Raw genomic sequence first — 57243 nt, forward strand, 5'->3', positions numbered from 1 at the left:
CACCGGGGCAATCAGCGGCAGCGACAGCTTAAAGAAGCGGCGAATCGGCCCTGCGCCATCAATCGCCGCGGCTTCCACCAGGGAACGAGGGATAGATTGCAGCGCGGCGAAGAAGAATAAAAAGTTGTAACTAATCTGCTTCCAGATAGAAGCAAAAACCACCAGGAACATGGCCTGACCACTGTTTTGCGCGTGGTTCCAGTTATAGCCAAATTGTTCAAGAACATGGGTAATCAAACCGCGACCGGGATTGAAGAGAAAGATCCACAACACAGCGGCGACCGCCGGGGCGACGGCATACGGGAGCAGCATCAATGTCTGGTATACACGGCTGCCGCGTACTACGTTGTCGACCAGCGCGGCAAAGAACAGGGAGGAGAACAGACCAAAAAAAGTGACCAGCGCGCTAAAACGCATCGTCGTCCAGAAGGACTCGAGGTAATAGCTGTCATGGAACAGGGCCACAAAGTTATCCAGGCCAACGAACTGGCTCGACAGGCCGAACGGATCAACGCTTTGAACCGAATACCACAGCGCTTCGCCCGCAGGCCAGATAAAGAAAATAATGGTGATAACCAGTTGAGGCGCGACCAGCAGGTAAGGCAGCCAGCGCGAACGAAACACCGGACGGGATGAGGACATAGTTATGCTCTGAGTTGTATTTTCCCCTCACCCTAACCCTCTCCCCACAGGGGCGAGGGGTGGGTTTGCTCCCTCTCCCTTTCAGGGAGAGGGCCGGGGTGAGGGTGTAAGCTATTAAGACTTAGTCGACTGCTCGAAGCGGCGAAGTAGCTGATTACCACGCTCTACAGCCGAATCCAGTGCCTGCTGCGGCGTTTTCTTACCGGTCCAGACGCTTTCCAGTTCTTCATCCACAATGGTACGAATCTGCGGCATGTTGCCCAGACGCAGACCTTTGGTGAACGGCAACGGCGGCTTGTTCAGCATCTGACGCGTTGCGATGTCCGCACCCGGGTTCTTGTCATAGAAACCTTCTTTACGGGTCAGATCATATGCAGCGGTAGTAATCGGCAGGTAGCCGGTTTTCTGGTGCCATTCAGCAGCGATTTCCGGTTTAGCCAGGAACTCAAGGAACTGCGCAACACCGGTATAGGTCGGCTTATCTTTGCCCTGCATAACCCACAGGCTGGCCCCGCCAATGATGGCGTTCTGCGGTGCGCCTTTCACGTCAGCGTCGTAAGGCATCATGCCTACACCGTAGTTAAATTTGGCGTAATGACGGATATCCGCCAGCGAGCCAGAGGAGGCAGTAGTAATCGCGCAGTCACCGTTATAGAACTTCTCGGTAGACTCGTCTTTACGACCGAAGTAGCTGAAATCGCCTTTCTTGTTCAGTTCTTCGAGCATGGCGATGTGTTTCACCTGCTCTGGTTTGTTGAACTCCAGAACCGCATCCGTACCGTCGAAACCGTTGTTTTTGGTCGCAACCGGCAGGCCGTGCCAGGCGCTGAAGTTTTCAATCTGAATCCAGCCCTGCCAGCCGCTGGCGTAACCGCACTTCATCCCTGTGGCTTTCAGTTTGGCCGTGTACGCAGCCAGATCCTGCCAGGTTTTTGGTGGCTGCTCCGGATCTAAGCCCGCTTTTTTGAAGGCATCTTTGTTGTAATACAGCACCGGCGTGGAACTGTTGAACGGCTGAGACAGCAGGTGACCCGTTTTAGAATCGGTGTAGTAGCCGGCAACAGTCGGCACAAACTGAGATTCATCAAAGTTGATACCCGCGTCTTTAAATACTTCATAGACCGGCTTAATGGCTTTCGATGCCATCATGGTCGCCGTACCCACTTCATACACCTGCAGCAGAGCGGGCGCATTACCGGTACGGAACGCAGCGATACCCGCACTCAGGCTCTGCTCGTAGTTACCTTTGTACACCGGCACAATTTTGTAATCCGGGTGGGTGTCGTTAAAACGTTGCGCCAGGGAGTCGACTTCTTTGCCTAACTCGCCTTCCATGGAATGCCAGAATGGGATTGTCGTGACAGCCATTGCGTTGCCTGCAAAGATCAACCCAAGAGCCAGTCCTAAAGCTGTGTGTCGTAACGGTGTCATTCGGTTTTCTCTCTTGTTGTGCCGGATGCGCGATATCACGCGTTTTATGCTCGCGAGGTAACATGACATGCTCGAATGACAGAAAAATAATCTTTTAATTACAATAGAGTGACAGCCAGACGTCAGAGAGATGATGGATTCATGAAAGCAGAGGGGAAAATATATTAGGATGTGCGGCCTGATGCCCTCACCCTCGGGGAGAGGGAAAAAACACTAAAAACGACAGCCTGATGGCTGCCGTTTTGCTTTTATTAACCGCCCAGATAGGCGCTACGCACCGCTTCGTTCGCCAGCAGCGCATCGCCGGTATCTTCCAGCACGACATGACCGTTTTCCAGCACGTAGCCGCGATCGGCGAGTTTCAGCGCCTGGTTGGCGTTCTGTTCGACGAGGAAGATGGTCATCCCTTCTTTGCGCAGTTGTTCGATAGTATCGAAAATCTGCTGAATGATGATCGGCGCAAGACCCAGAGAAGGTTCGTCGAGCAGCAGCAAGCGCGGCTGGCTCATCAGCGCACGGCCAATTGCTAGCATCTGCTGTTCACCGCCGGACATCGTGCCCGCACGCTGAATACGACGCTCATGCAGACGCGGGAATAGCTCGTAGACCCACTTGATGCGATCCTGGAACTGGTCGCGGTCGGCAAAGAAGCCGCCCATCGCCAGGTTCTCTTCCACGGTCATACGGGAGAAGACGCGACGCCCTTCCGGCACAATCGCCACCGCTTCGCGCATAATTTTCGCCGTCTGCCAGTCGGTAATGTCTTTGTCATCAAACACAATACGACCGCTGGTCGCGCGCGGATCGCCACACAGGGTCCCCAGCAACGTGGTTTTACCCGCGCCGTTGGCACCGATCAGGGTGACAATCTCACCCTGATTGATATGCAGGCTGACATCATGCAGCGCCTGGATTTTGCCGTAGTGGGCGCTAACTTTGTCAAAGGACAACATGACTTTTTCCATCTTATGCCTCACCAAGGTATGCGCGGATCACGTCCGGGTTGTTACGAATTTCTTCCGGCGTACCGTTAGCCAGTGGCGTGCCCTGGTTGACGACATAAATACGATCGGAGATCCCCATCACCAGCTTCATATCATGCTCGATGAGCAGGATGGTGGTGTTGTGGTTGTTACGCAGCTCAACGATTAACTCGTCCAGCTCTTTGGTCTCTTTCGGGTTCAGCCCTGCAGCCGGTTCGTCCAGCATCAGGATTTCCGGCTGCGTCACCATGCAACGGGCAATCTCCAGACGACGCTGGTCGCCATAGGCCAGGTTACTTGCCTGACGGTTGGCATGCTCAAGCAGACCAATGCGCTCAAGCCAGATGGCAGCACGATCCAGTGCTTCACTCTGCGCGCGGCGGAAAGATGGCGTTTTCAGCAGACCGGAGAAGACACCGGTTTTCAGTTGCTGATGCTGTGCCACCAGCAGGTTTTCAATCACCGTCATTTCACGGAACAGACGCACGTGCTGGAAAGTACGCACTACGCCCATGCGGGCAATTTGCTGGCCCGGCAGCCCTTCCAGATGTTGGTCACGCAGCATAATGGTGCCGCCCGTCGGTTTGTAGAAACCGGTCAGGCAGTTAAAGACGGTGGTTTTTCCCGCACCGTTTGGGCCAATCAGCGAGACGATTTCCTGCGGATGTAAATCCAGCGCCACATTGTTGACGGCCAGCAGGCCGCCAAAGCGCATCATCAGGCCGTTTACGGATAACAATGGCTGACTCATGCCTGTTCTCCCTTTGCCTGACCGTTTTTCAGTTTCAGTTGCGGACGGGTCATCGGCAGTAAGCCTTGAGGACGCCAAATCATCATCAGTACCATCAATCCACCCAGCATCAACATGCTGTATTCATTGAAATCGCGCATCAGCTCGCGGGAAACCACCAGCAGAATCGCTGCCAGGATAACCGCAAACTGCGAACCCATACCGCCCAGCACCACAATGGCCAGCACAAAGGCAGACTCCGCAAAGGTGAAGGACTCCGGGCTGACAAAACCCTGGCGCGCGGCAAACAGCGTACCGGCAAAACCAGCAAACGCGGCGCTGATAGTGAAGGCAGTCAGTTTGATGCGAGTCGGGTTGAGGCCCAGAGACCGGCAGGCAATTTCGTCTTCACGCAGCGCTTCCCAGGCACGGCCGAGCGGCATACGCAGCAAACGGTTAATCACAAACAGGGTGAGTACGACCAGCAGCAGCGCAACCATATAGAGGAAGACGACACGGTCGCTGGGGTCATAAGGCACGCCAAAGAAGTTGCTGAATGTATCCCACCCCCCCTCGCGCGCGGTACGGCTAAACTCCAGACCGAACAGCGTCGGCTTCGGAATCTGGCTGATCCCGTTCGGGCCACCGGTAATTTCGGTATTGTTCAGCAGCAGGATACGGACGATTTCGCCGAAACCGAGGGTGACAATCGCCAGGTAATCTCCGCGCAGACGCAGTACCGGGAAGCCAAGCAGAAAGCCGGCCGCCGCCGATACCAGGCCCGCCAGCGGCAGACATGTCCAGAAACCGAGACCATAATAGTGGTTAAGCAGTGCGAAGGTGTAGGCGCCGATAGCGTAGAAACCGCCATAACCCAGCACCAGCAGACCGGACAGCCCCACCACCACGTTCAGCCCAAGGCCGAGGATGATGTAAATCATAGTCATGGTGGCGATATCCACCGTACCGCGCGACACCACAAACGGCCATGCCACGGCAGCCACCAGCAGGGCCACCAGGAAGAGTTTCTGTTTAACGGTCGAACCGTCGATCGCAGGCAGAATGAATTTCGGCCCCGAGACGTTTTTCAGCGTCTTTTGGTAAACAGGGCGCAGCAACTGGAAGAAAAAGACCACCGCAGTGCCAATGAACACCCATTCCCAGCGAATGCTCGCTGCGGTGTTAACCACCAGCTTCGTGCCATCCAGCTCTAACTGCACGCCCATAAAGACGCCCGCCAGCACGAAAAACATGGCGGCGGAGAGCAATGCCATCGCAAAATGCATCGGTTTCATACTTTTTCAACCTCCGGGCGGCCCAGGATACCGGTCGGCATCACCAGCAGCACGACGATCAGCAGGGCAAAGGCCACAACGTCTTTATATTCCGTACTCAGGTACGCCGAGGAGAGTGCTTCGGTGATGCCCAGAATCAGGCCGCCGATCATTGCACCCGGAATGCTACCGATCCCGCCCAACACCGCTGCGGTAAAGGCCTTCATCCCCGCCATAAAGCCGATATAGGGGTTGATTACGCCATAGAACTGACCGAGCAACACGCCCGCCACTGCCGCCATCGCTGCACCAATCACAAAAGTCAGAGCAATCACGCGGTCAGTATTGATGCCAAGCAGGCTCGCCATTTTCAGGTCTTCTGAACAGGCGCGACAGGCGCGGCCCATGCGGGAATAACGGATAAACACCGTCAGGGCCAGCATCGAAACAAAGGTCACGATCCAGATAACCAGTTGCATGGTGGTGATGGTGGCCGCGAAATTTTCACTGCTACCAACCGTCCACTGACCGTTAAACAGGCTCGGCAACGCCACGTCACGTGAACCTTCGGTCAGGCTGACATAGTTTTGCAGGAAGATTGACATCCCAATGGCGGAAATCAGTGCAATCAGGCGTTTGGAGTTGCGCACCGGGCGGTAAGCCACGCGCTCAATACTCCAGCCATAAGCACTGGCAATGACGATAGCGCCGACAAAGCCTGCGGTAATCAACAGCCAACTGGCGTCGATTCCCATCATCATCAAAGCGGCAATAATCATAAAGGAGACATAACTGCCGATCATATAGACCTCGCCGTGGGCGAAGTTGATCATGCCGATAATGCCATACACCATGGTGTAACCGATGGCGATCAATGCATAGGTGCTTCCCAGCGTCACGCCGTTAAACATCTGCTGCAAGAAGTAGAGAAACTGCTCGGACATAACGTAACCTTTCTAAACCCGACAAGCCGGGATGTTGAACCCCCACTCTAAATAATTCGAGTTGCAGGAAGGCGGCAAGTTTGTTCATCCCCGGAAGCGTACAAGTCGTACGTGACCGGGGAGGATAAACGCAGCCAACGCATCTGCGGCGCGAAGTATGATGAGTGGTTGCCTTATTTGGCTACCGTGGACGAACCATCGGCGTGCCACTGGAAGACTCCGAAATCAAATCCTTTCAAATCGCCTTTCTCATCCCAGTTCAGCGGCCCAATCACGGTTTTAGCTCCGTTAGCTTTTAAATCTTTCACCAGCGCGAGCGGTTCATTACTGCCAGAACGCTCCATTGCCTGCGCCAGTGACTGCACTGCGGCATAGGTGATCCAGACATACGGACCACTCGGGTCTTTCTTCTCGGCTTTTAACGCATCGACGATGGCCAGGTTAGCCGGATCCTGATCGTAGCGCTTCGGCATCGTTACCAGCATGCCTTCCGCCGCATCGCCCGCGATGTTGGAAAGGGATGCGTTACCTACACCTTCCGGCCCCATAAACTGGGTCTGCAGGCCATTCGCACGCGCCTGACGCAGAATTTGTCCCATTTCCGGGTAATAACCACCGTAGTAGACAAAATCGATATTTTCTTTCTTAAGACGAGCAACCAGCGCGGAGAAGTCTTTCTCACCAGCGGTGATACCGTCAAAGAAAACGATGTTCGCACCGCCAGCTTTCAGCCCTTCCTGAACGGAACGCGCCAGACCTTCACCGTACTGCTGCTTGTCGTGAATGATGGCAATGCGCTGCGGCTTCACCGTGCCGAGGATATATTTCGCGGCAGTCGGCCCCTGAGAGGAGTCCAGCCCTGCGGTACGCATAATGTGCTGATAACCGCGCTGGGTGAGTTCCGGATTGGTCGCGCCGGGGGAGATCATCAGAATGCCTTCGTCTTCGTAGATGTCAGACGCAGGCTGCGTTGACGATGAGCAGAGATGTCCAATAACGTATTTGATGCCGTCGTTAACGACTTTATTCGCCACCGCAACGGCTTGTTTCGGGTCACAGGCGTCGTCGTATTCCACAGCGACCAGTTTGTCGCCCTTAACGCCGCCTTTAGCGTTGATATCTTTGATGGCCTGGCGCGCACCGTTGAACTCCATATCGCCCCATTGAGCAATCGGCCCGGACATCGCCCCCACAACCGCAACTTTTATATCCTTCGCCATGGTCGCGTGAGACATCGCAAGTGCAACCATCCCCGCGATTAATGTCTTCGCGTTCCTTCTCATTCTAAAATCCTCGTTCGTGATGTCGTGTGTAAATATATTGTTTTTTTATGGTTAAAAAGCATTCTGTACTTTTTATAGACAACGCTATTTTTACCAGTGCCATGAATGGTTTAGCGCAGTTTTTTGGCAAAAACCAGACTAAATACTCTATTTTTCAGGCGATTAAGCAGAGATAATATTCTGAATTCCGCTAGAGATAAACCAAAAAAGTTCAGTTTACAGCATAAAATAATGGCACAATGAGCGGAATAAAACGCTACCTTTCAGGGGAAAATGCTGCCTGTTTTTCAATCCCTAATGTTTAAATCTGCCGCAACGCCAGCCTCAAAAGTAATCGCCTGCAAACCGAAAAATGAAAAAGTAACAGCCCACGTCAGAGGAAATTGTTTACACTGCAGTTATCTTTTGAGACATGGACAAGCTGTGAATGAAATTGACCATTATCCGTCTGGTAAGTTTTACCGAGCAGGATCTTATTGATTTAGCTAAAGTCTGGCCGGAATACTCCCCTGCATCGCTGGAAGTTGACGAAACGCACCTTATTTATGCGGCGCGTTTTAACGACCGATTATTAGGCGCTGTTCGCGTGACCCTGAGTGGTACCCAGGCGGCACTGGATTCCCTGCGCGTACGTGACGTCACCCGTCGCCGCGGGGTTGGCCAATATTTGCTCGAAGAAGTGATCCGCGATAATCCATCGGTCACTACCTGGTGGATTACCGAAGCCGGCGTAGAAGATCGTAGCGTGATGGCCGCATTCGCTCAGGCGACGGGCTTTACCGCGCAGAATGATGGCTGGGTGAAGCATATAGACGCGTAGCCGGATAAGCGTAGCGCATCCGGGAAACCGCAAAGATGTAAAAACGGCAACCCTCAGGTTGCCGTTTGCATTTATCTCCGTGCGGCCTGATACCCTCACCCCGACCCTCTCCCACGGGGAGAGGGAGATGGGTAAGTGACCGGGGTTAACGGACGCGGCCAACGCACTTGCGGTGCGAAAGGCGACAGAGATACAAAGCTCACTTTTGTCGTTCTGCGCTGACCAAGAATTTCGTGCTGCAAGAAGGCGGCAAGGACGTTAATCCCCGGGAGCTTACATCAGTAAGTGACCGGGGTTAACGGATGCAGCCAACGCGCTTGCGGTGCGAAAGGCGACAGAGATACAAAGCTCACTTTTGTCGTTCTGCGCTGACCAAGAATTTCGTGCTGCAAGAAGGCGGCAAGGACGTTAATCCCCGGGAGCTTACATCAGTAAGTGACCGGGGTTAACGGATGCAGCCAACGCGCTTGCGGTGCGAAAGGCGACGGTCAGGGTTTATTTCGCGTCAGTCGCGGTACCATTCGCATGCCAGGTAAACACGCCAAACTCAAAGCCTTTCAGATCACCCTTCTGATCCCAGGACAATGGTCCCATAACGGTCTCAACAGTGTTGCCTTTCAGCCAGGTTGCGATAGCCGCCGGGTCGGAGGACTGGTTCAGGCCAGCCGCCAGAGACTGCAGCGCAGCGTAGGTGGTCCACACGAACGCGCCGCTCGGATCCTGTTTCTTCGCTTTGATCGCGTCTACGATAGGTTTGTTCGCCGGAACCTGATCGTAGTTTTTCGGTTTGGTTACTAACATGCCTTCGGCAGAATCGCCCGCGATGTTAGACAGGGAAACGTTCGCTACGCCTTCCGGCCCCATGAATTTGGTTTGCAGACCGGCAGCACGAGACTGACGCAGGATCTGGCCCATTTCCGGGTGGTAGCCACCGTAGTAAACGAAGTCGATGTTCTCTTTTTTCAGACGCGCAACCAGCGTGGAGAAGTCTTTCTCGCCAGCGGTGATACCGTCAAAGAACACCACGTTCGCGCCACCTTTTTTCAGGCCATCCTGCACAGCACGCGCCAGACCTTCGCCGTACTGCTGTTTATCGTGGATAACAGCAATGCGCTGCGGTTTAACGTGTTCCAGAATGTATTTTGCAGCCGTCGGGCCCTGATCAGAGTCCAGACCGGTGGTACGCAGAGTCAGTTTATAACCGCGAGCGGTCAGCTCAGGTGCGGTCGCTGCTGGCGTAATCATCAGAATACCTTCGTCTTCATAAATATCGGACGCAGGCTGAGTGGAAGAGGAGCACAGGTGACCAATAACGTATTTGATGCCGTCGTTAACCACTTTGTTCGCTACTGCAACGGCTTGTTTCGGGTCGCACGCATCATCATATTTAGTGATAACCAGCTTGTCGCCTTTGATACCGCCTTTGGCATTGATATCAGCAACAGCCTGCTCAGCGCCAGTAAACTCCTGATCACCGTATTGCGCAACCGGGCCAGACATCGCACCCACGACAGCAACTTTAATATCTTTCGCGAATGCCATGTTGCTCATCGCTAACGCGACACATCCTGCCAGTAACGCTTTACCCTTCATATTCATCCTGAGATTCCCCATTGTTTATGGTGATTGCATTTGTTGTGATGTTGTTGTTCGACACATTATTTTGCTGACGGTCATAAGCAAAGAATATGATAGTAGCCAGCACGGATGCCGCCCGTGTCTTGGCAGCATTCTCTGCTAAAACATACCCCATTTTCTGAAATTTGGAACAACAATTTTGAAGGTTATATAACAGGCGGATGACAGTGAGTAAGAAAGCCGCCAGGCGGCGGCTTTCATTGATCAGGTCAATTAGTGAGTCAGTGACTGGTAGATAATATCCAGCGCCTTACGGAACTGAACTTCCGGAATGGTCAGCGGATAGAGGAAGCGAATCACGTTACCGTAGACACCGCAACTCAACAGCAACAGCCCGGCGGCCAGCGCCTTATCCTGCACCTGTTTTGTGAATTCCGCCGACGGTTCACCGCTTTGCGGATCGTTAAACTCCACGGCCACCATGGAACCCTGGGCGCGAATATCCGCAATGTACGGACAGTCCGCTTTCGCTTTGGTCAGCACCTCAACCAGATGCTTACCCAGGTGGTTCGCGCGTTCGCACAGGTTTTCCTCTTCAATCACATCCATCACGGCATGCGCAGCGGCTACGGCCAGCGGGTTACCGGCATAAGTACCGCCTAATCCCCCCGGCGCGGGTGCGTCCATCACCTCCGCACGCCCTGCCACTGCTGACAGCGGCAGGCCGCCCGCCAGGCTTTTGGCCATGGTGATCAAGTCGGGTTTAACGCTGTAATGTTCCACCGCGAAGAGTTTACCGGTACGCGCAAAGCCGGACTGCACTTCATCGGTAATCAACAAAATCCCATGGGTATCACACAGCTTACGCAGCGCCTGCATAAAGTCGTCAGGCGCGATATTAAAGCCGCCTTCGCCCTGTACCGGCTCCAGTAAAATGGCTGCAACCTGATCGGGGGCGATATCCGCTTTAAAAATACGATCCAGACTTTTCATCGCGTCTTCGGTACTGACGCCGTGCAGCGCATTCGGGAATTGCGCATGGAAAATGGAACCAGGGAACGGGCCAAAACCGATTTTGTACGGTGCCACTTTGCCGGTCAGCGCCATGGTCATATAGGTACGTCCGTGGAAACCGCCGCCGAAAGTAATCACACCAGGACGTTTGGTATAGGCGCGGGCGATTTTGACCGCGTTTTCCAGCGCTTCCGCCCCGGTCGAGAAAAAGGCCGTTTTGGCCGGGCCCTCTACCGGTACGCGTTCGTTAATGCGTTCCGCCAGCGAGACGTAGCTTTCGTAAGGGACAATCTGATAAGCCGTATGGGTAAAGGCCTGCAACTGTTTTTCCACTGCTGCGACAATTTTAGGATGGCGATGGCCGGTATTGAGCACCGCAATCCCGGCGGCGAAATCGATGACTTCGTTGCCTTCCACATCCCACAGAGTGGCATTTTCTGCTTTCTCGGCATAGAAGCCGCACATTACGCCAATACCACGCGGTGTCGCCTGTAAACGGCGTTGATGTAATTCGTTATTCTTCACCTTAAACTCCCCCGTCATTGATTCATTTCGCAGCAACCCTGTTTTGCAACAATGACACAAGCGGTCCTATAATCGAGTACCAGTTTTGAATAATTAAGGGATCCAATTTGCGTTCGCTTGTGTGTGATTTACTGCAGTTGCGTCTGGACGAACAAACCGAAGGCAAACTGCATAAGAAATTATATAACGCGATTCGCCTGTCGATCCTCGAAGGGAGTCTGCCCCCGCAAAGCCGTCTGCCGCCGAGCCGGGATTTAGCCGCAGAACTCCACCTTTCGCGCAACACGGTACTGACGGTTTACGAACAGCTTGTGGCGGAAGGATATGTCGTTTCCCGTGCCGGAAGCGGCACCTTTGTGGCACAGACGGTGCCGGATAGCCTGCTCACGGCGCCGCTGTCGCCTGCCGGACACGGTGCGGGCGATCTTCCTTCTCATCTTTCCTCACGCGGCCAGGCGTTATTGCAAAAAAGCAGTGCCAGCCCACGCCAGTGGGGGGCATTTTTACCCGGAGTGCCCGATGTCAGCGCCTTTCCACATGCCCTGTTTCGTAAAATCCAGGCACGTATCAGCCGTAAACCGCAGGCCAGCCAACTCTCTTACAGCGATGCAGGTGGTAGCCAGGCATTGCAGCAGGCGCTGGTGGAATATCTGCGCGTTACCCGCTCCGTGCGCTGTAGCGCCGGGCAAATCCTGATAACTGAGGGTATTCACCAGGCCATCGATCTGGTATCGCGCATGTTGTGTAATCCCGGCGATAGCGCATGGATTGAAGAGCCAGCCTACTGGGGCATTCGTAACGTATTGACGATGAACGGTGTCGAACTCCAGGCTATCGACGTCGATCTTTCCGGTATGCAGCCACCGGAGAGCGGAAACACGCCACCCCGGCTGATATTTGTAACCCCCTCTCATCAGTACCCGCTGGGCTGCGTCATGAGCCTGGAGCGACGCCAGCGCCTGCTGGCGCTTGCCCGGCAGACGGGAAGCTGGATTGTTGAGGATGATTACGACAGCGAATTTCGCTTTTCCGGTCAGCCGATCCCCGCGCTCCAGGGGCTGGTTGATGACGCGCCGGTTATCTACACCGGGACATTCAGCAAAACGCTCTACCCCGGTCTGCGTCTGGGTTATCTGGTGTTGCCGCGCCCCCTGATGCAGGCGTTAAAGACGGCGCATGCAGAGCTGTATCGCGGCGGCCGGTTGCTGGACCAGGAGGCGCTGGCGCAGTTTATTACCGAGGGGCATTACACGGCACATATCCGACGGATGCGTCTGCTCTATGCCCGCCGACGCGCCCGACTGGCAAGCCTGATTGTCGAGGCGCTGGGTAAAGAGGCGCTGAGCGAATATAACGACAATGCCGGGCTGCACCTGGTGCTTTCACTGCCCGCAGAGTGTGATGATGTTGCCCTTGCCAGGCGCGCGAATGAGCGAGGTATTCTGGTGCGAGCGCTGTCGCGGTACTACTCTGGCGATAAGCCGTTGAAAGGGTTGTTAATGGGGTTTGCCGCCATGGAGGAAGAAGAGATGGAATCGGCGTTCCAGATCTTACTGGCCTGCCTGACTCCGGAGGTGGCGTCGCCTTATCCGGACTATATAAACCCGGCCCTGAAAGCAAAAAACTGAACGCCAGAAAACAAAAAGCCGGGTAGCTCTCGCTGACCCGGCCCATTCTTTAACGCACAGCGTTACGCTTCGATCGCGGCACGCAGTTTCTTCATCGCGTTCTTTTCCAACTGACGCACACGCTCAGCGGAAACACCGTAACGATCTGCCAGTTCCTGCAGCGTTGTTTTGTTCTCTTCATCCAACCAGCGAGCACGAATAATGGCCTGGCTACGCTCGTCGAGACCCTGCATCGCATCCGTCAGCTTATTAGCTGCCTGCTCTTCCCAGTTGTCGTCTTCAATGCCATCCGCAAAGTTAGACGATTTATCCTGCAGATAGAGTACCGGTGCCATAGGCTGGCTATCGGAAGATTCATCATCTGGCGACATATCGAAAGTCATGTCCTGCGCCGCCATACGTGATTCCATTTCACGCACGTCTTTGCTGGTCACGCCCAGTTCACGGGCAACCATTTCCACTTCGTCCTGGTTAAACCAGCCCAGACGCTGCTTGGTTTTACGCAGGTTAAAGAACAACTTACGCTGTGCTTTCGTGGTCGCGACTTTCACAATACGCCAGTTACGCAGCACGTATTCGTGAATCTCAGCTTTAATCCAGTGCACGGCGAAAGAGACGAGGCGCACACCCACTTCAGGGTTGAAGCGACGTACGGCTTTCATCAGGCCGATATTACCTTCCTGGATCAGATCCGCCTGCGGCAGACCATAGCCCGAATAGTTACGAGCAATATGAACAACAAAGCGCAGGTGTGACAGGATCAGCTTCTTAGCTGCTTCCAGATCGCCCTGGTAATGCAGCTTTTCAGCCAGTGCCCTTTCTTCATCAGCCGTCAACATCGGCCATGCGTTAGCGGCCCGGATATAAGATTCCAGGTTACCAACAGGGGCTAAAGCTAAAGTTTGCATTTCTTTGGTCATTCAAATCCTCTCAAATTACATTCGACTGGCGGCGGTCTGTCCCCATCAGGCAACACACATGCCAGCGTTAATGAGCAACGAGAATAGCATCCACTCTTGTATCAGACAGTGATTTTATCCACAAGTTCCAGGCTGGATTGTGAATAAATTAGGCACAAAATGTGACATAAGAATGAAAAACCGCGGCAAAGGAAAGGAGATATGCGCTATACGCTTTCCCTGCGACGGGAATACTGCATTGCAGGGAAAGAGTATATCAGACTTTTTTTACTGCGGAGTAAAGTGACGTAAATGTTGCACAGTTGCCAGCCAGGCAGCAACCCAGCCAATCATTGAGCACACCAGCAGCAACAGCAGGCATTCATCGAACGACAGGCCGTTCAGATCGAACTTCGTTCCGAATACCTGCGCCACCTCGCTCACCGCAGAGGAGAGCCGTAGCACCAGAATCTCAGAAAGAATCAGTGACAGGAAGGCGCCACTAAAGCCCAACAGCGCTCCACCGTACAGGAAAGGACGCAGAATAAAACCGTCCGTTGCGCCAATCAGTTTTTGCACGTTGATCGTATCGCGGCGGGCAAAGATGCTAAGACGCACGCTGTTGCCGATAACGAGGAACACCGCCGCTACCATCAGCACACCAATCATTGCCGATACCCGACCAACCAGCCCGGTTAGCGCCGCAAGACGGGCAAACCAGCTGTCGTCCATCCGCACTTCATCAATACCGTGCAGTTTCGAAATACGGTCACGCAGCGTATTTAGCGCATTCGTGCTCTGGAAGTCGAGCTTGGGGATCACCACCGCCACCGCAGGCAACGGGTTCTCTTCCAGCATATCCAGCGCGCCGCCAAAACCAGACCAGTTGCGGAACTCGCCGAGCGCATCCTCACGGGACAGGTAGTTGACCTTCTCCACACCCTGCTCCGCCTGGAGCTGCCCTACCACCTGAGCCGCTGCGTCGTCATCCAGCGCCTTATCGAAATAGACTGTAATTTGCGGTGACGGATAATACTGCGAGGCGGCCTGGTTAACGTTTTTGTACACCATATAGCAGACACTCGGCAGCGTCAGGGAAATGGCAATCACCATTACCGTCAGGAACGTGGCAAAAGGTTTGCTTTTCAGGTCCTGTAACGCGCCCTGGAAGGCATAACGCACCTGTTCGTTGAAAACGTTGGTTTTACGCGAACTGACTTTCGGCGCACCTTTACCACGGCGCGGCGCGTTACGGCCTGCATCAGCGGTACCGCTCGCCGATTTACGAAAACGATCCAGTTTGCTGCCAAATTGCCGCATTTGATTCAATGCATCACGCTTATTCACCCGCCAGGCCTCCATGCAAATGGCCATCGCTTAAAGTCAGCATGCGGTACGAACGCCGGGAAATCAGCCCCAGATCGTGCGTCGCCATTAACACAGTGACCCCAACACGATTGAACTCCTCAAACAGACGTAAAATCCCTTCGGAAAGGGCGTCGTCCAGGTTACCGGTCGGTTCGTCCGCCAGCAGTACCGCAGGTTTGTTCACTACCGCGCGGGCAATACCCACGCGCTGTTGTTCACCACCGGAAAGCTGAATCGGAAAACTCTTCGCTTTGTCGAGCAGACCTACCTTGTCCAGTGCTGCGGAAACACGGCGACGAATGTCGTCACCGCTGGCCCCGGCAATGATCAACGGGATAGCCACGTTGTCATAAACCGTCCTGTCCATCAGCAAATGGTGATCCTGGAAAATCATCCCGATCTGCCGACGCAGAAACGGCACTTCCCGGTTTTTCAGGCGCGTAATATCGTGCCCGCCAAAGACGATTTTCCCGGCGCTTGGCCGCTCAATGCCACAGATAAGCTTGAGCAGGGTACTCTTCCCTGCGCCGGAGTGGCCGGTCAGAAAGGCCATCTCGCCCGGTTGCAGATGGAATGTCACCCCCTGCAACGCTTGTCTCCCACCGAGATAGGCTTTGCTGACGTGTTCAAAGCGAATCATTGTTAATCCTCTCGGGCAAAAAGTGCCTCTATAAAATCGCCCGCGTTAAACGGACGTAGATCCTCAATACGTTCGCCGACCCCGATGTAGCGGATAGGAATGCCAAACTGATCCGCTACCGAGAAAATCACACCGCCCTTCGCCGTACCGTCCAGCTTGGTAAGGGTGATACCCGTCAGGCCAACGGCTTCATGGAACAGTTTGGCCTGGCTTATCGCATTCTGCCCGGTACTGGCATCGATGGTCAGCATCACCTCATGCGGTGCGTCTTCGTCCAGCTTTTTCATCACGCGGACGATCTTTTTCAACTCTTCCATCAGGTGCGCTTTATTCTGCAAGCGCCCGGCGGTATCGGCGATGAGCACATCCACATGACGCGCTTTGGCGGCCTGGATGGCATCGAAAATCACCGAGGCGGAGTCGGCCCCCGTATGCTGGGCGATAACCGGAATATTGTTACGCTGCCCCCACACCTGCAACTGCTCAACCGCCGCAGCACGGAAGGTGTCGCCAGCCGCCAGCATCACCGATTTACCCTGTTGTTCAAACTGACGCGCCAGTTTACCAATGGTGGTCGTTTTACCCACCCCATTGACGCCAACCATCAGAATAACAAACGGTGTTTTGCCTTCAACATTCAGCGGTTCATCAACTTTGGCAAGGATGTCACCCATCTCTTCTTTGAGCAAACCATACAGTGCCTCGGCATCACGCAGTTGTTTGCGCGACGCGCCTTCCGTCAGACTCGTAATGATTTTACGGGTGGTTTCTACCCCGACGTCGGCAATCAGTAACTGCTCTTCCAGCTCTTCAAAGAGATCATCGTCGATTTTTTTGCCACGGAACAGACTGATAAATCCGGAACCGAGATTCTCTTTGGTTTTCAGCAGGCTGCGTTTGAGTCGCGCGAAGAAACCCTCTTTAGTCGGCTTCTCTTGTTCAACAACGGTCTCTTCCACAACCTCTTCTGCAGGTTCGTCAACCGGCACCACCACCAGCGCTTCCTCAGCCGCGTCCGCAGCCAGAGCCTGGGCTTCCAGCTCTTCATCGCTGATCGGCGCATCTTCGTCGACAGGCTCCTGCTCCGGCTGCCACTCTTGCGCGGCACCTTCCGGTTCGCTCACCTCTTCCGGCAGCGGCAGTTCTTCGCGCGCCACGACCTCAGGTTGTGGTTCCTCTTCTACTGGCTGTGGCTTTTCGCTTTCAACCAGTTTTTCAGTAACCTCAACGACCTCTTCTGCAAAGGTTTCGCTCTCTTCCTGGGTATGCGGCGGCTGCGTTTCGGCTGCCTGCTCCACTTCTTTTTCTTTTACCTGATCTTTTTGCCCAAAGCCCAGCCAGGAAAAAAAGCCACGTTTCTTCTCATCTGCCATTTGCGACTACACTCCTCGCGGTTTATTCATGGCGCAGCCCGTACTGGCGCAACAGGGCTGAAAAATAGGGTTAATTAGAGAGATAGTCTATCACTTTCCTTAACTCGCATCACCGCCTGCGGATTAAGGTTTCGCGCCGCGCCGGGCGCCGCTAGAATAGCAGGCCGAAATGATGAGCTAAGCGATGACCATGAAGAAACCCAATCGGGCCGCCACCGGCCAGATACGTATTATTGGTGGGCAATGGCGGGGACGCAAACTCCCGGTGCCGGACAGCCCCGGATTGCGCCCGACAACTGACCGTGTGCGCGAAACCCTATTTAACTGGCTGGCGCCGTCCATGGTCGACGCGCGTTGTCTCGACTGCTTTGCCGGCAGCGGCGCGCTGGGCTTAGAGGCCTTGTCACGCTACGCCGCCAGCGCCACACTGCTAGAAATGGAACGCGGGGTCGCCCAGCAATTGCAGCAAAACCTGGCGACATTAAAAGCCGCCAACGGCAAAGTGGTCACCGGGAATACCCTGGCCTGGCTGGCTCAAAGCGGCACGCCGCATGATATCGTGTTTGTCGATCCGCCGTTTCGCAAAGGGATGCTCGAAGAGACCTTAACCCTGCTGGAAAACAACGGCTGGCTGGCCAATGGCGCGCTAATCTATGTCGAAAGTGAAGTAGAGAATGGCCTGCCGCTGGTGCCTGCAAGCTGGAATTTGCACCGGGAGAAAGTCGCGGGTCAGGTCGCCTACCGCTTATATCAGCGTGAATCACAAGGAGAGGAAAATGAGCATACTGATTAATCTGGGACGGCTGTTAATGCTCTTTGTCTGGGCTTTTTTACTGCTGAACCTGTTTTCCCCGTTTCCTAAGCCGCTCAATATTTTCGTCAACGTGGCGCTGTTTTTCACCGTGTTTATGCACGCCATTCAGGCGACGATGATGAAAAAAACGCTGCCGAAAGACGGTCCGCAAATGACACGGTTCGAAGAGTTTCGCATCTTTGTCTTTGGCGTTTTTGAGCTGCTTATCTGGCTGAAAAAACTGAAAGCAAAAAAATAAATGGCACATTTTTAAGATTCCCCTGTCTTCCGTAACATTGTCATTCACCTGCTACGACCACTAAACTCATTAGTAGAGCCGTGGGCATGGTGCTCGCGATACAATAACGGATTCAGGGACTTATTATGCTTTGGTCATTTATTGCTGTCTGTTTTTCCGCCTGGCTGTATGTTGACGCTTCCTACCGTGGGCCTGTCTGGCAGCGTTGGGTATTTAAACCTGTCACGCTGCTGCTGCTGTTATTACTGGCCTGGCAAGCCCCGATGTTTGATGCCATCAGCTACCTTGTGCTTGCCGGGCTGTGCGCCTCGCTGATTGGCGATGCGCTAACCCTACTGCCGCGCCAGCAACTGCTCTACGCCATTGGCGCCTTCTTCCTCGCCCACCTGCTTTACACCATCTATTTTGCCACGCAGATGTCGCTCTCCTTCTTCTGGCCGTTGCCGGTGGTGCTGCTGATCGTTGGCGCCCTGCTGATTGCGGTGATTTGGTCGCGCCTGGAAGAGCTGCGTTTGCCCGTTTGCACATTTATCGCCATGACGCTGGTGATGGTCTGGCTGGCCGGTGAGCTGTGGTTCTTCCGTCCCACCAGCCCGGCGCTCTCTGCCTTTGTTGGCGCGGCGCTGCTGCTAATCAGCAACGTTGTCTGGCTGGGTAGCCATTACCGTCGCCGCTTCCGTGCCGATAACGCGATTTCCGCAGCCTGCTACTTTGCCGGGCACTTCCTGATCGTGCGTTCGCTGTACATTTAAAACGCTTGACTCTGGAGTCGACTCCAGAGTGTATCCTCCGGTTAATGAGAAAATTATCATTCACCGGAGGATGCCATGACACCCCTCGATAATAAAAAACCCCCGCAGTTTGCGGCCATGAAACTTCGCCCATTGGCGGAGAAAACCGCGCTCTGCACGTGCGACATCCCCTGTGAAACGCCTGAGGCGCCCCTCGAAAGCGCCAACGGCGAACGTTATAGCTGGCTGGTGACAGGGATGGACTGCGCAGCCTGCGCCCGTAAGGTGGAAAATGCCGTCCGCCAGATAGCCCGGGTTAATCAGGTGCAGGTCGCCTTTGCCACCGAAAAACTCACGGTGATTGCCGATAACGATATCCGCAAGCAGGTAGAAAAAGCCGTGCAACAGGCCGGGTACGCCGTGCAGGATGAAAACGCCCCCAAAGCGGCTGCGCCGTCGCGCTGGCAGGAAAATATGCCGCTTCTGATCCTGATTGTGCTGATGGGTATCAGTTGGCTGCTGGAGCAGTTTAACCATCCGCTGGGCCAGACGGCCTTTATCGTGACGACCCTGGTGGGGCTCTTTCCCATTGCGCGCCAGGCATTGCGCCTGATGCGCAGCGGTAGCTGGTTTGCTATTGAAACCCTGATGAGCGTTGCCGCTATCGGTGCGCTGTTTATCGGTGCGACGGCAGAAGCCGTCATGGTGCTGCTGCTGTTCCTGGTGGGCGAACGGCTTGAAGGTTGGGCGGCCAGTCGCGCACGAAAAGGGGTGAGCGCGCTGATGGCGCTAAAACCCGATACCGCCACACGCATCCACAAGGGGGAGCGGCAGACCGTTAGTGCTCAGGCATTGCGCCCCGGCGATGTTATCGAGGTCCCGGCTGGCGGGCGTTTACCGGCTGATGGCAAGCTTTTAACGCCGTTCGCCAGCTTTGATGAAAGCGCATTAACCGGTGAATCCCTGCCCGTCGAGCACAGCAACGGCGAGAGTATTCCTGCGGGGGCGACAAGCGTTGACAGACTGGTGACGCTGGAAGTGGTTTCCCGCCCCGGTGAAAGTGCCATTGATCGTATCCTCAAGCTGATAGAAGAAGCCGAGGAGCGCCGCGCGCCTATTGAGCGCTTTATCGATCGCTTTAGCCGGATTTATACCCCGGTGATTATGGTCATCGCCCTGCTGGTCGCCGTGCTGCCGCCCCTACTGTTCGCGGCAAACTGGCTGGCGTGGATCTACAAAGGGCTGACGTTGCTGCTGATCGGTTGCCCGTGCGCGCTGGTTATCTCAACGCCTGCCGCCATTACCTCAGGCCTGGCAGCGGCGGCACGTCATGGGGCGCTGATTAAAGGCGGCGCAGCGCTGGAACAACTCGGTCGTATTCAGCATGTGGCGTTTGATAAAACCGGCACATTGACCGTCGGTAAACCGCAGGTTGTCGGCGTGTATCCACTTGCCGGGGTTAATGAAGAGACACTGCTGACATTGAGTGCTGCCGTGGAGCAGGGGTCGACCCATCCACTGGCGCAGGCTATTGTGCAGGAAGCCCTGACGCGCAAACGGGTGCTGCCGCTGGCTACCGAACAGCGCACCCTGACAGGTAAAGGTATTGAAGCGCAGGTGGAGGGCCAGCACATCCGCCTGAGCGCGCCGGATAAGCTGCCGCCAGAGGCGCTGGATGCGGCGCTATTGGCGGATATCAATGCCCGCGAAAGCCAGGGGGAAACGGTGATCGTCGCCCTGTGTAATGGCGTCGCTATTGGCTCCCTGTCGCTGCGCGACACCCTGCGAGAGGATGCGCGGGAAGCCATCGCCGCACTGCGTAATCTGGACGTGGAGGGGGTGATGTTAACGGGTGACAACCCGCGTGCCGCTGCCGCCATTGCCGGAGAGTTGCAGATGGACTTCCGCGCCGGGCTATTACCCGAAGATAAAGTGAGCGCAGTCACCTTGCTCAATAAGGATGCTCCGCTGGCGATGATTGGTGACGGCATTAACGATGCCCCGGCGATGAAAGCCGCGACGATAGGCATTGCGATGGGCAGCGGGACGGACGTGGCGCTGGAAACCGCCGATGCGGCGTTAACCCATAACCGCCTCACCGGACTGGCGCAGATGATTCATCTTGCCCGCGCCACACAGGCCAATATCCGGCAGAACATTGCTATCGCTCTGGGGCTGAAAGCGATTTTCCTGGTAACAACATTGCTGGGGATAACGGGCCTGTGGCTGGCGGTACTGGCAGATACCGGCGCGACGGTATTGGTAACCGCCAACGCACTGCGTTTATTACGCAAATAAAAAAATCACGGATGTCGCTTCGCTAACCCGGGCTACCACCGGTTTTCTCCCTCTCCCCTGGGGAGAGGGTTGGGGTGAGGGGAATATGCGGCTCGGAAAGTGGGTTCCGTTCACCTTATGTTCATGGCGAAATGTCACCTCCGGACACGTGAACGGGTAAAGGGGAACACCGCGTTCCCCTTTACAATCCCCGCGGCCCCGCAAAAAATCGGTGCTTCGCACTGCGTTCGCCTCCCGCCCCGCTGCCTGCGGTCGGTTTGACTCGACGGCCTGTCTCGACAAACCTCAGTCCGCCATCCCTGGCGGCCTGACCTTGCCATCGGGTCTTCGTCTCACCGATTTCAGCGGGGACTCAACCCCCTCGCTGCACGCTCTGCGCCAGGGGGGCACAAAGATGTCGCTGTGGTTGTCATGCGGGAAAACGAGTCAGCCATGGCTAACAAGGTTGAAGACGTTCACAGTATCTACTCTTTTACCGTAGCCCGGGTAAGGCATCAGCCGCACCCGGGAAGTTTTTACTGCATTCCCAGCACGCCTGGCAGCCAGAGAGATATCGCCGGAATATAGGTCACCATCCCCAGCACAATCAGCAGCATCGCATAAAACGGCAGCATCGCTTTCACCACCGTTTCAATCTTCTGCTTACTCACCGCACTGGCGACGAACAACACCGATCCCACCGGTGGAGTAATCAATCCGATCCCGAGGTTGACCATCATGATCATGCCAAAATGTACCGGATCGATTCCCAGCGCATTCGTTACCGGCAATAGCACTGGTGTCAGGATCAAGATGATCGGTGCCATATCCATTAAGGTGCCAATCAACAACAGCATGATATTCAGATACATCAGAATCACGTATTTGTTATCTGACAACGACGTGAAAAATTCGGTGATGCGCACCGGAAGCTGCATATAGGTCATGACCGCGCCAAAAGCAGCCGCAAACCCGATAAGAATCATAACGATGGTGACCGTCTTCACGGTACGACACATCAGCTTCGGCAGTTCACGCCACTTATAGTCACGGTAAATGAACATGGTGACGAAGAAGGCCCACAGACAGGCAACAGCGGCAGACTCCGTTGCGGTAAAAATCCCGGAGAGAATCCCGCCGAGAATAATCACCACCGTCATCAGTCCCCATAACGCATCAATAAACGTCCTGATGGCCTGCTTAAAAGGAATGCGCTCCCCTTTCGGGTAACCGCGTTTGTGGGCAAAACCCAGACACAAAATCATCAGGCACAGGCCCAGCAGTAAACCCGGCAGCACGCCGGCGATAAACAGCGACGCGATGGATACCGTGCCTCCTGCCGCCAGCGAGTAAATAACGGAGTTATGGCTGGGTGGGATCAAAATCGCCTGTACCGATCCGCTGGCAGTGACCGCCGCCGCATACTCGCGCGGGTAGCCCTTCTTTTCCATTTCCGGGATCATCACGCTACCGATGGAGGCGGTATCCGCCACCGAGGAGCCGGAAATCGCGCCAAAAAAGGTCGATGCGACAATGTTCACCAGAGACAACCCGCCGCGAATGAACCCGACAAACAGATAGGCAAAATTGACCAGCCGCCGCGCGATGCCGCCCTCCGCCATGATCGCTCCCGCCAGAATAAAAAACGGAATCGCCAGCAGCGTGAATTTGTTCACCCCGCTGGTTATCTGGATCATCAGCGCTTCCAGCGGAAGATCTATCCACAGCGCGCCGGCAACGGCACTCAACCCGACGGCAAACGCCACCGGCATACCCAGCGCCAGCAGAATGGCGAGGGTGAATAACAATACAAATGCGTCCATTGTTCACCCCTTACCCATGGTTGCCAATCATTACGACCGGGCGGTTTTCCTGCGAGCCGAACAACAACCGTTCGAGCACAAACAGGATCAGAATGGCCGAACCTATCGGCAACGGCAGATAACTTTCGCCTGAGGTCAGCAGGGGAAACTCCGCCACAGGTTGTTCCCACAGCTCAACGCACAGCCAGTAGCTATACCAGCACATGATGAGAGAGATGAGCAGCATCAACAGATCGACAAGCCGCGCGCATACCACCTTTAGCGTGTCAGGCAGACGATCCGTGAGCATGTTAACCGCAATGTGGGAACCAGCGCGGTACCCCACCGCCGCGCCAATGAACGTAAAAGTGACCATACAGATGATGGCAATGGGTTCCGGCCATGACTCTCCGCGATTCAATACGTAACGCGAGAAAATGCCAATCGGAATAACAATCGTCATCACCAGCAGTGATATACCGGCCACCGTCATAGCAAGCAGGTACAGGCGATCCATCCACTTTAAGTAGAGTTCTGACATACGTTCTCCGCAGAAAAGTGGGGTTATTTGACGTCAGCGATAGCGTTCATCAGATCCTGATGCTTATCGCCATACTGGGCGCGCACCGGCTCTGTCGCTTTGATAAACACCGATTTATCAATGTCATGAAATTGCACGCCGCCCGCTTTCATTTTATCCAGCGCCTGCTGGGTATAGGCTTCCCAGAGTTTGCGCTGTTCGAACTGTGCTTCACGCGCCAGGGTGAGGATTTTTTTCTGATCATCGGCGCTGAGTTTGTCCCATTTCACTTTCGAGTAGAGCAGCATTTCAGGGGTGATAAAGTGACCGCTGAGGGTATAGTTTTTGGCAACCGGCATATAGTTATGGGCGATAAACGTCGGCGGGTTATTTTCCGCGCCATCAATCACCCCCGTTTGCATGCCGCTATAGACCTCGCTCACCCCCATCGCCACCGAGTTAGCGCCCATCTGTTTTAACGTTGCCAGAGCGACGGGGCTGCCCTGCACGCGAATTTTCATGCCGTTCAGATCTTCGGGCTTAACCACAGGTTTTTTAGTGATGAGATTGCGCGTGCCGGAGTCCATCCAGCCCAGAAATACCAGTCGGGATTTCGGATTGGCCGTCAGCTTATCGCCAATCTGTTTACCGATATCGCCATCAATGACCTTATGCATATGGTCTTCATCGCGGAAGACATACGGCAGGGTGAAGACTTCAATATCCGGGAGAATAGCGGCGACGGGTGCCATCGAGACACGAATCATGTCGATAGCGCCCATTTGCGCCTGCTCGATCATCTGTTTTTCATCACCCAAAACACCGCCGGGAAAGACTTTAATCTCCAGCTTGCCGTCCGTTTGTTGTTTGAGTTTTTCACCCATGTTCTGCACGGCAACAATATTGGGATAGCCTTCCGGATGCACATCGGCAGCTTTGATCGTCTGCGCATTAACGGCAGATACAGATAACAGTGACACGGTGGACAGGCACAACGCGGCCAGCAACGGCTTGAAAGTCGTTTTCATCGGGTCTTCTCCAGGGTAGTGAAAGGTAAATGTTAAAACAATGTTTTATTTTTACGCTTAAAAACTAGACTACCGCTGGAAAAGCGAGGGTGAAGCGCCTCACAAAAAGCGCTAAAAAATGAAACGGCGGTTTAAATTGGTGGCAAGGATCGCAAACTGCGTAAAAACGCGGCCTGTAATGGGGAGTTATTGCCCTTTACGCACCAGATAGCGATACGGCAGCGATTGCGTCTCATGGGCCACCAGTTCGTGTTCCATAAAGCGGCAGAACCCCGGAATGTCACGGGTGGTCGCCGGATCGTCAGCAATCACCAGCAGGGTTTCACCCGGCAGCATATTGCGTACGGTTTTGCGCACCATCATCACCGGCTCAGGGCAACGCAGCCCCAGCGCGTCAAGAGTATGGTCGGCGGTAGTAAAGAGGTCGGTCATTTTCGTCTCACACGGGAAAAAACGGCATTAGTTTACGCTGCCCATTTTGTGACGCAAGCCAGGTTAACGATTGCGTTAAAAATAACCATTGCATCGGCGTAATGTTGCAGTATCATTCTGCGGCTTTGCACAGTATCAACACGCGCTATTGGCGCAGCCGTTTTATTAAGGCCAGCGCACAGGCACCCCGGCGTACACCGAGTACGTGAGGATGACGAGCACTGCCGATGTGAAAATGGCAAGAAAAATAGCGTGTTACATGTTTATTGGGTTCCCTCACCCCAAACACTAAAAAGGTCACAATATGACGCAGTTTTCACAAACTCAGCGCATGAAAGCGCTGTTCTGGCTATCCCTTTTTCACCTGCTGGTGATCACCTCCAGTAACTATCTGGTACAGCTACCGGTTAACATTTTCGGCTTCCATACCACCTGGGGCGCATTCAGTTTCCCGTTTATTTTCCTGGCGACAGATTTAACCGTGCGTATTTTTGGCGCGCCGCTCGCCCGACGGATTATTTTCGCCGTGATGGTACCTGCGCTGGTTATCTCCTACGGCATCTCTTCCCTGTTTTACATGGGAAGCTGGCAAGGCTTTGAAGCACTGACCCATTTCAACCTGTTCGTCGCCCGTATCGCCACCGCCAGCTTTATGGCTTACGCGCTGGGGCAGATCCTCGACGTGCATGTCTTTAACCGCCTGCGTCAGAACAAACGCTGGTGGCTGGCGCCTGCGGCCTCAACCGTGTTCGGTAACGCCAGCGACACCCTCGCCTTTTTCTTCATCGCCTTCTGGCACAGCCCGGACCCGTTTATGGCCGAACACTGGATGGAAATCGCCCTGGTGGATTACGCCTTTAAGGTCATTATCAGCATCGCCTTCTTCCTGCCGATGTACGGTGTGTTGTTGAATATGCTGTTGAAAAGACTGGCAGACAAATCTGAAATATCAGCGTTACAGGCCAGTTAAGAGTACGCGATGCCAGTTGTGGTAAGATGGCCCGCATGAGCCGTTATGGCTGTTTATCGAAAGGAAGAAGTCAATGCGCAATCTGGTTAAATATGTCGGTATTGGCCTGCTGGTCATGGGTCTGGCGGCCTGCGACAACAGCGACAGCAAAAAAACACCCGCTCAGGGGGCATCCGCAGAAAGCAACGCAACCGGGCAACCGGTAACGCTGCTTGATGGCAAACTCAGCTTCTCGCTGCCCGCAGACATGACCGATCAGAGCGGTAAACTGGGTACGCAGTCTAATAACATGCACGTTTACTCTGACTCAACCGGTCAGAAAGCGGTGATTGTGATTGTAGGCGACGACACTCAGGAAGGGCTGGATACGCTGGCAAAACGTCTGGAAGACCAACAGCGCAACCGCGACCCGCAGTTGCAGGTCGTGACCAACAAATCTATCGAGCTGAAAGGCCAGAAAATGCAGCAGCTCGACAGCATCATCTCTGCCAAAGGTCAAACGGCCTGGTCTACCGTAGTGCTGGGTAAAGTGGATAACAAACTGCTGACTTTGCAGGTGACGCTGCCGGCAGATAACCAGCAGCAGGCGCAGACCGCAGCGGAAAACATTGTTAACACCCTGGTCATCAAGTAATCAGGAAGCGGCCTCCAGCGGAGGCCGTTTTTTTAGCCGCCACGTCAGCACGAACGCTCCCGCTACCAGCACCGCCGTCAGCAGATACACCATCGATACTCCCGACCAGGCCATCAACAGCCCGGCAAGCGGCCCGGTAATTCCCAGCGACATATCCATAAACACCGTGTAGGTGCCCAGCGCCGCGCCCTGATTGTGCTGCGGCACCGCTTTGACCGCCACCACCCCCAGCGCAGGGAAGACCAGCGAGAAGCCTGCCCCGGTCAGAAATACCCCGATTTTTGCCACCAGCGGAGCATCGGCGATGCCCACCAGAATCAGGCCGGCCACTTCCACCGCCAGGCTTATCATCGCCACATTCAGGCCGCCCAGGCGGTTGATGCTGTTCGGAAACACCAGCCGCGAACCCACGAACGCCAGGCTAAACAGCGTCAGGGCGAAGGCCGCGCCATCCCACCCTTTCGCGTCATAAAAGAAGGTGATAAAGGTGGCAATAACCCCAAAACCAGCCGTACCCAGCGCCAGCCCCATCCCATAAACCCAGACATAGCCGAGCACCGCACGAAATGGCAGTGGTTTACCTTTGCTGGCTTTTACTGCCGCACGCGGCAACGCGCAGGCAATCGCAATAAACGCCACCACCATAATGAACCCGCCCAGCCCGCTCAGTCCGGCGTAGTTGTAGCAAATGACGCCAAGCGGCGCCCCCAGCGCCATTGCGCCATAGGTCGCGATACCATTCCAGGAAATAACACGGGCAATATGCAGTGAACCGACCACTCCCACGCCCCAGAGCATCGACCCGGTCCCGGCGAAGCTTTGCCCGACACCGAGAATAATGCGCCCGACGCAGAGCAGCACCAGGCTGACCAGCGGCGAGCCACTTTGCAGATCCGCCAGCAGATACCCCAGCCCACAAATAAACGCGCCGCAGAGACCAAACACCACCACTTTTTTCGGGCCGAGCATATCGGCGTAGCGTCCGGCGTGCGGACGACTGATAAGGGTGGCGAAGTATTGCAGGCTAATGACCAGCCCTGCCCAGAAGGCGCTATAGCCCAGCGTTTCATGGACATAGCCGGGCAAAACTGCCAGCGGCAAACCTATCGTGAGGTAACTTGCGAAGTTGAAGATAACGACGGAGAGAATCCGCAGATTAAGACGTAATCCGCTTAGCGCCGGTTCAGCGGCTTGTTCGGGCATGGGGGGTCACCAGATTTTCACAACGATATTTCACTATTACCACGTCATGGCCTGAAAATCAGCATGGAGATTAAGAATATGTGCCTCGGGCGAAGCGTCTGTCAGTGGCTACACTTATCGGGCGGTATAGAAAAAGGAATTGCCCATGACACAGCCCCAACCCGATCGTGCGGGTTTACACATTCTGCTTAAACTGGCCTCACTGGTCATTATTCTGGCCGGTATTCATGCCGCTGCCGATATCATTGTTCAACTGTTACTGGCGCTCTTTTTCGCCATTGTGCTTAATCCGCTGGTGACCTGGTTTATTCGCCGGGGCGTGAAACGGCCTGTCGCCATCGCCATTGTGGTACTGGTGATGCTTGTCTTCCTGACCGCGCTGATTGGCGTGCTGGCCGCCTCGGTGAATGAGTTCATGACGATGCTGCCGAAATACAATCGGGAGTTCACGCGTAAATTCCTCCAGCTTCAGGATGCGCTCCCTTTCCTGCACCTGCATGTTTCGCCAGAACGGATGCTGCAACGAATGGATTCCGAGCGCGTAATGAGTTTTGCCACGACAATGATGACGCAACTGTCTAACGCAATGGCGAGCATCGTTTTACTGGTAATGACCATGGTGTTCATGCTTTTCGAAGTGCGTCATGTGCCCTATAAAATGCGTTTCGCGCTGAATAACCCTCAGATTCATATCGCCGGATTGCACCGCGCACTTAAGGGCGTCTCTCACTATCTGGCGTTAAAAACGCTGCTCAGTCTGTGGACGGGGGTGATCGTCTGGGCGGGGCTGGCCATTATGGACATCCAGTTTGCGCTCATGTGGGGGGTACTGGCGTTTCTGCTTAATTACGTGCCGAATATCGGATCGGTGCTTTCGGCCATCCCACCGATGGTGCAGGCGCTGCTCTTTAACGGCCCGTATGAGTGGCTGCTGGTCGGCGGCCTGTTTCTCGTCGTACACATGGTTATCGGCAATATTCTGGAACCACGCATGATGGGTCACCGACTCGGTATGTCGACACTGGTGGTCTTTCTTTCGTTATTGATTTGGGGGTGGTTGCTCGGTCCGGTGGGGATGCTGCTCTCTGTGCCGCTCACCAGCGTCTGTAAAATATGGATGGAAACCACCACCGGCGGGAGCAAACTGGCCATTATGCTTGGCCCAGGCAGGCCGAAAAACCGCCTGCCCGGCTAACCCTGCGTTAGCGCAGGTTGTCAGGGAAATCCGCCGGAAGCTCACTGGCCGCGCAGGCGATGACGCTGTCATTGTCTGCGCCGCAGTCGCGCACAAAGGTAATAGTCGCAAACTCATCAATCACCTCGGTCGGATAGGCCGGGCCCGCCGTACGATAGGATTCCATCAGCGGAATATGATCGTTCTGGAAGCACACGGTTTTTTCCGGATTGTTGATCACCCAGCGAGGGAAGAAGATCGTGCCATGGAACAGGCGATCGCCGAGGTTGACGATCAAACTCACGTCAGTACCGGTCGGCTCGGTCCAGGAGATTTTATAAATGCTCTCACCAACGCGTACAATGTAAGCCTGCTGGTTTTTCACCCAACGGTTTGCCACGATACCGCTATGAATACGGTAGTCCAGCGTGGTCTCGTTTTTGACATAAATCTCGTAGTTCCAGCCGTTATCGTAGGTATAAACCAGATGTTTGCCGACGAAACCACTCAGATCATGTTTATCAAAGCTGCTCATAATTGTTCTCCTCTTAAGTGATGAGAAGATCGTACCGCTTCAAAAAATGAATGAATAACGCTATGTTTGAATTAAATTCATTCATTTTTTAGATGAGTCATGCATAAAACCACCCTCGAACAATGGTCGCTGCTGCAAAAAGTGGTGGAGCTGGGCAGTTTTGCGAAGGCCGCCGAAGAGACCCACCGTAGTCAGTCATCCGTGAGCTACAACCTGGCGCTCTTGCAGGAGCGTCTGGGCGTAGCACTGCTGGTACAGGAAGGCCGCCGTGCGGTGCTCACCCCCTCCGGCGAACTGTTACTTAACCAGGTAAAACCGCTGCTGAAAGCGTTCGACTACGTTGAAACGCGGGCGGCCACACTGCGCAACGGCCAGCGTACCCGGCTCGACCTGGTCGTAGACAGCATCTTTCCCCGCTCACGGCTGTTTGCCATTTTGCGCCAGTTCCAGCAGCGCTATCCGCAAACTCAGGTGCATCTGACCGAAGTCCTCGAAAACGCCTCCGTGGAGCGCCCCGCCTATGCCGAAGCCGACGTAATGGTGCTGACCCGTCGCCAGGACCTGACCGGGCGCGGCGAATGGCTGATGAATATTGATTTTGTCGCTGTCGCCCACCGGGATCATCCATTGTGCGCCGAAACCGCGATTACTGAGGATGTCCTCACCGCCTGGCCGTTAATTCGCATCGCCGACCGGGAAAATCGCCTGCCGCAGGAGAGCGGTGAGTCATGGACTTTTTCTACCATCGATGCCGCCGTGGAAGCGGTGCAGTATCAGGTGGGTTACGGCTGGCTGCCGGAGGAGCGCATCGGGTCTCTGCTAGCCAGCGGCGTGCTGAAAATCCTGCCGCTCAGCCACGGTTCACGCCGCGCCACGCCGCTGCATTTGATTGTGAAAAAGGATCTGATGCCGCTCGATGAGCAGGTGGACACGCTGCTGCAACTGTTTAAGGGGCAGTAATTAAAGATAGGGAGTTTACTGTCGGCGGAAGGGTTCCGCTGACCAGTCCCCTTCGCTCGCTTCACGATCTCCACACTTTTATCATGCCTTTTTGATCCCGCGCACCGCATTCGTATGATGAATCAATAAAATCGTCATACTCCTTTTGTGGCAGATTTTCAGGGAAAACCATGTCGTCCTTTCGCTCTCTTAGTGCGTTACTGCTGGCCTGTACTGCGTTTTTTGCCCAGGCTTCATCCCCTCAGGAATTGACCACCGCATGGCCGGTCAACGTAGGACCGCTTAATCCGCATCTCTATACGCCAAACCAAATGTTCGCCCAAAGCATGGTCTACGAGCCGCTGGTAAAATATCAGGCCGATGGCACGGTAAAACCCTGGCTGGCTAAAAGCTGGACCTCCTCTGAGGATGGTAAAACCTGGGTCTTTACGCTGCGTACGGATGTCACGTTCTCCAACGGCGAGCCATTTAACGCCCAGGCCGCGGTGGAAAACTTCCGTGCGGTGCTCGATAACCGCCAGCGTCATGCCTGGCTTGAGCTCGCCAACCAGATAACTGATGTGAAAGCGCTTAGCGACAACGAACTGCAAATCACCCTGAAAAGCGCCTATTACCCGTTCCTGCAGGAGCTTGCCCTGCCCCGCCCGTTCCGCTTTATCGCCCCCTCCCAGTTTAAAAACCACGAGACCATGAACGGCATCGAGGCCCCGATTGGCACCGGGCCGTGGGTATTGCAGACATCGCGCCTGAATCAGTACGACGTGATGGTGCGTAACGAACACTACTGGGGCGAAAAACCGGCATTGAGCAAAATCACCATCAAAGTGATCCCGGATCCAACCAGCCGCGCGGTGGCCTTTGAAACTGGCGATCTCGATCTGTTGTACGGCAACGAAGGGCTACTGCCGCTCGATACCTTTTCCCGGTTTAGCCAGAACCCGGCGTTACGCACCCAGCTTTCCGCCCCGGTCGAAACGGTGATGCTGGCGCTGAACTCCGCCAAAGCGCCGACCAATGAGCAGGCCGTCCGTGAAGCGCTCAACTACGCGGTCGATAAAAAGACGCTGATTGATAGCGCGCTGTACGGCACCCAGAAAGTAGCCGACACGCTGTTCGCCCCCACCGTGCCATACGCCAATATTGGTCTGAAAGCGCGTGAATACTCCCCGGCAAAAGCCCGCGCGCTGCTGGACGCTGACGGCTGGAAACTGCCGGATGGCAAAACGATCCGTGAAAAAGCGGGGCAGCCGCTGCATGTCGAACTTGCGTTTATCGGCACCGATGCGATGAGCAAATCAATGGCCGAAATTATCCAGGCTAACCTGCGCGATATCGGCGTGGACACGGCACTTGTGGGCGAGGAAGAGAGCAGTATTTATGCCCGCCAGCGCGACGGCCGTTTCGGCATGATTTTCAACCGCACCTGGGGTGCGCCTTATGATCCGCATGCCTTCTTAAGCTCCATGCGCGTCCCCTCTCACGCCGATTACCAGGCGCAGCTTGGCCTGCCGGATAAGGCGCAGATCGACAAAGAAATTGGCGAGGTGCTGACGACACGCGATGAAACTGAGCGCCAGGCGCTTTATCGCGACATCCTGACCCGCCTGCACGACGAAGCGGTCTATCTGCCCATCAGCTACGTCTCAACGCTGGTGGTGGCGAAGCCTGAACTGGGCGTCATTCCTTTCGCCCCTATCGCCAGCGATATTCCTTTTGAACACATTACCCCGGTGAAACCCTGATGCTGCGCTATGTCATTCGCCGTTTGTTACTGCTTATCCCGATGATCTTCGCCGCGTCGGTGGTCATCTTCCTGCTGCTACGCATGGGGGCGGGCGACCCGGCGCTGGATTACCTTCGCCTGTCGAACCTGCCGCCTACGCAGGAGATGGTGGCCTCAACGCGCATCATGCTGGGGCTGGATAAACCCCTGCCGCAGCAGTATCTGCACTGGCTGTGGCAGGCGCTGCATCTCGATTTCGGTATCTCGTATGCGACCCAGCGCCCGGTGCTGGAGGATGTTCTGCACTTCCTGCCCGCCACATTACAACTGGCGGGCGCCGCGTTGATATTAATTTTGCTCACCTCCGTACCGCTGGGCATTTGGGCTGCACGCCACCGCAACAGCCTGCCAGACTATATCGTGCGTCTGATTGCCTTTCTTGGCGTATCGATGCCCAACTTCTGGCTGGCCTTTCTGCTGGTGATGTTCTTTTCGGTCTATCTGCAATGGCTACCGGCAATGGGTTACGGCGGCTGGCAACATATCCTGCTGCCCGCCGTGTCGATTGCCTTTATGTCACTGGCGATCAACGCGCGCCTGTTGCGCGCCAGTATGCTGGAGGCCGCCGGACAGCGGCACGTCATCTGGGCGCGGCTGCGCGGATTGAGTGAAAAGCAGACCGAGCGTCAGCATATTTTGCGTAACGCGTCGCTGCCGGTGATCACCGCCCTCGGTATGCACGTGGGTGAACTGATTGGCGGTACGATGATTATCGAAAGCATCTTTGCCTGGCCGGGCATTGGCCGCTATGCCGTGTCGGCCATCTTCAACCGTGACTACCCGGTGATCCAGTGTTTTACGCTGGTGATGGTCATCGTATTCGCTCTGTGTAACCTGTTGGTAGATGTGCTCAGCGCCGCGCTCGACCCACGGATTCGTCACCATGAAGGAGCGCACGCATGAATTTTCTGCGTTCTGCCCGCTGGTCGGTGCGCTTTGCCGTACTGATTCTGGCGCTGCTGTTGGTCATCGCTGTGACCTGCCAGTGGTGGCTGCCCTATGATCCGCAGGCGATTAACTTGCCTGCCCGCCTGTTACCCCCCGGTAGCGAACACTGGCTGGGTACCGACCATCTGGGGCGCGATATTTTCTCCCGGCTGCTGAGCGCCACCCGCGTCTCCTTAGGGTCGGTCATGGCCTGTCTTCTGCTGGTGCTGACGCTGGGGTTGACGCTCGGCGGCTGCGCGGGGCTGGCCGGTGGCCGCATCGACCAGGCGATCATGCGCGTCGCGGATGTCTTTATGACCTTCCCCACCTCTATCCTGTCGTTCTTTATGGTCGGCGTATTGGGAACCGGGCTGACGAATGTGATTATCGCCATCGCCCTCTCCCACTGGGCCTGGTACGCCCGCATGGTACGCAGCCTGGTTCTCTCTCTGCGTAGCCGCGAGTACATTCTGGCTGCCCGCCTGAGCGGGGCGAGCTATACGCAGGTGTTTATCGATCATCTGGCAGGTGCCGTGGTGCCTTCGCTGCTGGTGCTGGCGACGCTGGATATCGGCCACATGATGCTGCACGTGGCGGGGATGTCGTTCCTGGGGCTGGGCGTCAGCGCCCCCACCGCCGAATGGGGGGTGATGATTAACGATGCCCGTCAGTATATCTGGACGCAACCGCTGCAAATGCTGTGGCCGGGGCTGGCGCTGTTTGTCAGCGTGATGGCCTTTAATATGGTGGGCGATGCCCTGCGCGACCGCCTCGATCCACATCTGCAAACGGAGCATGCCCACTGATGCCTGCGCAACTTGAACTGCGAAATTTCACCCTTGAGGCGCAGCGTCCCCTCACCCATGACGTCTCACTCACCCTTCAACGCGGGCGCGTGCTGGCGCTGGTCGGCGGAAGCGGCAGCGGGAAATCGCTGACCTGTGCCGCCGCGCTCGGCGTATTGCCTGCGGGTGTGCGGCAAACGGCGGGCACGCTGCTGGCAGATGGTCAGCCCATCTCACCGCAGGCGCTGCGTGGGCTTAAGGTGGCGACCATTATGCAAAACCCGCGCAGTGCCTTTAACCCACTGCGGACCATGGCGGCGCACGCCAGGGAAACCTGCCGGGCGCTGGGCAAACCGGCGGATGACGCCACGCTTATCGCCGCCCTGGGCGACGTTGGGCTGGAGGCGCCGGAACGGGTACTGACGCTCTACCCGTTTGAGATGAGTGGCGGCATGTTGCAGCGCATGATGATCGCAATGGCGCTGCTCAGTGATGCGGCCTTTATTGTCGCCGATGAACCCACAACAGACCTCGACGCCGTGGCGCAGGCCAAAATTCTCGATCTGCTCGAACGTCTCTTACAAACCCGCCACTGCGGCATGTTGCTGGTTACCCATGATATGGGCGTAGTGGCGCGGCTCGCCGACGACGTGGCGGTGATGGAGGCAGGGCGTATTGTCGAGCAGGGCAGTGTCGATGTGCTGTTTCGCACCCCGCGACATCCGGTGACACGCAATCTGGTGGCGGCGCATCTGGCGCTGTACGGGATGGAACTTAACCAATGAATTTACTCACGATGTCTAACGTCACCCACCGCTATCACGCCCACCCGGTGCTGGAGAATATCTCCCTTTCGATCAACAGTGGGGAAAGCCTTGCGCTGTTAGGGCGTAGCGGGTGTGGCAAAAGCACGCTGGCACGCCTGCTGGTTGGGCTGGAAAGGCCCGTCAGCGGTGAAATCAGTTGGCAGGGAACCCCGCTGTCCCGCATGTCCGGGGCGATGAAAAAAGACTTCCGCCGGGATATTCAACTGGTCTTTCAGGACGCCATCAGCGCCGCCAACCCCCGCAAAACGGTGCGCGACATTCTTGCCGAACCGTTGCGCCATCTGTTCAGCTTAAGCAAAACGGAACAGCGCGCCCGCATCGAACAGTTGATGCGTGATGTGGAACTGGAAATCAGCCTGCTTGACCAGCGCCCACCGCAACTGAGCGGCGGGCAGTTACAGCGCGTCTGCCTGGCCCGCGCGCTGGCGACCCGCCCGACGCTGCTCATCCTTGATGAGGCCGTGTCCAGCCTGGACCTGGTCTTGCAGGCAGGTATCATTCGCCTGCTGAAAAAACTGCAACAGCACTCGGGCATCGCCTGCCTGTTTATCACCCACGATTTACGTCTGGTGGAGCGTTTTTGCCAGCGCGTGGTGGTGATGGAGAACGGCCATATCAGCGAAGATATTGCCGTCACCCACCCCTTACGCTTTACCTCTCTGGCCGGACAGGCGCTGCAACAGGCCGTCTTGCCCGCCTATCCCAAAACCCGAACGCCAGGAATACTGCCATGCAACGCGTAACCGTTACTCTTGATGATGACCTGCTTGCTACTCTCGACGAGCTGAGCCAGCGCCGTGGCTATCACAATCGCTCCGAAGCGCTGCGGGATATTTTACGCGACGCACTCACCCAGCAAGCGGCCTGCGAGCAGGACACACGGGGCTATGCGGTGCTGTCCTATGTGTATGAACATGAAAAGCGCGATCTGGCGAGCCGCATTGTCGCCACGCAGCACCACCATCATGACCTCTCCGTCGCCACGTTACATGTGCATATCAACCATGACGACTGCCTGGAGATCGCCGTCCTGAAAGGTAAAATGGGCGATGTGCAGCAATTTGCCGATAGTGTCATCGCCCAGCGCGGTGTACGCCATGGCCATCTTCAGTGCGTTACGGATGACACTACCCCGCCAGATCACGGGCATACGCACGGGTTGAAACATATTGTTCTGTAAGACGCAGCGCCTGCTCAATACGCGTGGGTTCGAGTGTGAACGGTAAATGTTCCAGAGCATCACGCGGGAAGGGAATACTGCGCGCCACCGCCTGGATGACCGCCAGGCGGATCTCTTTCAGCGGTGCCAGGGTTAGCGGCATCTCATACTGACGCAGCAGCGCCAGTAACACCGGATCAGGCTGGCTATTTTCATTTTCCAGAATGGATTGCACCAGCAGACTGAATCCCACACGTTCACCGTGTAGCCATTGACGCAAAGCCGGCTCCTGGGTAAGCCGGTTATGGATCGCATGCGCCACACCCGGCGTGGGGATTTCGCCGCGCACGCTGTTTGCCATACCGGCCACGGCAATATTGGCGTCAATAACGTTGATCAGCGCATCCGACACCACCTGAGCTTTATTATCGCGAATAGCCTGTTGACCGTGTTTTTCATAAATTTCGACGGCCAGACGCGCGTTTTGCACTTTTAATTGCAGCCCCAGATTATCGGGGTTTTTCTGCAAATAAGGGCGAAACTCGTACCATTTCGCCAGCGCATCGACGATGCCCGCCTTTAAATAACGCACATCGCTGCGGGCAATAACTTCGCTGTCCACCAGCACCAGGCGCGGCAGAGTGCGTAAAGCCTGGCTACTGATCTGCGCGCCTTCGTCCGTATAGAACACCGACAAAGGCGACCAGGCCGCACAGGTCGCTGCCAGCGTTGGAATGGTGATGGATTCGCCGCCCTCAAGGGTATCGGCGACGGCTTTGGCGGTATCCAGAACGCGCCCGCCGCCCACGCCGACAATAAACTGCACCCCCAGTTTTTTTGCCCGCTGCACATAGTGGGCAACGCTATCTTCGGTACAGTAACCGGTCATGATCTCCGTCTGCCAGCGGATACCGCTGGCGCGTAAGCTCTCTTCAAGCCCAGGGTTGACCTGCGCCCATGCCTTTACGCTGGTAATTATCAAAATATGCTGGGTAAGCGGCGCAATATATTTTCCTGCGTCATGACGAATACCAGACTGGTGAAACCAGGTCTGCGGAGTTTTTATCGCAAGCATTGGCATGTCCATGTGTGCGCGAATTATTTCGCTTTATCTCACCATGCTACAAAAATAAAAATTAAAAACAATAATCTCTATTTCTTCTATTTTCATATCGATAGAAGAATATTGGATAAGGCAATAAATACCTTGCCCCGCGATATATCCATCAATGAAGATACTTGCAGAAAATAGTGGTTCCCATTATTTCAATTTTCCCTTTCACCGACAGGCAAACGAAAAAAATGGCATCGCATCCTATCGATTTTGTAATTATTGGCAATAACTTCGCCACGCCGGAAATGCGTGCCGTCTGGTCGGAAGAAAATCGGCTTCATCAACAGGTGGCGGTCGAAGTTGCACTGGCTCAGGCCCAGGGCGAACTGGGGGTGATCCCGCAAGAGGCTGCCGAAGAAATCCTTCGCCGTGCTCAGCCAGAAAAACTGCTGCTAAGCGATATTGCCGCGCAGGCCGGATTGATGAAACACTCCTTTATGCCCACGCTGAGCGCATTGCAACAACAGTGCGGCCCGGCAGGGGAATATCTGCATTACGGTGCCACCACACAGGACATCGTCGACACCGCCACCATTTTGCAGTTGCGCCAGGCATTGACCATTATTCGTCGTGACACCCTGGGCGTTACCCGCGCGTTGCGCCAGTTGTCAGCGCGCCATCAGCACACCCTGATGGTTGGCCGCACGCATGGTATGCAGGCACTGCCGACCACCTTTGGTTTTAAAACCGCCGTCTGGCTGGATGAATTTTTGCGCCACCTGACACGCCTCGGTGAAATCACGCCACGCGTGCTCACCGGTAATATCAACGGCGCGATTGGCACCAATGCCGCGCTGGGCGCACAGGGCCCGGAAGTAGAGCGCAGAGCGCTGAGTCTGCTCGGGCTGAACAGTCCGACCATTGGCTGGCAGTCCGCCCGCGACAGGTTGAGCGAATTCGCGTCGGTAGCGGTGCTGATTAGCGGTTCACTGGGCAAAATCGGCAATGAACTTTATAACCTGATGCGCAGCGAAATTGGCGAAGTGGAAGAGCCGTTCAGCAAAGGTAAAATCGGCTCCACGACCATGCCGCATAAACGCAACCCGGCGGCCATCGAAGGGCTGGCAAGCCTGACGCCGCCGATTCGCAAAAGCGCGGCGCTAATCTACGAATCCATGCACGTTGAACATGAGCGCGACGCAATGAGCTGGCGCGCCGAGTGGCTGGCCCTGCCGGAAATCTGCCTCTATCTCTCCGCCCAGTTGCAAAATGCCCAGGGTATCCTGAGCGGGCTGACGGTGAATGAAGCGAAAATGCGTGCCAATCTGGATATTCAGGCCGGGCTGCTGCTGTCTGAAAAAGTGATGTTTGAGGCGGGCAAGACCCTCGGCAAGCAGACCGCTCATCATCTGGTCTACACCTGTGCCATGACGGCCTTTGAAACCGGACGTGACTTTAAGAGCGTGCTGGCGGAAACCCCGGCGTTTGCCAGTGCCTTCTCAAGCGCAGATCTGGATGCCTGGTTTGACCCTGCACGCTACCTCGGTAGCGCTGTGGAAAAGGTGTCAGATGTGCTGCGCGCCGCCGATGCTGCGCTGGAGCAGGCGTCGGTATGACCGAAAAATATCGTCAGCTCACCCTGGCCGATAGCGATGCCTATCTCGAACTCATGCTCGCCGCCTATGCCCCCTCGCTGGCGTTAGGTGTCCATTTCGATGCGGCCACCGCCACACCCGAGAAGGTCGAACGGCACCTGCGACAGCACGGCGTGTACGGCCTGTTTATTGAGGATGAACTGGCCGCGTCCGTCACCCTGCGATACCCGTGGGGGCCGCTCCCCGGTCCCTTTGGTTTGCCGCACATTGGCTGGTTCGGTGCGCACCCGCGCTTTCGTGGTCAACAGCGGGGACAGCAAATTTATGACTGGGTGGAAACCCATATCGTGCGCGACATGCTGCACGCCCCCGCGATTTCGCTAGGTACGGCTATCCACCATCCGTGGCTGATTGAGATGTATCAACACTGGGGCTTTACGCCGCAGCACAAAGCGGATCTGGGGAAAGGCCATATCACCCTGTTTATGAAAAAGATCCTTGATGAGGCAGCCCACACAAGCTGGCTCGCCCGCCAAACACCCTAATGAGTAAACCATGACAGATACCCATGATTTAGCCCTCTGGCTTACCGATTTTCGCCATGAACTGCACCGCTTCCCGGAACTCTCCAACGAAGAATTCGCCACTACCGCACGCCTGCGTAATGTGCTGGAGCAGTATCAGATTTCTATTCTGCCGCTGGATTTACCCACCGGCCTGGTGGTGGAGATCGGCGGGCAAAACCCCGGCCCCCTGGTGGTGCTGCGTGCAGACATTGACGCGCTGCCCATTGAGGAAAAATCCGGCGTTGCGTATCGCTCAGAAAACCCTGGCGTAATGCACGCCTGCGGCCACGATTTCCACTCCTCGGCAGCGCTGGGAGCCGCTATTTTGCTCAAAGCGCAGGAAGCCACGCTAAAAGGCCGGGTACGTATTCTGTTCCAGCCCGCCGAAGAGACGGGCCAGGGCGCACCGGCGGTGATTGCCACCGGCGCGCTGGACGAGGCCATTGCTATTTTTGGTATTCACAATGACCCGGCACTGCCGGTGGGGGTGATGGGCAGTAAAGCAGGCGCGCTGACCGCAGGCGTGGATCGCTTCCGTATTGATATCACCGGCACCGGCAGCCACGCCGCGCGGCCTCATGAAGGTAACGATCCTATCGTGATTGCCGGGCAGTTGATTGGCGCGCTGCAAACGCTCATCAGCCGTAACGTCGACTCCAGTGAAAACGCCGTGCTCTCTATTACTCAGGTACATAGCGGAAGCACCTGGAATGTTATTCCCGACAGTGCCTGGCTCGAAGGCACCGTACGTACTTTTAGCCAGAGCGTTAGGGAAAACATCGAACGCCGTTTTCATGACGTTACGCGCGGTCTCGCCACCACCTTTGACGCGCAAATCGCACTCGACTGGCAGCCAGGCCCACCGTCGGTCGTGAACAGCGAAAGCTGGGTCGATCTGGCGCTGGAAACCGGTGAACAGGCAGGCTTCGAAGTGCGCCGCATTCCCGCCAACCCCATTGGGGAAGACTTTGCCTTTTACCAGCAGCGTCTGCCTGGCGCGTTTATCATGATTGGTTCCGGCGGGCCGTTTGCACTGCACCATCCGCAGTTCCGTGTGGATGACGCCGCCCTGTTCCCGACCGCCGACTGGCTGGCACAACTGGCCATCGCCGCACTGACAAAGGCAACCGCATGAGCAACCTGACGGCGGAAGTCGCCCGGCTGGTTGCCACCCGACAACCCGACGAAGCTGCCCGTGAACAGGCGCGACAAGGCATGCTGGATTTTTTCGCCGTCGCTTTCCCGGTGGTCAATGGCACCCTGCCGGATGCCACGCGGGAGACGATACGCGCAATCTGGCCCGGCGATGACGCGCAGTCACGCGCATTGCGTCTGGGCTACTGTGGACATGCCCTCGATTTTGATGATTTTCACCCGGACTTTCGCGGACATCCTGGCACGGTGATTTTACCCACACTCCTCGCGCTCGGTACGCAGACGCCCCTGCATCTGCTGGATGCGTTTGTGGTGGGCGTCGAAATGGCGGGCAGATTAGGGCTGGCCGTCGGCGGCGGACATTATGTTCAGGGTTTTCACAACACCAGCACGCTGGGGGTTATTGCCGCAGCGGCGGCAGGTGCGAGGCTTGTCGGGGCGACGCAAGAACAAACCGCCGCGGCGCTGGCTATCGCCGCTACCCAGTCTGCCGGATTACGGGTGCAGTTTGGCTCGGATATCAAACCGCTGCATGCCGGTTTTGCCGCACGAGCGGCGGTCACTGCCGTGCAGCTTGCGCAGCACGACATCAAGGCATCCATTGCGGGCGCGCTGGAGAGTTTCCTCGCGGCTTACAGCCCCGCGACACAGCAGCCGCAAAAACTCACGCAAGACTGGGGTGCGCCGTGGCGCATTGTCACGCCGGGCCTGGAGTTCAAACCCTGGCCTACCTGCAGCGGGACGCACGGCGCGGCGCTGGCGGCGCTGCGGCTGCGCAAACAGTGGCTGGCAACCGGCAAAACATCCGACAACCTTATCGGGGCCATTGAACATATCGAGATAGCCTTTCCTCCTGGCGGCGATGTGGCAGCCTTTGTGCGTCAGCCTGTAACGGGAGTGGAAGCACGCTTTAGTCTCGAATATGTGATTGCCGAGTGCCTGCTGCACGGAGAGCTTGCGCTGACCCGCTTTGACGCCCGTCCTGTCGACCCGCTTACCGCAGAACTGGCTGCACGGGTGACCCGCACGCCAGATGCCAGCGCACCGCCGGATGCACAAAATCCGGGTGCGCGTTTTCACCGCCTGACGCTGCAACTGCTTAATGGCGAGCAGCTTATCAGCCAGGTGACGCGCCAGGGGCTACTGACTCAGGGAGTGGATTTAGAAGAGAAACTACGCCAGTGCCTGCCCGGGGCGGATGCGCCCACCCGCGCACGCTGGCAGCAGCAGACGCGCCTGCACACCCCGGAGGATCTTGAGGCTATTCGCGGGTTGCTGCTGGGATAAGCGGTGAAAACGCCTGAACCGGCCCGGCATCACCGGTAAAACGGGTAGCCTGAATAACGGTAATCTGCCCGCTACAGCCCTGCGCAAGGGCAGATGTACCAATATCCCGCGTTAAGACATTCGGGTTACCGTGGCGGCACAGTGGACGCTCCGCCTTTGGATCTACCGGGTCATACCAGGCCCCCGTTGGTAGCTGCACCACGCCGGGCTTAATGTTCACTGAAACGCTCACAACAGCCAGCAACGCCCCCCGCGCGTTATGCAACATCACCACATCCCCTTCGCTAATTTCCCGCGCCGCTGCGTCTTGCGGGTGCATCAAACAGACCTCTTTCCCCTGTCGTTTATGCTTTGCGCTGTACCGGCCATAGTCCAGTTGGCTGTGCAGACGGGTGGCGGGCTGGTTGGCGATGAGCCAGAGCGGATGCAGCGCATTCGGCTGCTCATCCGGCTCCCGCCACACCGGATGACCGGGGCAATCGGCATAGCCAAAACGGTCAATGACGGCAGAGAAGATCTGGATTTTCCCGTCCGGCGTGGGCAACGGATTTGCCTGCGGGTCGGCACGAAAACGGCGCATCAAACGCCCGCCGTCATCCACCTGGGGCAGGGTCAACACGCCCTGCTGCCAGAAGTGGTCAAAGTCGGGCACCGGGTGGTCTATCTCCGCCAGCTTTTGCTGCATCTGCTGGTAGAGATGTTGTAACCATTCGCGCACGCTGCGTCCTTCGGTAAACGCCTCTTCTTTGCCCAGGCGAGCAGCAATGTCGCGGAAAATAGCAAAATCATCCCGGGCCTCGCCGTGGGGTTTCGCCACCGGATGCATGGCAAAAAGATGGCGATCGGTAGGGGCGCCGCCCACATCTTCCCGCTCCAGCGTCATGGTGGCAGGCAGAATGAGATCCGCATGACGTGCGGTGGCTGTCAGGCTGTGTTCATGGACGATTAAGGTATCGAGACGGCAAAACGCCCGCCGCAGTCGCGCCAAATCCTGGTGATGGTGGAACGGATTGCCTCCCGCCCACCAGGCCAGCCTGATATGCGGATAGCGCCGTTCGACGCCATTAAACTGAAAGGGTTCGCCGGGATGAAGCAGCATGTCGGCAATCCGCGCCACCGGTATCAGCGCCTCGACGCCATTTTTCCCCTGAGGCAGCGACGGAAAAGAGACCCGGTTAAATGCCTTACCGTAATGCCCCAGCGCACCCAGCGCATAGGTATACCCGCCGCCAGGCAGCCCCGGTTGCCCCAATGCACAAGCCAGCACCAGCCCGAGCCATACCGGCTGTTCGCCATGCTGAGCGCGCTGTAAGGCATGGGCCACCGTGACCAGAACCCGCCTGCCGTGAAGCCGCTGCGCCAGGGTGATAATCTCGTCCGCCGGAATGCCACAAATTGCTTCGGCCCAGGCGGCATTGCGTACCGTGCCGTCCGCCTCCCCCTGAAAATAACGCACCAGCGTTGGCCAACCGGTGCAGTAACGGGCCAGGAAATCTTCATCCGTGAGCCCTTGCTGATAGAGGGTGTGGAGTAACGCCAGGATCAGCGCCGCATCTGTACCGGGCGTGATCGACAGCCATTCCCCGGCGGCCTCCTCCGGCAGATCGCTACGAAGCGGGCTGACGGAGATAAAACGCGCCCCACGACGGGCCGCCTGTTGCATATAACCGCGTTCGGTATGTTCACTCATCCCACCGCTGGCAACCTGGGCATTTTTCAGCGCCAGGCCGCCAAATGCGAGAACAATGTCGCTATGTTCGGCGATTTCCCGCCAGCTTACGCCGCGCCGGGAGATCTCATCCTGGGGCGCGACAATATGCGGCAAGATCACCGACGCTGCTGCCGAGCTGTAGGACCAGACCGAGCGCACATAGCCGCCAATCGTCGTATTGAGAAAGCGGTGAACCTGACTTTGCGCGTGATGAAAACGCCCGGCGCTCGACCAACCATAAGAGCCGCCAAACACGGCTTGTGGGCCATGAAGCTCCGCCACCCGCTGTAACTCATTTGCTGCCAGACCGAGCGCCTGCTCCCAGCTAATAGCGATGTACTCGTCCGCGCCGCGCCGCTCATCCGGGCCGGGCCCGTCTTCCAGCCAGCCACGGCGTACCATCGGCTGAGTGACGCGCGCCGGGTGGGTTAAAGCATCGGTGAAGTTTTCCAGTAACGGGCTGGGATCGGGGTCGGCGGCAAAGGGGGTGATTTTCAGCGCGTTTGCCACGCGCCGGGCGGTAAAAGCTCCCCAGTGGGAGCTGTGAGGCACCGGCGCAGACATTTACAAAACCGTTGAGAGGAAGTGGGTTACGCGGGCGTTGGCATTCTCTTCCAGCACTTTGCGCGCCGGGCCAGAGGCAATGACTTTACCGGACTCCATAAAGACAATGTTATCAGCAACTTCACGGGCAAAGCCGATCTCATGGGTGACAATCACCATGGTTATGCCTGAGTGAGCAAGCCCTTTGATGACCTGTAACACCTCGCCCACCAGTTCAGGATCCAGCGCGGAAGTGGGTTCATCAAACAGCATCACTTCCGGGTCCATCGCCAGCGCACGGGCAATAGCCACGCGCTGTTGCTGCCCGCCGGAAAGCTGCTGCGGCCAGTCATTTTCACGCCCGGAAAGCCCCACCTGCTGGAGCAACTGACGGGCTTTTGCTACCGCCACCGCACGCGGCTGCTTCTTCACCCGGATGGGCGCATCAATAATGTTCTGCAAAACGGTGCGATGCGGAAACAGATTAAACTGCTGGAACACCATGCCGATGCGGCTGCGTTGGGCAGCGATTTTGCTGTCGCCCACTTCATACAGCGCCTGGCCTTTTTGCACATAGCCTACCAGGTTGCCACCGATGCGAATGGTGCCCGCATCCAGCTTTTCCAGGTGGTTGATGCAGCGTAGCAGCGTGGATTTACCTGAGCCAGAAGGTCCAAGAATCACCGTGACGGACCCGGCGTCGACGTCCAGGTCAACGGCATCCACCACCGTCTGCCCACCAAAACGTTTGGTGATGTTACGTAATTCGATGGTCTCAGCCATTGCTAACGCCCCTTGCATTGAACAGAAAAACCGGCAGTTTGCGGGCGAACCAGACTTTCGCCGTCTCACGTTTTACCCCACGGGCAAAGTAACGTTCGACGTAGAACTGACCGACAGAGAGCACCGAGGTCAACAGCAGATACCATAGCGTTGCCACCAGCAGCAGCGGAATCACTTCATAGGTGCGCTGATAGATGATTTGCGCCGAGTAAAGTACGTCCTGTAGCGAGATAACCGACACCACCGCCGTGGTTTTCAGTTGCCCGATGACCTCATTGCCCGCAGGGGGCAGAATGGCGCGCATCGCCTGTGGCAGAACCGTATGACGGAAGATCTGGCTGCGGGTGTAACCCAGCGCACGCGCCGCTTCAAGCTGACCGTTGCCGACGCTCTGGATACCGGCACGAATAATTTCAGCCGCATAGGCAGACTGATGCATCACCAGGGCAATCACGGCAGCGCTAAAGGGGCTAATCAGCGCATTGGATGACGCACTAAAGAATTCGCCAATCCCTGGCAGGCTCAATGAGACGGTAGGATAAAGTGCGGCGATGTTGTACCAGAGAAACAGTTGTACCAGCATCGGCACGCCCCGGAAAAACCAGGTGTATCCCCAACTGACGGCCACCAGCACCGGATTGGAGGAAAGCCGCATCAGCGCCAGTACCGTTCCACCGGCGAAGCCCAACACCACCGAGATGGCGGTGAGCTGTAGGGTCATCAGCACGCCGCTGATAATGGAGTCTTCGGTAAAGCTCTCTGCCACCACATGCCACTCAAAACGCGGGTTATTAAAGATAGAGTGCAGCAACCCGGCCAACAGCAGTAAAACGACCAGCGCGCTGAACCAGCGCCCATAATAGCGCTTACCGATGATGCGCAGCGCGTCCTGAGAAGCGGGAGGGGTGGAGTGAGGCATTAGAAGATGTCCTGATTACGTTTCGACTCTTTCACTGCGCCAAAGCCAATCGACCAGTGATCCAAAATCTTCTGATAGGTCCCGTCTTTGATGAGCGAATTCAGTGCGGCCTGTACCGCTTCTTCCAGTTGCGAGTCTTTCGGGAAGGCGATGGAAACCGGCGCATCGTTGACGCTGATCTGCCCGCTCATGGTCAGCGGTTTGACGGTTTTAACCTGCCAGGTGAGCCCTTCATACGGACCGAAGAACATCGGCACGCGACCACTCACCACCGCCTGCACACCTGCCGGGCGGTCCGGGAAAACCGCGACCTTGATCGGCGGTTTGCCCTGCGATTCACACGCCTTGCTGGCTTCGTTCAAACGGTTAATCTGCGTGGTACCCGCCCCCGCGCCAATCTCTTTTCCACACACCTGCGTGAGCTCGGTGAACTCGGGAATACTGGCATCTTTACGGGAGATTACCCCCAGACGGGAAGCGTCGTAGTAGCTGACGAAATCGACCTGCTCGAGGCGTTTTTGCGTGGCGTTAATATTGGACAGCGCGACATCATAGCGACCGGATTTGAGGCCAGGGATAATATTGTCAAAGCCCCCGGTATCGTGCCACTGCACCTGTACACCCAGGCGCTCTGCCACTGCGCTCATAATATCGATTTCACGCCCGGCCAGCGTTTTATTATCTTCCTGATAAAAGGTGGTGGGCGGCGTATTCGGGTTTGTTCCGGCAACAATATACCCACGCTGCAAAATGTCAGCCGGGAGTTTGGCTTTTAATGTTTCATCTGCCGTAACAGTAAAATTATTTTTTGCCGGAACAGTTTGTTCAGCGGCAATAACCTGCTGCATGCCGACCAGGGCCAAAAATAGCGCTAAAATGCTCTGTTTTTTCATTTCGTTTTTCTGTCCCCAAAATTAACCCCGTACGGGGTGGCAAAATAAAATCAGAAGGCGTAAGACGGAATATATTTTGTGATTGTTATTCTGGTTGAGTGGGTAATGCGAGGGAACCAATAAAACCAGAAAAGCAATGCCAGGAATTGCATAAGCCAGCCACCACGCGGAGCCCGTGACGAAAACACCCACCCGCGAGCAGGCTGCTACGCTTAACGTTCTGTATGCATAAAGAGGAAGGAGCAGAGGATGAAAATTGATCTGAGTGAGAAAGTCGCACTGGTCACCGCCTCGACCGGTGGCATTGGTTTCGCCATAGCCACAGGGCTTGCCGAAAGCGGTGCGGAAGTGATCCTCAACGGACGTAGCGAGGCATCAGTGAATAAAGCGCTCCAGGCGCTGAATGAGCGTGTACCAGGCGCAAAAGTGCGTACCGCCATTGCCGACCTGAGTTCGGCAGAAGGGGTTGAAACCTTACTAAGCGCGGCAACGGATGCCGACATCCTGGTCAATAACGCCGGGATTTACGGGCCGCAGGATTTTTATGCCACCGACGATGCGACCTGGGAAAATTACTGGCAAACCAATGTGATGTCGGGCGTGCGTCTTTCCCGTGCGTTGCTGCCAGCGATGGTGAAAAAAGGTTGGGGCCGCGTGGTCTTTATCTCCTCGGAATCGGCGCGCAACATTCCTGCCGATATGATTCATTACGGCGTGACCAAAACGGCCCAGCTCTCGCTGGCGCGCGGGCTGGCGAAGTTTGTCGCCGGTAGTGGCGTGACGGTCAACAGCGTGTTACCCGGCCCGACACTTTCCGATGGCTTTGCCGCCATGATGCAGGACGAAGTGGCAAGAACTGGCAAATCACTGGAAACGCTGGCGAAAGAGTTTGTGATGGCTCACCGTCCCAGCTCCGTTATTCAGCGAGCAGCGACCGTTGAAGAAGTGGCGAACATGGTGGTCTACGTTTGCTCGACTCAGGCGTCGGCAACCTCAGGCGCGGCGTTGCGCGTTGACGGCGGCGTGGTGGATGACATTCTTTAACGCGTTTCTGGCAGGGCACGCGGTGTGTCCTGCCGGGAGAGTTTACGGCCATGCCGGATAGAAGCGGCTCATCAGGATCATCAGCATTGGCGTGGTCAGGGTAGAAAGCAGGGTGGAAATCAACATGCTGGTTGCCGTCGCCCCTTGCAGCACTTTGAATTTCTGCGCCATCAAATAGACGTTTATCCCCACCGCCATTGACCCCAGTAAAACCACCACCTGGCTCTCCTGCTGCGGCAGATGCAGTGCGTAAGCGAGCGCCCAAATCAGCGCAGGCATCAACACCAGTTTAATCAGGCAGATAGCCGCGCTTTCCCGCAGCCCCTGGCTGATGTTGTAATGCGAGAGGCTCATGCCCAGCGTGACCAGGGTTAACGGCGCGGCAATTTGCCCTAACATGCTGACGGGGCCATCAATAAATTGCGGCAAGGTATGGTGAGTTGCGCTCCAGGCAAAGCCAGAAAAAATGCCGATAATCAGCGGATTACGCAGCACGTTGACCAGCGTTTTGCCAATGCCTTTCCAGGAAAAACTGCCGCTCTGCGCCCACTCCACCGAGACAGTTACCAGCGTCCACAGAATCAGGCTGTTAAACACCAGTACCAGCGCGACCGAGGCGAGGCTGGCCTGCCCCAGCAGAATCACCGCGACCGGGATCCCGAGCATGACGTTATTGGAAAAAATACCCCCAAGGCCAAATACCGATGCCGAGATGGCATCAAGGCCAAACACGCTTTTTGCGACAATGCGCCCGACAATATAGATCAACAGGCAACTGCCGAAATAGGCGATCAGCAAGCGCATATCCACCGGCGGGCTTTGGTAGAACTTGCTCATGACCTTAAATAACATGCAGGGCAAGGCAATCGAAAAACAAAAGCGGTTAAATACCCCACTGGCGGCTTCCGGCCAGCCGGCAAAACGCCCAAGACAATAACCCAACGCAATTAAGGAAAATAAAGGCGCAGACAGGATCATCTGCTGCGTAAGCTGCCCCAGAAAATTCGTCGTTTCCATCCGTTACCCTGCCCGTATCACCGTAAAAATGAATGATTTTTTATGTTTTTTGGCAGTATAGGGGTTTTGCCATGAAGAGTCAGTCTGGCTGAAACGGTGTTAGTGCCTTATTACAACATTTACGCTTTCTAATGCGGCATTTGCACATCATCGTGCGCAGAACCTTGCCAGCGCGTTTTCAATCCTGCCGGAGTGGTGATTTAATATTTTCCACCTCATAGAGTACGGCCATAATTTTCGCCGATAACGCATAAAACTGTTTACCCTTTTCGGTTAATATCACCGATCGAATACTTCTTCCGCGTTGAATAAGCGTAAAACCAATATTATTTTCCAGCATTTGCAAACGTTCAGATAAACAGACCTGGCTAATACCTAAAAAAACGGCGGCGGCGGGTATGTTTCCAGTACGCACCACAGAAAGAAATGTATTCATTAATTCGAGAGTCATGATTTATTGCCATTACTGTTTACTCAATGAGCGAACCTGTTAGCCAGTATAATTATCACGCAAAGCTTCCTTGTCAATAAAATTAGCGCATAAAAGACGTCATAAAAAATAGTGTGATAACGCCGCGATCTGACATTTAAAAATGAAATTCATGCATTTCAAAATGAAATAGATGTGTTTTCCACTGGCTTTAAATATGTGATTAGCATCACCAATAAGAATATCACACAAAAATAACAAAAAATAAAAAATACTTAAATATCATATTTTTAAAAATAATTCAACTCATCAGGCACGCCCCTGGCACGCCATCTGCAATTATCAGTGCCAAACAACAATGGAGAGCGTCAGATGACTTATAAAATTTTACTTCCACAAGAAATCATGCAGGAAGGGAGAGAATATCTTGAGAGCCGGGGTTATGAACTTATTACAGGTTCCGGGATGGAAGAAGAAGATATCATCCGTGATATTCCGGAGTGCGACGGTATTATTGTTCGCCTTTCAAAAATGTCCGATCGCGTATTTGAAGCCGCAAAAAAACTGAAAGTTGTTGCTCGCCATGGTGCCGGTTATGACACAGTCGATCTGGAGTCGGCCAAACGCCACGGTGTGACCGTATTAAACGCGCCGATTGCTAACAGTATGTCTGTTGCCGAGCTGGCCATTTTTTACATGCTGCATTGTTCACGTAATTTCAAGCTGGTCGAAGAGAAAATGCTTGAGGATTACTACTGGGCAAAACTGCGCACGCCAAAAGTAGAGCTGGACGGTAAAACCGTAGGCCTGGTCGGCGTGGGCAACATCGGTTCCCGTGTCGCCATCAAAGCCCTGCATGGCTTCAACATGAAAGTCATTGCGTATGACCCGTACAAAACGCAGGACCAGGTGCCGGAAGGCGTTGAGTTAACCAGCGACTTTGAGCGAATTTTCAAAGAGAGCGATTTTGTCTCCCTGCACTGCCCTACCACGGCGGAAACCACCGATTTTGTTGGCGAAAAGCAGTTCTCGCTGATGAAACCGACCGCGTATTTCATTAATACCGCACGCGGCAAACTGGTCGATGAAAAAGCGCTATACCACGCACTTTCAACGCACACCATCGCCGGTGCGGGTGTCGATGTCCTGAAAAAAGAGCCGTTCGACCCCGCCGATCCAATTTTCACCCTCAGCAATATCGTTATTGGTCCGCATATCGGCGCGGCCACAAAAGAAGCGACTGACCGCGCCTCTTTGCACTCCGCTATTGGTATCGATGAAGTGTTATCAGGTAAAAAACCGTCCTGGCCGGTGCCGGGTTTTTAAGGAGAAAATCATGTCTATTGGTAATCGCATTTTCACCAAGCGTCCGGCATTCGACGTTGAGTTATTAAAACATTACGAGAAACTGCCCGCCGCGAATATCGCCGACACCATGAACCGTATTGCGGTCCTCGGCAACGGCATTAAACGTATTTCATCACCGAAGAAGCCGGTCATGGCGGGCTATGCCATTACGGTGAAAGCGCGCGCTGGCGACAACCTGATGCTGCACGCCGCGCTGGATATGGCAACGGAAAATGATGTCATCGTGGTCTCTAACGAAGGCGATCGCTCCCGTGCGTTGATGGGCGAAATCATGGTGGCTTATGCCCATTACACCAAAAAAATCGCCGGTATCGTGCTTGATGGTCCGATCCGCGATATCGATGCCCTGTCCGTACTGGACTTCCCTCTCTTCGCCACCGGTTCGAACCCGGCGGGCCCGTTTAAAGAAGGGCCGGGTGAGGTGAACACACCCATCGCCGTAGGCGGCGTGGCGGTCTGTCCGGGCGATTTAATTGTGGGTGATGCTGACGGCGTGATCGTCATACCGCTGAACGATGCAGCAGCCCTGCTCGACAAAGCCACCGACTACGCCAAATTTGATGCGGGCAAAGTGGAAGCGGCGAAGAACGGCACCGCCAACCGCGCATGGGTAAGAAAATCATTAGACGAAAAAGGCGTTGAGTTTATTGACGACGTCTACCGCTAATTCGTGCAAATAATGAAATGCTGCACGTCGTGTGACGGCGTGCGGCTATTAAATACAGGTAATGTAAAATGCTTTATCTTAAACTCTTACCCATTATCTTTTTTCCCATTCTGTTTTGGGTTATTCCTCACCCGGAAGGCGTTTCTGCCCAGACCTGGGAAATGGTCGGTATCTATCTGGCGATGCTGTGCGGGCTGGTCCTGCGCCCGTTTACCGACGCTGTCATCATGCTCATCATCCTCGGTTTCGCCTCGCTGGTGATTGAACCAGGCCCGCTGTTCGCCGGATTCGGTAGCCCGATGGTGTGGTTTATCATCAGCGCTTTTATTATCTGTAAGGCCTTCGTGATCACGGGGTTAGGCAAACGTATCGCCTACCTGCTGCTGCAGCGCTATGGCAAAAATACCCTGACGCTGGGCTGCCTGATGATGGTGACAGACACCGTGCTCGCTCCGGCAACCGGCTCGAACATGTCGCGTTCCGGCGGCATCACTTACCCCATTTTCCGTAATATCGCCGAAGCGCTGGGTTCAAAGCCGGATGATGGCAGCCGCAAGATTGGTGCCTATCTCACGATCCTGATGTATGTGGTGTCGATGGGTACCTCCAGCCTGTTTCTGACCGGGATGGCGACCAACTCCATTACCGTCTCGCTTGCAAACGAGATAATGCACGTCAATCTCAAGTGGATGGTGTGGTTCAAAGCCGCCATCGTACCGGCGGGCATTGTGCTATTAGCCGCGCCCTGGATCCTCTATAAGCTCTATGCGCCTGAGCTGAAAACCATTACCAACGTTAACGAAATCGCGACCAAAGGGTTGCAGGAGCTCGGCCCGGTCAAGCGCGAAGAGAAGCTACTGATCGTCTTCTTTTTGCTGGGCATTATCGGCTGGATGACCGGCTCCCTTACCGGGATTGAGTTTATTCCAGTCGGTCTCGCCTTCCTTGCCTGCCTGTTGCTGTTCGGCGTATTGAGCTGGAACGATGTGGTCAGCGAAAAATCGGCCTGGCAGACCTTCGTCTGGTACGGCGCGTTTTACGGGTGTGCGGTCGCGCTCTCCAAAGGAGGTTTCTACGTCTACCTGGTGGATGTGATCAAAAACTACCTCGACCTGTCGCAACTGAGTGAAATAAGTGCCCTGGGTGTGCTGGTGTTTATCAGCCTCGCGGTGCGTTACTTCTTCGTGTCGAACAGCGCCTTCGTTGTGTCGTTCTATCCGGTGCTCTTTACCCTTGGGATGACCACTCAGGCACATCCGATGTATGTCGCGCTGTCCCTGGCCTTCTCTGCGGGTTACGGGGCGCTGCTCACCCACTACGGCAACGGTGCGGGGGTGTTTACCTTCTCCAGCGGCTATGTTCCGCAAAAAACCTTCTGGCTACTCGGCACCATTATGGTGCTGGTTAACGTCCTGGTCTTCTTCCTGATTGGTATTCCTTACTGGAAAATGATCGGTATCTGATTAAGGAGCACGCGAAATGAAATTGGATATTCTGATTAAAAATGGTCTGGTGGCTGACCTGGATAGCGGCAGTTACATCAACCAGAACATCGGTATTGTCGGCAATCGTATTGTGGATGTGCATACCGCCGACAGCCAGGCGGAAACCGTCATCGATGCGGCAGGCTGTATTGTTCTTCCCGGGCTGATTGATTTCCATGCCCACGTTTTTCACGGCGGCACCGCCATCAGCGTTAACCCGGATGTGCTCTGCCTGCCCAACGGCGTGACCAGTGTGGTAGACGCCGGGAGTAGCGGCTGGGTTAATTATAAACTGTTTCGCAACAGCGTCATTCATACGGCGCAGACGCGCATCAAAAGCTACCTGAACGTGGTGAATGTAGGGCTCTCCACGCTGGGTGGTGGGCCGACGGGGTATCTGGAAAATACCAACCCGGCGAACTACAACGTAGAGAAAATCAGCCAGACGCTGAATGAGAACCGCGACAACATTCTTGGATTAAAACTGCGTTACAGCCAGGATATCGCGACCGGGCGCAATTTTAGTAGCGATCCATTTTATGCCGCCGTAGCGCTGGCACGAGAGCTTAAAACGACCCTCTGTGTCCATGTGACCGACTCCCGGTTGCCCGCCGATGAGCTGATCGGCCATTTCCGGACCGATGATATTTATGCCCACTGTTTCCACGGCACGGGTAATGCCATCCTCAAGGAAAGCGGAGAGGTGTTCCCTGCCATCAAGGAAGCCAAAGCACGCGGCGTGATTTTCGACTGTTCTAACGGCGTGGCCCATTTTGACTTCACGGTAGCCCGCAACGCCATGGAACAGGGCTTTAACCCGGATATCATTAGTACCGACCTGACGCTACGTAATAGCCTGCGCACGGACAAGGTATTCAGCCTGCTATTTATTATGTCGAAATATCTCAACATGGGAATGTCGTTCTTCGATGTGGTTCGCGCGGTGACCCGCACCCCCGCACGCCTGATGAAAATGGAAGGGCAGATCGGCACGCTTGCGCCGGGGGCCTTTGCCGATATCGCCATCGTGAAATTGCGTAAAGAAAAGATCGTATTTGAAGATACCAAAGGCACACAACTGGAAGGTGACCGTTATATCGATAACTGCGCCACCATCAGTAATGGGCAAATAGTCTATCGCCGACAGCGTTTTTAAAAGAGAAGGCAGTGTGTCTGTCTTTTGCCTGCGCACCGCAAATGCGCAGGCTTTTTTCGTTTTGCCAGGCAGCGCTTTGTGGCGTGAAGAGCGTGAGGATATGATGACTCCCGCATAAATCGATCACTCTGGATAACCCATGAAAAATAACGAAATTGCGATTTTCTCGGTGTCAAAAACTATCACCCAGCGCATATCCAACGTGCTTATCGAAAGAAAGATCGACATCCCCGTTTACGAGTTTCACTATTTTGACGTGGTGGAAAAAGCGCAGCAGCTTGTTGCGGGTGGCACCAAAATCATCATTAGCCGGGGCGGTACGGCAGCGCTATTACGCAACAGTCTTTCTATTCCGGTTATCGAAATCACCCACGAGCTGCACGGTATTTATCGCATTCTGCAGGAGGCGCGGAAAAAATCGCAGAAGATTGCCGCCGTAGGCTTTCCGCAGTTCTGTAATGTGCTGCGTCGTTATCAAAATATGACGAACGAAGACTTCAAAATCTGTCAGGTTTACAACCACTATGATATCGAGAACGTCGTAAAAAACCTGGCGGATAACGATTACCAGTTGGTGATTGGCGGCCTGACCGTCGCAGAGATGGCGAAGAAGTATGATTTGAATGTCATCATGGGCGATACCGATAATATTTCTATTGAACAGGCGCTGGATGTCGCTGAAAGCCTGTTGAAGTACATTAACAATGAAAACATGAAGTTAACTATGTCCTGGTCTGCGCTGAATCAGTCGCACGAGGGCATTATGTGTCTGGACCAGTCAGGGGAAATTATCCATATCAATGCCCGTGGCTTTGCGTTATTCCAGTGCAATATTGGGGATAAAATCTTTAAAAAAGAGGCCTTCAAAAGCATTTATGGCAGCATCATCAATGAAATAGATATCAAAGAGCATGCTATCGAGATTGACGGCGAGACGGTCAATATTGCGGTGAAGCACTTTTCCAATAAGCACGGCTTTTATACCGTCATTACCGGTAGCAGACTGGAACATAGCGGCTGGTCCTCTTCCCGCACCAGCAAAAAGAGTGACCACAAAGGCTTTACCACAACGTATTCATTTGCCGACATTATCGGGCAATCTCCGGTGATGGAAGCCGCGATAGCCCGGGCCAAAATCTACGCCGCTCACGATCTTCCCATTAATATTCTGGGAGATACCGGCACCGGTAAGGAGCTGTTTGCCCAGAGTATTCATCACGCCAGTCCACGTAGCGCTGAACCCTTTATTGCCATTAACTGTGCCGCCATTCCTGAAAGTCTGTTAGAGAGCGAGCTGTTTGGCTATGCCGATGGCGCCTTCACCAATGCGCGTAGGGGCGGCAAGCCGGGTATTTTCGAGATGGCGATGAATGGCACTGTCTTTATTGACGAAATCAGCGAAGCGCCGCTCCCGGTGCAAATCAAGTTACTGCGCATTTTGCAGGAAAAGCGGTTCAGTCGGGTTGGCGGCGACTCCCTCATCAGCGCCAGGTTCCGCTTAATTACCGCCAGTAATAAAGAGTTGGGCGCACAGGTGGCGGCCGGTGAGTTTCGCCAGGACCTCTGGTATCGCATTAATGTCCTTACGCTACAGTTGCCTGCACTCAGAGAGCGAACCGGCGATGTGATGCTGATTATTGAAGACCTGCTGGCAAAACATAACAAAGCACTGAGCTTTACTGATGAAGCGGTGGATTTTCTCAACAGCTACGCGTGGCCTGGCAATATCCGGGAGTTACAGGCGGTGATTTTACGGTTGATTGTATTGTTTGATATGCACGTTGTGGATGTCGATGCACTGCAGTCGCTGTGCCATATGTCAGTGTCTGTTGATGACGAAGATATCGTCCCGCAGCCCGGCGACGTGGATTTGCTGAAAAAGCAGGAGCAGAAGCTGATTGGTGCGGTGATGAAACGTACCGGCGGCGATAAATCACAAGCCGCGGTGATGTTGGGGATAAGCCCGACAACGCTGTGGCGTAAGATGAAGGAATATGGAGTGGAAGGGGTTTGACGTACCCCATACCGGAAGCAATTCCCGGATGGCGGCGCAAGCGCCTTATCCGGGCTACGACCGGTTTTCTCCCTCTCCTCCGGGGCTGAGGAATCCCCACAAAAATGCGAGCACGATCGGTCCCCTCTCCTCTTTGGGGAGAGGGTTAGGGTGAGGGGGGAAAATGCGGCTCAGATGGTCATTCCGTTCACCTTATGTTCCTTGCTTTTCTGTCGCGACAGAACCCGTGAACGTGCCAGGGTGGCTCACCGCCACCACCCTGGCGACCCGGGCTCCCGGCCAGGAAAATCGCCGCTGGCGCGGTCCATGATGCTTATGTCGTCTGACTTTCGGGTCGGGGACCAGCCTGCGTCCTTGCAGGCTATCCCCTCCGCCCGCTTCCCTGCGGGCGGCCCCGGTCAGCCGCCAACGCCTCATCGATTTTCAGCCGGACCCTGTCATCGCTGTCACTGTTTTATTCTTATTAAGCGGCGTTGTCGCTGTAAAAGGTAAGATTACTGGGGATTCCTCAGCCCCCGGGGAGAGGGTTGGGGTGAGGGGAATATGCGGCTCAGGTGGAGGGTTCCGTTCCCCTTTACAATCCCCGCGGCGTCACAAAGATGTCGCTATGGTTATCATGCGGGAAAACGAATCAGCCATGGCTAAAAAAATTGAAGACGTTCACAGTCTCTACGATTGGTAGCCCCGGTTAGCGCAGCGCCACCGGGGACAAAATCATAGCCCACTCTTTACGAATAGCTCTCCCGCGCATCCGAGAAAAACGCCAGCGTCTCCTCAAGACTCTTCGCCTGCTCCTCCAGCGACATGGCCGCCGCAGAGATCTGCTGCACCAGAGACGCATTCTGCTGGGTGGCGCTATCCATCTGATTGACCGCCTCGCTCACCTGACTCACGCCTTTCGTTTGCTCATCCAGCGCCTGCACAATCTCGGCAATCACCTGATGCACACTGGAAACCGAGGTAATGATTTGCTTCATCATCGCCCCCGTCTCATTCACCAGCGTAACCCCTTTACTGACGCGCCCGGACGACTCCTCAATCAGTGCGGAAATCTCTTTGGCCGCACTGGCGCTGCGCTGTGCAAGGCTGCGTACTTCACCGGCTACCACCGCGAAGCCTCTGCCCTGCTCACCGGCGCGGGCCGCTTCAACCGCCGCGTTCAATGCCAGAATATTGGTCTGAAAAGCGATGCTGTCGATGATGCTGTTAATATCACCAATCTTGCCGGCGCTCTCATCAATCTTGCCGATGATATCCACCACTTGTGCCACCAGCGATTCCCCCTGCCCGGCAATTTGCGCCGCGTTCTGCGTCAGTGATGTTGCCTTGTGCGCATTCTCCGCGTTGTTTTTGACGGTCACGGAAATCTGCTCCATGCTCGCCGCCGTCTGCACAATCGCCGCCGCCTGCTCTTCGGTCCGCGAAGCTAAATCGAGGTTGCCTGCCGCGATTTCACTGCTTCCCGTCCGCACGGAATGGCTGGCATCGCTGATGCTGCCCACAATACGCCGGAGCTGGGCTTGCATGGTGTGCAGGGCATAAAAGATGCTGCTGCTATCGCCGTTACGTACCGCAATCTGATGACTCAAATCCCCTTGCGCCACGGACAGCGCAATCTCTGAGGCT

Annotated in this window: 54 protein-coding genes (2 of these 54 running past the window's edge); 26 read left to right on the top strand and 28 right to left on the bottom strand. The window is 55.3% G+C overall.

Translation table 11 applies throughout. The annotated features are described in order from the left end of the window. The 7 genes from ugpA to livK form a co-directional block, all read right to left on the bottom strand. Window positions 1–642, bottom strand: the 5' portion of a protein-coding gene (ugpA, locus tag ABU190_RS12965) for a sn-glycerol-3-phosphate ABC transporter permease UgpA (protein ID WP_041851343.1). Its footprint begins 246 nt before the window's first position; only the first 642 of its 888 coding nucleotides appear in the window; it begins with the start codon at window positions 640–642; its stop codon lies off the left edge, out of view. A 114-nt stretch (window positions 643–756) separates the two neighbouring features. Then, window positions 757–2073, bottom strand: coding sequence for a sn-glycerol-3-phosphate ABC transporter substrate-binding protein UgpB (ugpB, locus tag ABU190_RS12970; RefSeq protein WP_041851342.1), 1317 nt, complete (start codon window positions 2071–2073; stop codon window positions 757–759). Between the two features lie 251 nt (window positions 2074–2324). Further along, complete coding sequence (livF, locus tag ABU190_RS12975) at window positions 2325–3038, bottom strand: high-affinity branched-chain amino acid ABC transporter ATP-binding protein LivF (RefSeq protein ID WP_354691532.1); 714 nt, start codon at window positions 3036–3038, stop codon at window positions 2325–2327. Between the two features lies 1 nt (window position 3039). Beyond that, window positions 3040–3807, bottom strand: a complete 768-nt coding sequence (livG, locus tag ABU190_RS12980) for a high-affinity branched-chain amino acid ABC transporter ATP-binding protein LivG (protein WP_041851340.1) — start codon at window positions 3805–3807, stop codon at window positions 3040–3042. Then, window positions 3804–5081, bottom strand: a complete 1278-nt coding sequence (gene livM, locus ABU190_RS12985; RefSeq protein ID WP_041851339.1) for a branched chain amino acid ABC transporter permease LivM — start codon at window positions 5079–5081, stop codon at window positions 3804–3806. The genes livG and livM overlap by 4 nt, the downstream gene beginning before the upstream one ends. Next, window positions 5078–6004, bottom strand: a complete 927-nt coding sequence (livH, locus tag ABU190_RS12990; RefSeq protein WP_354691533.1) for a high-affinity branched-chain amino acid ABC transporter permease LivH — start codon at window positions 6002–6004, stop codon at window positions 5078–5080. The genes livM and livH overlap by 4 nt, the downstream gene beginning before the upstream one ends. 173 nt (window positions 6005–6177) lie before the next feature. Beyond that, window positions 6178–7287, bottom strand: coding sequence for a high-affinity branched-chain amino acid ABC transporter substrate-binding protein LivK (livK, locus tag ABU190_RS12995; protein WP_354691534.1), 1110 nt, complete (start codon window positions 7285–7287; stop codon window positions 6178–6180). Window positions 7288–7714: 427 nt separating this feature from the next. On the opposite strand from livK, the gene panM reads away from it, so the two are divergent. Continuing rightward, window positions 7715–8107, top strand: coding sequence for an aspartate 1-decarboxylase autocleavage activator PanM (panM, locus tag ABU190_RS13000; protein ID WP_041851336.1), 393 nt, complete (start codon window positions 7715–7717; stop codon window positions 8105–8107). A 495-nt stretch (window positions 8108–8602) separates the two neighbouring features. Here the strand turns inward: panM and ABU190_RS13005 are convergent, their stop codons facing one another. Both ABU190_RS13005 and ABU190_RS13010 read right to left on the bottom strand, forming a co-directional pair. Next, a complete protein-coding gene (locus ABU190_RS13005) occupies window positions 8603–9706 on the bottom strand; it encodes a branched-chain amino acid ABC transporter substrate-binding protein (RefSeq protein WP_162303313.1) in 1104 nt (367 codons plus the stop codon). Window positions 9707–9958: 252 nt separating this feature from the next. Continuing rightward, a complete protein-coding gene (locus tag ABU190_RS13010; protein WP_108702273.1) occupies window positions 9959–11224 on the bottom strand; it encodes a 4-aminobutyrate--2-oxoglutarate transaminase in 1266 nt (421 codons plus the stop codon). Between the two features lie 107 nt (window positions 11225–11331). On the opposite strand from ABU190_RS13010, the gene ABU190_RS13015 reads away from it, so the two are divergent. Further along, window positions 11332–12852, top strand: a complete 1521-nt coding sequence (locus ABU190_RS13015) for a PLP-dependent aminotransferase family protein (protein WP_354691535.1) — start codon at window positions 11332–11334, stop codon at window positions 12850–12852. Between the two features lie 62 nt (window positions 12853–12914). Here the strand turns inward: ABU190_RS13015 and rpoH are convergent, their stop codons facing one another. The 4 genes from rpoH to ftsY form a co-directional block, all read right to left on the bottom strand. After that, complete coding sequence (gene rpoH / locus ABU190_RS13020; RefSeq protein WP_041851334.1) at window positions 12915–13772, bottom strand: RNA polymerase sigma factor RpoH; 858 nt, start codon at window positions 13770–13772, stop codon at window positions 12915–12917. 267 nt (window positions 13773–14039) lie between these two features. Continuing rightward, on the bottom strand, window positions 14040–15098 hold the full coding sequence (gene ftsX, locus ABU190_RS13025) for a permease-like cell division protein FtsX (protein ID WP_354691536.1): 1059 nt from the start codon (window positions 15096–15098) through the stop codon (window positions 14040–14042). Then, the gene (gene ftsE, locus ABU190_RS13030) at window positions 15091–15759 is read right to left on the bottom strand and encodes a cell division ATP-binding protein FtsE (protein ID WP_041851332.1); all 669 of its coding nucleotides are present in this window, start codon (window positions 15757–15759) and stop codon (window positions 15091–15093) included. The genes ftsX and ftsE overlap by 8 nt, the downstream gene beginning before the upstream one ends. 2 nt (window positions 15760–15761) lie before the next feature. Next, on the bottom strand, window positions 15762–17132 hold the full coding sequence (ftsY, locus tag ABU190_RS13035; RefSeq protein WP_354691537.1) for a signal recognition particle-docking protein FtsY: 1371 nt from the start codon (window positions 17130–17132) through the stop codon (window positions 15762–15764). A gap of 190 nt (window positions 17133–17322) precedes the next feature. On the opposite strand from ftsY, the gene rsmD reads away from it, so the two are divergent. From rsmD to zntA, 4 genes are all read left to right on the top strand, one after another. Beyond that, window positions 17323–17925: a 16S rRNA (guanine(966)-N(2))-methyltransferase gene (gene rsmD / locus ABU190_RS13040; protein ID WP_354691663.1), complete on the top strand. Its 603-nt coding sequence runs from the start codon at window positions 17323–17325 to the stop codon at window positions 17923–17925. Next, the gene (locus tag ABU190_RS13045) at window positions 17909–18184 is read left to right on the top strand and encodes a DUF1145 family protein (RefSeq protein ID WP_041851330.1); all 276 of its coding nucleotides are present in this window, start codon (window positions 17909–17911) and stop codon (window positions 18182–18184) included. Before rsmD ends, ABU190_RS13045 begins: the two co-directional genes overlap by 17 nt. Before the next feature lie 125 nt (window positions 18185–18309). Beyond that, on the top strand, window positions 18310–18936 hold the full coding sequence (locus ABU190_RS13050) for a lysoplasmalogenase (RefSeq protein WP_041851329.1): 627 nt from the start codon (window positions 18310–18312) through the stop codon (window positions 18934–18936). Between the two features lie 75 nt (window positions 18937–19011). Next, the gene (gene zntA / locus ABU190_RS13055; protein WP_354691538.1) at window positions 19012–21213 is read left to right on the top strand and encodes a Zn(II)/Cd(II)/Pb(II) translocating P-type ATPase ZntA; all 2202 of its coding nucleotides are present in this window, start codon (window positions 19012–19014) and stop codon (window positions 21211–21213) included. Window positions 21214–21728: 515 nt separating this feature from the next. Here zntA and ABU190_RS13060 read toward each other — a convergent pair. The 4 genes from ABU190_RS13060 to tusA form a co-directional block, all read right to left on the bottom strand. After that, window positions 21729–23015, bottom strand: coding sequence for a TRAP transporter large permease (locus ABU190_RS13060; RefSeq protein ID WP_354691539.1), 1287 nt, complete (start codon window positions 23013–23015; stop codon window positions 21729–21731). A gap of 10 nt (window positions 23016–23025) precedes the next feature. Beyond that, window positions 23026–23535 carry a TRAP transporter small permease gene (locus ABU190_RS13065; protein ID WP_354691540.1) on the bottom strand — a complete coding sequence of 170 codons (510 nt, stop codon included), beginning with the start codon at window positions 23533–23535 and terminating at the stop codon, window positions 23026–23028. Between the two features lie 23 nt (window positions 23536–23558). Next, complete coding sequence (locus ABU190_RS13070) at window positions 23559–24542, bottom strand: TRAP transporter substrate-binding protein (protein ID WP_296440145.1); 984 nt, start codon at window positions 24540–24542, stop codon at window positions 23559–23561. Between the two features lie 186 nt (window positions 24543–24728). Next, a complete protein-coding gene (gene tusA / locus ABU190_RS13075; RefSeq protein WP_041851324.1) occupies window positions 24729–24974 on the bottom strand; it encodes a sulfurtransferase TusA in 246 nt (81 codons plus the stop codon). Window positions 24975–25278: 304 nt separating this feature from the next. Here tusA and ABU190_RS13080 point away from each other — a divergent pair, with 304 nt between their 5' ends. Then, window positions 25279–25944 (top strand): 7-cyano-7-deazaguanine/7-aminomethyl-7-deazaguanine transporter, encoded by a 666-nt coding sequence (locus ABU190_RS13080; RefSeq protein ID WP_041851323.1) that lies wholly within the window; start codon window positions 25279–25281, stop codon window positions 25942–25944. 73 nt (window positions 25945–26017) lie between these two features. Next, entirely contained in the window at window positions 26018–26578 is a 561-nt protein-coding gene (locus ABU190_RS13085; protein ID WP_041851322.1) for a DcrB family lipoprotein, read from the top strand. Here ABU190_RS13085 and ABU190_RS13090 read toward each other — a convergent pair whose 3' ends face one another. Further along, the gene (locus ABU190_RS13090) at window positions 26579–27781 is read right to left on the bottom strand and encodes an MFS transporter (RefSeq protein WP_354691541.1); all 1203 of its coding nucleotides are present in this window, start codon (window positions 27779–27781) and stop codon (window positions 26579–26581) included. Between the two features lie 145 nt (window positions 27782–27926). On the opposite strand from ABU190_RS13090, the gene ABU190_RS13095 reads away from it, so the two are divergent. Then, a complete protein-coding gene (locus ABU190_RS13095) occupies window positions 27927–28976 on the top strand; it encodes an AI-2E family transporter (RefSeq protein ID WP_041851320.1) in 1050 nt (349 codons plus the stop codon). A gap of 7 nt (window positions 28977–28983) precedes the next feature. Here ABU190_RS13095 and ABU190_RS13100 read toward each other — a convergent pair whose 3' ends face one another. After that, entirely contained in the window at window positions 28984–29490 is a 507-nt protein-coding gene (locus ABU190_RS13100; protein WP_354691542.1) for a phenolic acid decarboxylase, read from the bottom strand. 99 nt (window positions 29491–29589) lie between these two features. On the opposite strand from ABU190_RS13100, the gene ABU190_RS13105 reads away from it, so the two are divergent. The 7 genes from ABU190_RS13105 (at window position 29590) to nikR (ending at window position 35952) form a co-directional block, all read left to right on the top strand. Continuing rightward, window positions 29590–30450, top strand: coding sequence for a LysR family transcriptional regulator (locus ABU190_RS13105; protein WP_354691543.1), 861 nt, complete (start codon window positions 29590–29592; stop codon window positions 30448–30450). 170 nt (window positions 30451–30620) lie between these two features. Further along, on the top strand, window positions 30621–32192 hold the full coding sequence (gene nikA, locus ABU190_RS13110; protein WP_354691544.1) for a nickel ABC transporter substrate-binding protein: 1572 nt from the start codon (window positions 30621–30623) through the stop codon (window positions 32190–32192). After that, the gene (nikB, locus tag ABU190_RS13115; RefSeq protein WP_041851316.1) at window positions 32192–33136 is read left to right on the top strand and encodes a nickel ABC transporter permease subunit NikB; all 945 of its coding nucleotides are present in this window, start codon (window positions 32192–32194) and stop codon (window positions 33134–33136) included. Before nikA ends, nikB begins: the two co-directional genes overlap by 1 nt. Further along, window positions 33133–33966: a nickel ABC transporter permease subunit NikC gene (nikC, locus tag ABU190_RS13120; RefSeq protein WP_354691545.1), complete on the top strand. Its 834-nt coding sequence runs from the start codon at window positions 33133–33135 to the stop codon at window positions 33964–33966. The genes nikB and nikC overlap by 4 nt, the downstream gene beginning before the upstream one ends. After that, window positions 33966–34730 carry a nickel import ATP-binding protein NikD gene (nikD, locus tag ABU190_RS13125; protein ID WP_079496987.1) on the top strand — a complete coding sequence of 255 codons (765 nt, stop codon included), beginning with the start codon at window positions 33966–33968 and terminating at the stop codon, window positions 34728–34730. Before nikC ends, nikD begins: the two co-directional genes overlap by 1 nt. Then, window positions 34727–35515 carry a nickel import ATP-binding protein NikE gene (gene nikE, locus ABU190_RS13130; protein ID WP_354691546.1) on the top strand — a complete coding sequence of 263 codons (789 nt, stop codon included), beginning with the start codon at window positions 34727–34729 and terminating at the stop codon, window positions 35513–35515. The genes nikD and nikE overlap by 4 nt, the downstream gene beginning before the upstream one ends. Beyond that, window positions 35503–35952 carry a nickel-responsive transcriptional regulator NikR gene (gene nikR, locus ABU190_RS13135; RefSeq protein ID WP_354691547.1) on the top strand — a complete coding sequence of 150 codons (450 nt, stop codon included), beginning with the start codon at window positions 35503–35505 and terminating at the stop codon, window positions 35950–35952. Before nikE ends, nikR begins: the two co-directional genes overlap by 13 nt. On the opposite strand, the gene ABU190_RS13140 is transcribed toward nikR, so the two are convergent. Next, the gene (locus ABU190_RS13140; protein ID WP_354691548.1) at window positions 35900–37006 is read right to left on the bottom strand and encodes an iron-containing alcohol dehydrogenase family protein; all 1107 of its coding nucleotides are present in this window, start codon (window positions 37004–37006) and stop codon (window positions 35900–35902) included. The genes nikR and ABU190_RS13140 overlap by 53 nt on opposite strands. A 227-nt stretch (window positions 37007–37233) precedes the next feature. Between ABU190_RS13140 and purB the strand changes: the two genes are divergently transcribed. The 4 genes from purB to ABU190_RS13160 are packed head-to-tail and all read left to right on the top strand — an operon-like array spanning window position 37234 to window position 41588. Further along, on the top strand, window positions 37234–38601 hold the full coding sequence (gene purB / locus ABU190_RS13145) for an adenylosuccinate lyase (RefSeq protein ID WP_169038719.1): 1368 nt from the start codon (window positions 37234–37236) through the stop codon (window positions 38599–38601). Beyond that, entirely contained in the window at window positions 38598–39125 is a 528-nt protein-coding gene (locus ABU190_RS13150) for a GNAT family N-acetyltransferase (RefSeq protein ID WP_103278431.1), read from the top strand. The genes purB and ABU190_RS13150 overlap by 4 nt, the downstream gene beginning before the upstream one ends. Window positions 39126–39135: 10 nt before the next feature. Next, window positions 39136–40281, top strand: a complete 1146-nt coding sequence (locus ABU190_RS13155; protein ID WP_296440172.1) for an amidohydrolase — start codon at window positions 39136–39138, stop codon at window positions 40279–40281. Next, window positions 40278–41588, top strand: coding sequence for an MmgE/PrpD family protein (locus ABU190_RS13160; protein ID WP_354691549.1), 1311 nt, complete (start codon window positions 40278–40280; stop codon window positions 41586–41588). The genes ABU190_RS13155 and ABU190_RS13160 overlap by 4 nt, the downstream gene beginning before the upstream one ends. On the opposite strand, the gene ABU190_RS13165 is transcribed toward ABU190_RS13160, so the two are convergent. From ABU190_RS13165 to ABU190_RS13180, 4 genes are read right to left on the bottom strand one after another with little or no spacing between them, the layout of a single operon-like run. Continuing rightward, window positions 41563–43863 (bottom strand): molybdopterin-dependent oxidoreductase, encoded by a 2301-nt coding sequence (locus tag ABU190_RS13165; protein ID WP_354691550.1) that lies wholly within the window; start codon window positions 43861–43863, stop codon window positions 41563–41565. The genes ABU190_RS13160 and ABU190_RS13165 overlap by 26 nt on opposite strands. Further along, the gene (locus ABU190_RS13170; protein WP_103278435.1) at window positions 43864–44625 is read right to left on the bottom strand and encodes an amino acid ABC transporter ATP-binding protein; all 762 of its coding nucleotides are present in this window, start codon (window positions 44623–44625) and stop codon (window positions 43864–43866) included. Continuing rightward, a complete protein-coding gene (locus tag ABU190_RS13175) occupies window positions 44618–45544 on the bottom strand; it encodes an amino acid ABC transporter permease (protein ID WP_103278436.1) in 927 nt (308 codons plus the stop codon). Before ABU190_RS13175 ends, ABU190_RS13170 begins: the two co-directional genes overlap by 8 nt. Beyond that, window positions 45544–46437, bottom strand: a complete 894-nt coding sequence (locus ABU190_RS13180; RefSeq protein WP_354691551.1) for an ABC transporter substrate-binding protein — start codon at window positions 46435–46437, stop codon at window positions 45544–45546. The genes ABU190_RS13175 and ABU190_RS13180 overlap by 1 nt, the downstream gene beginning before the upstream one ends. 249 nt (window positions 46438–46686) lie before the next feature. Between ABU190_RS13180 and ABU190_RS13185 the strand changes: the two genes are divergently transcribed. After that, window positions 46687–47481 carry an SDR family oxidoreductase gene (locus ABU190_RS13185; protein ID WP_354691552.1) on the top strand — a complete coding sequence of 265 codons (795 nt, stop codon included), beginning with the start codon at window positions 46687–46689 and terminating at the stop codon, window positions 47479–47481. A gap of 42 nt (window positions 47482–47523) precedes the next feature. Here the strand turns inward: ABU190_RS13185 and ABU190_RS13190 are convergent, their stop codons facing one another. Together ABU190_RS13190 and ABU190_RS13195 are read right to left on the bottom strand one after the other, a co-directional pair. Beyond that, a complete protein-coding gene (locus ABU190_RS13190) occupies window positions 47524–48498 on the bottom strand; it encodes an AEC family transporter (RefSeq protein ID WP_079496983.1) in 975 nt (324 codons plus the stop codon). Window positions 48499–48676: 178 nt separating this feature from the next. After that, on the bottom strand, window positions 48677–48949 hold the full coding sequence (locus ABU190_RS13195; RefSeq protein ID WP_354691553.1) for a LysR family transcriptional regulator: 273 nt from the start codon (window positions 48947–48949) through the stop codon (window positions 48677–48679). 351 nt (window positions 48950–49300) lie between these two features. Here ABU190_RS13195 and ABU190_RS13200 point away from each other — a divergent pair, with 351 nt between their 5' ends. From ABU190_RS13200 to ABU190_RS13220, 5 genes are all read left to right on the top strand, one after another. Next, window positions 49301–50254 carry a hydroxyacid dehydrogenase gene (locus ABU190_RS13200; protein ID WP_354691554.1) on the top strand — a complete coding sequence of 318 codons (954 nt, stop codon included), beginning with the start codon at window positions 49301–49303 and terminating at the stop codon, window positions 50252–50254. A 10-nt stretch (window positions 50255–50264) separates the two neighbouring features. Beyond that, window positions 50265–50963, top strand: a complete 699-nt coding sequence (locus ABU190_RS13205) for a methyltransferase (RefSeq protein ID WP_071194983.1) — start codon at window positions 50265–50267, stop codon at window positions 50961–50963. A gap of 68 nt (window positions 50964–51031) precedes the next feature. Next, entirely contained in the window at window positions 51032–52426 is a 1395-nt protein-coding gene (locus ABU190_RS13210; protein WP_354691555.1) for a DASS family sodium-coupled anion symporter, read from the top strand. A 16-nt stretch (window positions 52427–52442) separates the two neighbouring features. After that, window positions 52443–53603 carry a metallo-dependent hydrolase gene (locus ABU190_RS13215; protein WP_354691556.1) on the top strand — a complete coding sequence of 387 codons (1161 nt, stop codon included), beginning with the start codon at window positions 52443–52445 and terminating at the stop codon, window positions 53601–53603. A gap of 139 nt (window positions 53604–53742) precedes the next feature. Then, window positions 53743–55617, top strand: coding sequence for a sigma 54-interacting transcriptional regulator (locus ABU190_RS13220; RefSeq protein ID WP_354691557.1), 1875 nt, complete (start codon window positions 53743–53745; stop codon window positions 55615–55617). A 192-nt stretch (window positions 55618–55809) separates the two neighbouring features. On the opposite strand, the gene ABU190_RS13225 is transcribed toward ABU190_RS13220, so the two are convergent. Together ABU190_RS13225 and ABU190_RS13230 are read right to left on the bottom strand one after the other, a co-directional pair. Continuing rightward, entirely contained in the window at window positions 55810–56034 is a 225-nt protein-coding gene (locus ABU190_RS13225) for a hypothetical protein (protein ID WP_193795317.1), read from the bottom strand. Between the two features lie 311 nt (window positions 56035–56345). After that, window positions 56346–57243, bottom strand: the 3' portion of a protein-coding gene (locus ABU190_RS13230) for a methyl-accepting chemotaxis protein (RefSeq protein WP_354691558.1). It continues 1040 nt past the right edge of the window; 898 of the gene's 1938 nt are visible here — the last part of the coding sequence; its start codon lies off the right edge, out of view — the gene reads right to left on this strand; it ends in the stop codon at window positions 56346–56348.

The organism is Phytobacter sp. RSE-02 (assembly GCF_040578655.1).
Taxonomy (GTDB): domain Bacteria; phylum Pseudomonadota; class Gammaproteobacteria; order Enterobacterales; family Enterobacteriaceae; genus Phytobacter; species Phytobacter diazotrophicus.

Excerpts from the sequence above, each read along its gene's own strand:
- livH (WP_354691533.1), bottom strand. The coding sequence starts at position 6,004 with ATGTCCGAGCAGTTTCTCTACTTCTTGCAGCAGATGTTTAACGGCGTG.
- ABU190_RS13065 (WP_354691540.1), bottom strand. The coding sequence starts at position 23,535 with ATGTCAGAACTCTACTTAAAGTGGATGGATCGCCTGTACCTGCTTGCT.
- ABU190_RS13185 (WP_354691552.1), top strand. The coding sequence starts at position 46,687 with ATGAAAATTGATCTGAGTGAGAAAGTCGCACTGGTCACCGCCTCGACC.
- nikR (WP_354691547.1), top strand. The coding sequence starts at position 35,503 with ATGCAACGCGTAACCGTTACTCTTGATGATGACCTGCTTGCTACTCTC.
- ABU190_RS13225 (WP_193795317.1), bottom strand. The coding sequence starts at position 56,034 with ATGAGGCGTTGGCGGCTGACCGGGGCCGCCCGCAGGGAAGCGGGCGGA.
- livK (WP_354691534.1), bottom strand. The coding sequence starts at position 7,287 with ATGAGAAGGAACGCGAAGACATTAATCGCGGGGATGGTTGCACTTGCG.
- zntA (WP_354691538.1), top strand. The coding sequence starts at position 19,012 with ATGACACCCCTCGATAATAAAAAACCCCCGCAGTTTGCGGCCATGAAA.
- ABU190_RS13005 (WP_162303313.1), bottom strand. The coding sequence starts at position 9,706 with ATGAATATGAAGGGTAAAGCGTTACTGGCAGGATGTGTCGCGTTAGCG.
- ABU190_RS13090 (WP_354691541.1), bottom strand. The coding sequence starts at position 27,781 with ATGCCCGAACAAGCCGCTGAACCGGCGCTAAGCGGATTACGTCTTAAT.
- nikB (WP_041851316.1), top strand. The coding sequence starts at position 32,192 with ATGCTGCGCTATGTCATTCGCCGTTTGTTACTGCTTATCCCGATGATC.
- purB (WP_169038719.1), top strand. The coding sequence starts at position 37,234 with ATGGCATCGCATCCTATCGATTTTGTAATTATTGGCAATAACTTCGCC.
- ABU190_RS13160 (WP_354691549.1), top strand. The coding sequence starts at position 40,278 with ATGAGCAACCTGACGGCGGAAGTCGCCCGGCTGGTTGCCACCCGACAA.
- ABU190_RS13205 (WP_071194983.1), top strand. The coding sequence starts at position 50,265 with ATGTCTATTGGTAATCGCATTTTCACCAAGCGTCCGGCATTCGACGTT.
- ABU190_RS13200 (WP_354691554.1), top strand. The coding sequence starts at position 49,301 with ATGACTTATAAAATTTTACTTCCACAAGAAATCATGCAGGAAGGGAGA.
- ABU190_RS13080 (WP_041851323.1), top strand. The coding sequence starts at position 25,279 with ATGACGCAGTTTTCACAAACTCAGCGCATGAAAGCGCTGTTCTGGCTA.
- nikA (WP_354691544.1), top strand. The coding sequence starts at position 30,621 with ATGTCGTCCTTTCGCTCTCTTAGTGCGTTACTGCTGGCCTGTACTGCG.
- rpoH (WP_041851334.1), bottom strand. The coding sequence starts at position 13,772 with ATGACCAAAGAAATGCAAACTTTAGCTTTAGCCCCTGTTGGTAACCTG.
- ugpB (WP_041851342.1), bottom strand. The coding sequence starts at position 2,073 with ATGACACCGTTACGACACACAGCTTTAGGACTGGCTCTTGGGTTGATC.
- ABU190_RS13050 (WP_041851329.1), top strand. The coding sequence starts at position 18,310 with ATGCTTTGGTCATTTATTGCTGTCTGTTTTTCCGCCTGGCTGTATGTT.
- ftsY (WP_354691537.1), bottom strand. The coding sequence starts at position 17,132 with ATGGCAGATGAGAAGAAACGTGGCTTTTTTTCCTGGCTGGGCTTTGGG.
- ftsE (WP_041851332.1), bottom strand. The coding sequence starts at position 15,759 with ATGATTCGCTTTGAACACGTCAGCAAAGCCTATCTCGGTGGGAGACAA.
- ABU190_RS13155 (WP_296440172.1), top strand. The coding sequence starts at position 39,136 with ATGACAGATACCCATGATTTAGCCCTCTGGCTTACCGATTTTCGCCAT.
- ABU190_RS13210 (WP_354691555.1), top strand. The coding sequence starts at position 51,032 with ATGCTTTATCTTAAACTCTTACCCATTATCTTTTTTCCCATTCTGTTT.
- ABU190_RS13190 (WP_079496983.1), bottom strand. The coding sequence starts at position 48,498 with ATGGAAACGACGAATTTTCTGGGGCAGCTTACGCAGCAGATGATCCTG.
- ABU190_RS13140 (WP_354691548.1), bottom strand. The coding sequence starts at position 37,006 with ATGCTTGCGATAAAAACTCCGCAGACCTGGTTTCACCAGTCTGGTATT.
- ABU190_RS13175 (WP_103278436.1), bottom strand. The coding sequence starts at position 45,544 with ATGCCTCACTCCACCCCTCCCGCTTCTCAGGACGCGCTGCGCATCATC.
- ABU190_RS13165 (WP_354691550.1), bottom strand. The coding sequence starts at position 43,863 with ATGTCTGCGCCGGTGCCTCACAGCTCCCACTGGGGAGCTTTTACCGCC.
- ABU190_RS13070 (WP_296440145.1), bottom strand. The coding sequence starts at position 24,542 with ATGAAAACGACTTTCAAGCCGTTGCTGGCCGCGTTGTGCCTGTCCACC.
- ABU190_RS13045 (WP_041851330.1), top strand. The coding sequence starts at position 17,909 with ATGAGCATACTGATTAATCTGGGACGGCTGTTAATGCTCTTTGTCTGG.
- rsmD (WP_354691663.1), top strand. The coding sequence starts at position 17,323 with ATGAAGAAACCCAATCGGGCCGCCACCGGCCAGATACGTATTATTGGT.
- ABU190_RS13105 (WP_354691543.1), top strand. The coding sequence starts at position 29,590 with ATGCATAAAACCACCCTCGAACAATGGTCGCTGCTGCAAAAAGTGGTG.
- nikC (WP_354691545.1), top strand. The coding sequence starts at position 33,133 with ATGAATTTTCTGCGTTCTGCCCGCTGGTCGGTGCGCTTTGCCGTACTG.
- ABU190_RS13095 (WP_041851320.1), top strand. The coding sequence starts at position 27,927 with ATGACACAGCCCCAACCCGATCGTGCGGGTTTACACATTCTGCTTAAA.
- ABU190_RS13215 (WP_354691556.1), top strand. The coding sequence starts at position 52,443 with ATGAAATTGGATATTCTGATTAAAAATGGTCTGGTGGCTGACCTGGAT.
- ABU190_RS13195 (WP_354691553.1), bottom strand. The coding sequence starts at position 48,949 with ATGACTCTCGAATTAATGAATACATTTCTTTCTGTGGTGCGTACTGGA.
- ABU190_RS13170 (WP_103278435.1), bottom strand. The coding sequence starts at position 44,625 with ATGGCTGAGACCATCGAATTACGTAACATCACCAAACGTTTTGGTGGG.
- nikE (WP_354691546.1), top strand. The coding sequence starts at position 34,727 with ATGAATTTACTCACGATGTCTAACGTCACCCACCGCTATCACGCCCAC.
- panM (WP_041851336.1), top strand. The coding sequence starts at position 7,715 with ATGAAATTGACCATTATCCGTCTGGTAAGTTTTACCGAGCAGGATCTT.
- ABU190_RS13220 (WP_354691557.1), top strand. The coding sequence starts at position 53,743 with ATGAAAAATAACGAAATTGCGATTTTCTCGGTGTCAAAAACTATCACC.
- ABU190_RS13180 (WP_354691551.1), bottom strand. The coding sequence starts at position 46,437 with ATGAAAAAACAGAGCATTTTAGCGCTATTTTTGGCCCTGGTCGGCATG.
- ABU190_RS13150 (WP_103278431.1), top strand. The coding sequence starts at position 38,598 with ATGACCGAAAAATATCGTCAGCTCACCCTGGCCGATAGCGATGCCTAT.
- ABU190_RS13060 (WP_354691539.1), bottom strand. The coding sequence starts at position 23,015 with ATGGACGCATTTGTATTGTTATTCACCCTCGCCATTCTGCTGGCGCTG.
- ABU190_RS13100 (WP_354691542.1), bottom strand. The coding sequence starts at position 29,490 with ATGAGCAGCTTTGATAAACATGATCTGAGTGGTTTCGTCGGCAAACAT.
- livG (WP_041851340.1), bottom strand. The coding sequence starts at position 3,807 with ATGAGTCAGCCATTGTTATCCGTAAACGGCCTGATGATGCGCTTTGGC.
- tusA (WP_041851324.1), bottom strand. The coding sequence starts at position 24,974 with ATGACCGACCTCTTTACTACCGCCGACCATACTCTTGACGCGCTGGGG.
- livM (WP_041851339.1), bottom strand. The coding sequence starts at position 5,081 with ATGAAACCGATGCATTTTGCGATGGCATTGCTCTCCGCCGCCATGTTT.
- ABU190_RS13085 (WP_041851322.1), top strand. The coding sequence starts at position 26,018 with ATGCGCAATCTGGTTAAATATGTCGGTATTGGCCTGCTGGTCATGGGT.
- livF (WP_354691532.1), bottom strand. The coding sequence starts at position 3,038 with ATGGAAAAAGTCATGTTGTCCTTTGACAAAGTTAGCGCCCACTACGGC.
- nikD (WP_079496987.1), top strand. The coding sequence starts at position 33,966 with ATGCCTGCGCAACTTGAACTGCGAAATTTCACCCTTGAGGCGCAGCGT.